Raw genomic sequence first — 50,284 nt, forward strand, 5'->3', positions numbered from 1 at the left:
CTGGACTGAATGCGCTTATCGGTGCGCCAGGCTTCGACCAGCGATTGCCACGTGTATTTCTCGGTCTTCTGCTGCTTTTCGTGTCGGCCAGACTGACAAGCCCAATAGAGCGTATCCAGCTCTTTCGGGTCGCCTTTCCATTTGAGCAAGATTACCCGTTGTTTCGGCTTGCCGTTCTCGGTCCAAGTGATCCGGAAATAGGGTTCCCAAACCTCTTTCGATTTGTTCCATTTCCAGACAAGCCGGGGTTTTACGATCCGAGGTTTAGGCGGGCGGGTCATACTTCGATATCATCCTCTGGGCGCGCAGCATCGCCGTTTGCGATGGCGCATAGATCCTGCACGTTCCAGCGCTCAAGGCCACCGGCCAGCGTCTTAGGTGGCGGCAATGCGCCATTGTCCACCAATCCGCGAAATTCTTTGGCGGTCATGTCCAACAGCTTAGCCGCGGTCTGTTCTTTGGCAAACAATGGCAGGTTCATGGCAGATGCTCCAATGGTCCTGTTAGGATCGCGTGCGTTGTGCGGCCTTCACCGCGTCATTCACCAGTTCTTTGACGGCCAAGTGTTCTCGGAAGAACTCAGGGGTAACAACTTCTCCAGTGCTTTGCGCGTGCCAAGATAGCCGACCGAACTGCCACCGGAACTTGTCCGACAGCATTGTGCCGATTGGGTTATCAAGAAACTGTTTTGTCAGGTTTGGATTGGCCGAAAGAACGGAAATGATGAGGCCAGCGGCCTCCATTCCGCCGGTTCCCGACTGCGCGCCAAAGGCCTCGGCTGCATCTGCGATTTTATCAATCAGTTCCTGCATGATCGGTCCTTAGATGAAGCTGAGGCGCGACATGGCGTCAGCAGCAAGCAATGCCCCAAATACAGGCAGGGGTGCGGTGAACAGCAGCTTGTTTAAGCCGCCTACAGTGCTCTGAAAGGGCGTGATCGCGAGCAGATAAATCCCGGCCGCTAATTCAATGTATCCCATGTCTGAAATCCCTCTTACGCTGCTTTGGGCTTCGGGCCCCGGCGAAGGCCGGGCAGTTTCAAGCCCAATTTGGATGCGTCCTTGTAGACAAGGCTGTCAGAGCATCCGAGGCGCTGGGCGATTTGCGGGGCTGTCAGGTGCATGTTGATCAGTTGCGCCACCTTTTTGCGGCGCAGGTCCGTTTCGTTGCCTGTAGAGACGTCTTCGTCTTCGGGCTCACGCGGCGTGCAGCGTATCAGGTGTTCACCGCGCCAATCGTTTGTTTCTTGAATGTTCATTGACCGCTATCCTGTTTCAACGCCTCGATCTGTTGCGCGATTTCCTCAAGTGAAAGAGAACCCTTGTGGTTGCGCACCATGTCGGCGGCCTTGTCCAATGCTGCGTTATGAACACGGTCAATGTGTTGGCCTAAAGTGCCTGGATCAAACCCGGCGAGTTGGGCGCGTTTATCGCTATCCTTCATGCTGCTTTCTCCTGCAGTTCTTCGACCAGATGGCCGCAGTTGGCTTGAATAAGGGCGCAGGCGGGGAAGGGGCTGACGCTGTTGCCGCAGCAGCTCACTTGGGTGGTTTTGGAAAACGGCTGCCAGATCCAGTCGCCATCGCGTTCTCGCCAGACGCCCTCGATCACGTAGTCAGACGGGAAACCCTGTGCGTTGAACAGTTCGCGCGGGGTCAGCATTCGCATACCGATATCCACCACAACGAACGTTTGGCCATCGATTTCTAGCGTTACGAACTCGCCACCATCCCAAACGCCATGCCGACGCAGGAATTCAGCGACCTTGCGCGCCTTGGCCTCATGCTCGGGTGCAAACTCAGGCGCGGCCAGTTCGGCTTGCATGTGGCCAAAGCGGTCTTTGGTCGTGACCGTGTGCAGGGGCTCATCGTGGCGCGGGTCCTGATCGGTCCCGTAGTATTTTGCCATCCACGCCGCTACGGGCGCTTGTTGCGATCCTGTTGCCGTTAACGTCGAAAATGGGGCCGAGACACCGCGCCCGGGGTTTACGCCCTGTCTCGCCTTGTTGTGCTGCGCAAGGAAGGCGGCCGCCGGGGCGTGTTTGCCACCACCGGCGACGATCGTGCCCAAAGGCGAGAAGGGATCTAGCGCCCGCGGTGCCTGGCCTTTGCGTTCGCCATAGCCTGTTTGAACCAACATCGGCGAAATAATCGCGTTCTGGTCCTTTCGGCTGGCCGTGAGAGTGTGCGCCGGTTCAGACGCGCTGCGGTTGCTGCCGCCGTGCTGCGCGTAGGTCAGGAGGGGCGCTATGACGGCAGAGTGACCACCGCCAGCCAGAACCGTAGGGTGTGGCGCCGAAACCGCGCTGCCACGGCGTGTGCTGCCCTTAAGGCTCATCAGGTTGGGTGTGATCAGTCCGGACTTGCCGCCACCGCCTGCCGTTGTCGTTGGCGTTGGGTGGTCACAACGTTGGCCGATCGACGCGCCGAAATGACGGACGATTGACGGCGCAACCACAGCCTTTTCGCCGCGGTTGGCGCTGGTGATCGTTCTCATTGGCTCACCGGCGTCTTCAAGCCGCGCACCGTGGGTCAGGTTCACGACAAAAGGTTTGGCCGCGTCCAGCACATAGCGTTTCATGCCGCGCGCGATCCGCGCCTCGGTGTTCTCGGCAAGTGGGCGTTGGGCTTTGAGGCCGTGCTTTTCTTTGATTTCCTCTTTCGTGTCGAAAATCGACGGGCAGGGCAGAGACCAATCGATGCACTCAGCGGCCGTGCGCCACGGTTTCAGCTTTCCGGCCTGAACATCCGCGCTGCTCAGGTCGCCGTGCGTTGGCATTGGCCAAGCGATCGGGCGGCCATCGCAGCGGGCAATCAGGAACAAACGTTTGCGGATAGTCGCCGCGCCATAGTCACACGCGCGCAGTTCGCGCCACTCGACTTTGTAACCCAGCTTGCGCAGGCGGCGGACCCAGAGATTGAACGTCTCACCCTTGCGTTCCGGATCAGGGATCATCAGCGGTTGACCGAAAGCGTCAAACTTAAGTTCGCCCTGTGCGTCTCGCATCTGGATCAGCGGCGCCCACGTCTGGAATTCCTCGACGTTCTCAAGGGCGATTACCTCGGGGCGCACGAGCTCGGCCCAGTGCACGACAACCCACGCAAGGTCTCGGATGTTCTTGTTTACCGGCGTACCGCCGCGCGCCTTTGAAAAGTGCTTACAGTCGGGCGAGAACCAAGCCAGGCCGACGCGCTGCCCCTTTTGAACGATATCGCGCGGGTCAACAGCGTAGATCGACGTTTGCAGATGTTCCGTATCCGGATGGTTGGCCGCGTGAAGGGCAAGCGCCGCTTCGCTGTGGTTGATGGCATAGTCAGGACTGACACCAAGGGCCATTTCAATGCCTGTGCTGGCACCACCGCCGCCTGCGAAACTATCGATGATCAGCGGGTGCGTCATACCGTGCCCCCGTCGTGTTCATGGCGATTTTGAACAGACGGGGGCCGGTTGCCGTGTGTGGCATCGGTTGTCGCCCGGTCAGCCTCATAGGCCATCAGGACATTGCGGGCGGCTTTGACCCAGTTTTTAGGCAGATCCTCAACGTCCTCGGCCATCGCATAGACGCCGAACAGTTCCACTGACTTGATAATCGGATCGTAACCGCCCGCCGCGCTGGGCAAGTCCCAGCGGCCGCCGTTGTGCAGGACTAGATAGCGCAGCACTGCCAGCTTGCAGGCTGGCACGGTCTGTTCCAACTGTTGGACCGCGCCAATGATCCGCGTGATATCTCTGCGCTCGCTCATGCCGCAGCCTTTTGGGCACGGGCCGCGTCGATCCAATTGGTGATCACGTCGGCCTCATCGCCGCCGGTGGCGCGAATACCATGCAGGTTGATTTCGCAGAAGAACCGCGCGCCAGGCATAACGGTGCTGGGGATGTAGTAGACACCGGATGTTTCCAGCACCTCGGTTACCACGCGATCACGACGCCCGGCATAGGGCAGCTGGTCCAGATCGTTCAGCAGGCGGGACAGACGGTTGTTGATCAGGTTGTTCATGGCGATGGTCTCTTTGAAGAAAGGGGCCGGGGGTAAAACTGGGAGGAATCCCCCGGCCAGTTGTCCGCGCAGTACGGCGCGCAGGACGAGGTAGGTCAGGCAATAGCGTCTGGGCAGATCAGGGGAGCGGGGCCGCGCTGGGCGGCACAGGCGCGGATCTTGTCACGCACACGTATTTCCTGAACCGCGCGATCGATGGTCGCGCAGTCGATCCGGTCGACCTGCACGCCCAGCCGGTCAAGGTGCTGGTTGCTGACGGGCTGGCCGCGCAGGGCTTTGAGCTTGCACCACGCGGCGACCGCAACAATCGGGTGATAGATCCGGTTGGGGTCAGTGATTGTCTTGGCGAGTGATTGAAACTGGTCGTGCGTTTTCATGGTGTGCCTTCATCAGTTTTGATGACGGCAGATTGTCCGAAAAATTCGGACCAGTCAATTTGAAAGTCCGAAAAAATCAGATTAAGTTGTGATTGGAGATTGCCGAAACGTTAGCCTAAGTAAGAACAAAAGGGGAACACAGTTGATTCGACTTAGGCTGATGCACGCATGGGTGGCGTTGATGGTCCGATTGGGCGCGGATCTAAATTTCGTATTTGATCCGCTTTGGGCTATTCGGCAGACTGTGCGAGCGCGTCGAAAAGTCGTTCTTGAACGTCGAGCGGCAACTGAGCGAAGTCCCCGTGCAGAAGATAATTGAAGTCAATTCTATGCTGTCTGTAGTAATAGCGCATTGCCTTGATGCTTGGCGCGCCACGGGACTCCTGGGAGTGATAAGTGGTTTTGGAAACTCCAAGGGCTTTGGCAATTTCATTTTGCTGTAGGCCGGCGACTTTGCGGGCCGCGATCAGCCGTTCTCTAATGGCCTCCGGACTTATGTCTCCGGTTCTGGCGAGTTGTTCTTTTTGCTCGATATCCATTAGTCCGGTTTAACCTTGGTTCGAAAAAAGCGAACTGTTTTTATTGCGTACCTTGCAAGTCCGAAAAAATCGGACTAATCCTGAGGTATGCAAACAGATGTTCGAACCTTCGTTGATCAACTTGGTGGCTATCGAATGGTAGCCACGCGTCTGAAGAAACGACCGACAACTGTGCACACCCACATGCAGACCGGCGTTCTTCCAGCCGCTTGGTACGATGCCCTTTGCAAGATGGCGCGCGAAAGGAGCGTGAACGAACCGAAAAAAGAGCTTTTCTCGTTTCTCAAGTTGAATGGGCAGGCAGGGTGATGTCACTTTCAACTCTTCCTCGTGTGATTTCGTCTGGGGTCAAGTTTCTCCTGAACGGGCGCGAAAAATCTTTCGTAGTGAACAGGGTCGAAGCAAGAGAGTTGGCGCGCGGTCGGTTTGCCGAAGCGCTGCGTGAAGCCTTTCCCGGCGCCTCGGACAATGAGGTTGCCCGATTGGCCGCGCCGGTCCTTGGCCGTTCTGAGCGGCAAATTCAGAACTGGCTTTCAGGGATCAGCAGTCCGGTAATCGAGGACGTTTACACAGTTTGCGCCATCCTCGGCGTTTGGAAAACAATGGAAATCCTCACGTCAGACCGCACCCGCAATGACATTTTGGGTCAGATCGGGCAGCGATGAGCGTATTAAGCAGAGAATTTGGCGCACTACTGCACAGCGACTTGTCCTGTGCAGGGGCTGAGGCTGTTTCAGGTACCGTGACATGGTGGGCAACGGTAAGTCTTGCCCATTTTGGGATCGGCATCGCCGTCAGTTCGATCGTTCTGTTTCGGGGCTTGTCTCATGCCTGGCTGTGGGTCGGTATCGCCGGAATTCTTTTGAAAGAAGTTGCAGGCGATATTCCCAACAGTGGTTTCCAAGCCATCGTGATCTTGGACAGCCTGTGGGATTTAGCCTGTTACCTGACCGGCTTTTTCGTGCTGTGGGGACTGATGATGTCCGAGAAAGGGCGCGACGAATGAACGACGCGCCCCTGAAATCTTCACTTCCCGGTCAGATCACCAATCTTGGCGTACTCGTGCCCGTCGAAGGACAAGACGTTCTTGAATACGGTGTGCAGCCACGGAAGGCGCAGCCGCTGGTCAGCGTTGTAAAATCCGGTTGCGGCCAGGGCGTCGTTATAAGCCTTGACGTCGACGGCTCGCATAGTCGGCGGTTCGTTGGCCATAGTGGCAGTCAGTTCAGCAGTGGCGTTGTTGATATCGTCGTCTGTGGGGGCGCTGATTGTCTGGAAACGCGCCAAAGCGTCGTAGTAGTCCCGCTGCAAGACCTGATGTGTTCGCGCGCGCCCGCTAAAATCAAAGGTGAGTTGCAGCGCGCCGATCACCGCCGTGGCCGCGCCCAAATGAACGCTGGTGATGCCGTAGCTTGTAAAAAGGTTAGAGACAGTCGCCGTACCAAGTACAACAACCAGAAAGTTCAGCCACCGCGCCCAGGTTTCAAAAGTTCTGCGGCGAGCGGTGTGGTAAAGCGCGTTGCGCAGGGCGTTGAATTCAAAGTTCTGAGCGTCGGTGATCACCGTCAGTCTCCCTCGTCATCTTCTTTCGGTTTCGTCGGTTGGGCAGGACCCCAACCGCGTTTCTCAGTTCCATCCATGGATGCGTGCGTAACCAGTCCGGTCATATCGGCATCGCTCCTTTCTTGTTTGCGAAGGAAGGTGTGTAGCGGGTCGCGCGTGGTAGGCGCGGCCCGCACCAGAAAGTTACATGATTGCCGGGGCTTGTCCACTGTGTTGGGTGGCAGTGTTGGGAGAAAAAAATACCGAGTTTTGCCGGGACGAACTTCCGCTGAATGTCACGGGACAGCGGACCCGAAATGGCCTCAAACAAGATCGCGCTGCGCGTCAGGCCCGGCACCCGGGAACGGGGATTTCATTCCTGACAAGCGCGACCACCGGGGCACGGGCGGGTGCCAGAGGCAGAGCGGGGCAACGACCCGGTATCTGTCACCGTTCACCACTTTCAACAGCAGCAAATCGAGGCAGGGCACATGAGCCACAAGGCTACACATTGGCTGGCTGATCTATCGCCGGATACCATGACTCACGGCGAATTTCGGGTGCTGTTTCATCTGTGTGATTGCCACAACGCGAGCATGGGTTGTTTCCCCAAGCAAACCTATTTGCGCGAGCATACTGGTCTGTCAAACGGCGGGCTGAACAAGGCGCTGGCTTGTCTTGAGGAAAAAGGCCTGATCCAGCGCAAGCAGGAGCGCGACACGCGCACAAATCGCCAGAAACCGACCCACTATACCTTGGGCTTCGAACTCGACGGCAAACAAAAGCCGTCTCCACTCAGTGGAGGCGGAAATTCAGGCAAAGCCGTCTCCACTTTTGACGCGGTTCCGTCTCCACTTTCAGAATGGGTCCGTCTCCACTCTGGTGGAGCCTATATAGATGAACCTGTAAAAGAACCTGTAAAGGAACCTTGTGTGTCGCCAGAGGCACCACACACACAGGATTTGGTTTTTGAAGATTTTGTTCGCCAGTTCGAAGGGATCTATCCCCGGATCGGCGACGGCGTGGCAACCGAGGCCGCGCTAAAAGCTGCCATCGACGAAGGGGCCGACCCTGCCGCCATCCTTGCTGGTGCCCGTGGCTATGCCGTCGAGCAAAAGGGCAACAACAAACAATACATCGCCTATTCGGAAAACTGGGTGAAGGCCAAGCGCTGGACCCAGCACTCGCCGACCACCTCGGCCACCGACAATCGCGAAAAACTGCTGGAAGCGCACGCCAAGACCATCAAGGAAGGCAAGCCCTTCCTCTGTACCGCGATTACCGATCACACGGCTTGGGAATGCGTGCAGGCCGAGCTTGTGACCATTCAGGAATGTCGCGCCGTGGGGAAACTGCTGTGACGTCGCCGCACGCTGATCCAGCCACCCACGGCCACCGCTTTGGGCAGGTCACCGTGACCGTCGACACCGCCGCCGGTGATTGTGTTGTCATCGCGCCAGGCAGAGGCCCGGTTGCTACGGTGCCGCGCAAGATGCGTCTGCACAGCGTCGAAGAAATCACGGGGGTCTATCGGGTCCAGATTGGTTTGGCCGCAGCCGATCCCGTCGCGCGCGATATCGCCGATGCCCTGAAATTCGCTGGCCAACAACTCAAAGCTAAACAGGTGAGTAAGTGACGGAATGCATGACCGCCATGCAGCTGCGCGCGCTGCAGAACACCGACACTTCGAAAGAGGACAAACGCCGGGTACGCAACGCCCAGCGCACGACAATTGACGGGATCACCTTTGACAGCAAAGCCGAGGCTGATCGGTGGTGTGAACTCAGGCTGCTGCAGCGCGCGGGCAAAATCCGGAACCTACGACGCCAGGTGAAAATCGGCCTTGAGGGGCGAGACGGGCCGATCATGACGGACAGCGGACAGCGGCAACGCACTTGGACGGCTGATTTCGTTTATTTTGATTGTACGCTGGGCGTGCAGGTCATCGAAGACCGTAAGGGACATGCAACCGACAAGTTCTATTTGGTGAAGTCGATCCTAGCCGCGCAGGGCGTTGAGGTGTTGGTCACATGAGTGCGTCGACTGGCCTTGCCCCGCCGCTGCCTGAAAGCGTCGCCGAGATTGCTGAGGTTATCGGGCGGGATCAGGCGTTGCATCTGATCGGCTCCCTGCCTCAATCCGGTTCGCGCGCCTGGCGTGTCTGTGTCTATGTGCCTAAAAGCCTGCCGACGGCGGACCACCAGCTTGTTCGAATTCTTGGATGGGAAGATGCAAACAAGCTAGTGAAGGCATTCGCTGGAATGATTTTGCAGCCCTCGAACTGCCGATTCATCGTGCGTGCTGCACGCAATCGCAGAATCCGAGAAATGGCTGCTGAAGGATGTTCTGTTAAAGAAATCTCACATGGCGTTGACCTGTCCGTCGATTGGGTGCGCGAGATTCTGTCAGGGAGTCGCGTTGGATAAAGAAGATTGGGCGGTAAGAACAGTATCATTCGAGTGGATCAATCGACGCTGTCACCGGTCCTCGTTCCACTGGTTCCCAGTCTGGATTGGTTACCCAAGGCGGTGGTTCGTCGAGTGGCCAAGGTGTGCCAGTCTTCTGAGGGATTGTGCCAGGTTGGCAAATGAATCCCGCGCTCAAGTCATCCTCCGAAATGCCGTACTCTCCAAAACTCACGACCAATACCGGCCACGATTTTGGCTCCGTAGCCCAGCAGGATGGAATAAATAGGGGTTGTCCTGTGTCCGGGTTTGGCAGGTCGGGTAGCAGAGTATGCGGGTTTCCAATTAGCGACAAAAGGCGGTCTTGTGTCAAACTGAAGCTTCCTCTGAAGTCGGTATAATGGGCAGGTGCGGTCAATGTCCCAGTCGCCCATTCTACCGACCTCATCTGCGCACGGCGTAGGTCCGCCCCCTCCATCTGCGCCCCGGTTAGGTTCGCCCCCTCCATCTGCGCTCTGGTTAGGTTCGCCCCCTTCATCTGCGCCCCGGTTAGGTCCGCCCCCTTCATCTGCGCCCCGAATAGGTCCGCCCCCTCCATCCGCGCCTTGCGTAGGTTCGCCCCCTCCATCCGCGCATAGCTCAGGTTCGCCCCCTCCATCCGCGCTTGGCGTAAGTCTGCGCCCTGCATCCGCGCCGCGTATAGGTTCGCCCCCTTCATCCATGCCCCGAATAGGTCCGCGCCCTCCATCTTCGCCCCGCTTAGGTCCGCCCCCTCCACCCGTGCCCCGAATAGGTTCGCCCCCTCCATCCGCGCATGGCTCAGCTTCGCCCCCTGCATTCGCGCCTGGCTCAAGTTCGCGCCCTCCATCTGCGCCCCGGCTAGGTTCGCCCCCTCCATCTGCGCCTCGCGTAGGTTCGCCCCCTCTATCCGCGCCAGGGTCAGGTTCGCCCCCTCCATTCGCGCCCCGGTTAGGTTCGCCCCCTCCATCTGCGCCCGGCGTAAGTCCGCCCCTTCCATCCGCGCCTCGCGTAGGTTCGCCCCCTCCATCCGCGCCCCGAATAGGTCCGCCCCTTCCATCTGCGCCCGCCGCAGGTCCGCGCCCGCCATCACGGAATTAGCCATATTGGCATTGCGGAAATTCACATTTCGCGGAGACCAACTTTCCAACGCCCGAAGTTTTGCTTGCCGCTCGGTTTTCCAAACCTGGCTGAAACGCGTTTCTAGACTTGTAAAAAAGTTTGTGCATTTGGGTTTCGGGGCGTAGCCATTTTCGTCGCACCATATTTCGCGTGCGTTTACATTGTGTGTATCGAGAACTGCACCGTTCTTCGATGGACCGCATGTTTTGGGATCAATTCCCTGTCGCGCGCACCAATTGGCACGAAATTGCTGCCGATGGGCATCGTAGACAAGCCAGTCTTTAGGAAAGGACGTGAACTCGACTTCGATCAAATCAGCGGATGCGATCTGCAGGGCGTAAGGACTTGTGTCATCCTTTGGATCATCAGGCTCAGCCAGAACCCCAACCCCGACTAAGAAGCGATAAGTCGCAGAGTAAGCTCTCTCGGTCGCTAGTCGAAATACCCCCAAGCGCTCTGGACCGTCGGTTTTTGCAACGGTTAGTGCCATAGCCGGTATTAAGATTGCCAAGGTCGGTACGATGGCCAAAAGATGCCACCAGCCGCCTCGGTAGGTCCAGCCATATCGTAGCCGCGTAACTGCAGTGAACACGCTCGACAGCATTGTCATTGTCGTCAGAGCGAAAAGAAGCGCGTTGAAGATCGAAAACCCCAGCTCGTGTGCAGGCCAGTATCGCACCCAAAAATAACCAATCACGATTGGGCCGATGGCAAAGACCAGCAAGAACGTCACGAGATGTGACAACCAATCCATAGGTCGACGATGGAAAGCGTTGTCTCGACGCAGAGCGAGGCCAAGATCGTTGATAAGCCAAGGCGTGACCTGCAGCGACAGCGCCTCACCCTTGGGTCTTGGTGGGGCATCTGCGAGCGTTTCCCACAATTTCAACAAATAGAGATGTAGATAGACGTACAGCGCCGTGCCAAGAATTGGCCCAAAAACAAAAAAGTCGCGGGTGGGGATTTCGACGTCAACAAGAGGTAGTTTCGTTCTTCGGCTTTCAATAAAGAAATCGGCGTCTTGAACTCCCAAAAGTGTGACGCCTGCGAAGGACAGATACGCCAGCAGTGCAAACCAATTGGTGCGTGCGATTTTGGATAGTTCATTAATCCGATCAATCGCGGAGAGATCTGGGGATTTAGGGCGGTTTATGAAAACTCGACGACGCATGAAATATCTCTAAATGTAAGTAATTTAGCATAATTTTCTAATTCAGGCAATTTTGACAGTTCCGTCGTGTTTGAAGGTGTTTGCCCAGGCGCCGAAGCTAGGGGAACCGCCAGAGGATTAAGGCAAACCACTCTCATAGCATCCCTCACAAGTTCCAGAGGCTTGAGGGAACAATGAGCAGAAAGAACTACGACGCTTGCCTGACGCATGTGCTGAAATGGGAAGGCGGTTACGTCGACCACCCTAAAGACCCGGGCGGGGCCACCAAGTACGGTATCACCATCGGCACACTGTCAAAGTTTCGCGGTCGGGCCGTCAGTAAGGACGCCGTTCGCGCCCTGTCGCTGGATGAGGCGGGCCGGATCTACCGCCGGGGGTATTGGAACCCGATCAAAGGCGATGAACTGCCGCAGGGGCTCGACGTGGTGGCTTTTGATGGGTCTGTGAACTCTGGCCCGTCGCGCGGTGCCAAATGGATGCAAAAGGGCCTTGGCGTTGCTGCTGACGGCAAGATCGGGCGCGAGACCCTTGGGGCAGCTCTGAACACCGCTGACACCGTGGGTGTGATTCAGAAAGCATGTGCGGCCCGCATGTCGTTTCTGCGCAAGCTGCGCACGTGGTCGACCTTCGGGCGTGGTTGGGCCCGTCGTGTGGCCGATACAGAGGCCGAAGCGGTGGCTATGGCCACGCAATCGCCCGAGCGCGTCAAAGCCGAGGCAGACAAGGCCCAAGGCGCACGCGCTACGCAGGCCAAAGGCGCACGCGCCGCACCTGTGGGCGGTGGCGGCGCGCTGCTGGTCGATCTGCCCGAATGGGCCCTTTGGTCTGTTATCGGCGTTCTGACGGTCTGCACGCTGATCCTTGCCTTGAACGCAGCCCAACACGCCCGCCGTGCCGCTGCCTATCGTGAAAAATTGGAGGAAATGACCAATGGGTAAGGATTGGAAGCTATCAAAGACCATTTGGTTTAATACCCTGATGGCGCTGGTTATGTTCGCACATGAGGCCCTGCCATACGTTGACCAGCTTGTTCACCTCGGCCTGCCGCAGGAACACGCGGGCGTGATACGAACAACCCTGACACTCACTTGGTTGGTTGGTGGCAACATCTTACGGGCTGTTACCAAGAAGCCGCTGACTTTCAAATGAGCGGCGTTCTGGCATTCCTCATGCGTTTGGGCTTTGGCGGCATTGTCGACAAGGCTATTTCGCATTTGGAACGCCGGGCCGAGCTGGAAAACGACAAAGAGCGGCTAAAGACCGAGGCCACGATCGAGATTGCGCGCCAGGCTGTGGCCGAAGTGCAGATCATGGCCGAGTACAACCGTGCAAAGCTGCATTTCCCTTGGTTCTGGGTGTTCGCCGGCATGTTCCTTGTGCCGTTGGCCCTGTGGTGGTCGGCGGTCATCGTCGACAGCATTCCGTACCTGCGTGACGTGTTCGGCAATCAGCAGGTTTCGAACCTGCCAACGCCAGAAATGCAGCAATGGGCGGGCGATATGATCCGATGGCTGTTCTTTGTCGGAACAGGCGTTGGTGCGTGGAAGATAATGAGGCGTTGAAGGGAGTTCTTGGCTATGAGTTTCGCTAGTTTAGCAGTCGCGGTTGCTGTCTGTATGTGCGTTGGGATTGGCGGGTATGGATGGGTCAATGGGCTTTCTGGTTGGGGTTGGTGGCTGGTGGGCGCTGTAGTTTTGATCATCGAATGGTGAATATGGGTCCTTCCGGCGGGGGTAGGGCCTGTGGGTGGGATACAGCGCAAAAAACTATTTGTGCGAGGGCCCGGGAAACGTGGCCTACTACTATTACTTGAGGCAGTGGCGTGAGCAACAAAGTCGGTCGAGGGCGAAATCTGAACAGGGCCGAAATGGCAGATTATGCCGGTATTGCGATGACCACGCTTGACGATTGGGTGCGCCGTGGTTGTCCGTTCGTGCAGCGTGGCGGCCGGGGCAAGAAATGGGTATTCAATTCGGCTGCGGTTCTGGGGTGGCGTGAAGGCGACATAAGATCCGAAGCTGATGGCCTTGAGTTTGCCAGCGAGAAAGAACTGAGACGCCGAAAGCTGCTGGCAGAAACAGAGAGCGCCGAGCTTGATCTGGCCCAAGCTAAGGGATTGGTTGCGCCGATCGAGCAAATGGATCGCGCCATGGCCAAAGCGTTCGGCGAGGTGCGCGCGAATATGCGCAACGTGCTGCCACCGCGGGCGGCCAGTCGTGTTGTCGGGGAAAAATCAGAAACCAAAGTCAAAGCTGTGTTGCTCGAAGAAATCGATTTGGCACTTGAAGCGCTGGCCAATGGTGATCTGATTACTGAATCCGATTTGGATACCGAAGCCGAAGACGGGGAAGACGATTGAATGCCCGCGCTGACTTTTCAAACGCGACCTCGATCGTTAACGCGACACGCAGCGCCCAGCGTTTTCTAAGGCCCCCGCCGAAACTCACGCCATCCGAGTGGGCAGAGAAGAACGTCAAAATCCCGGTTGGCAACGCTATCCCCGGTTTGATCCGGTTCGATAACGCCCCGTATCAGCGCGAACCGCTGGACATGATGGCGAACCCTGAATGCCATCGGGTCACGCTCAAATGGGGTGCACAGGTTGGCAAGACCTTGGTTGCGCTTTGCGCGCAGGGCTATTTCATCGCTCATGATCCATGTTCGCAGATAATGATGCAGCCCAGCCAGGGCGACTTGCAAACCTGGCTTGAGACCAAATTCAACCCAATGGTCGACGCGAACGAAGCATTGCAGGATGCGATTGCGAAGCCGCGCGGCCGGGATGGCGTCAACAACCAGCGCATGAAATCCTATCCCGGCGGGTTCATGATGTTCTCTTGGTCCGGTTCGCCCAAGACAATGCGTGGCCGCTCGGCGCCTAAAATCGTTTGCGATGAGGTCGACGGGTACGATCGAACCAACGAAGGACACCCAGTCGAGCTGCTATCCCAGCGCGCGGCCACCTTTGGCGATCAGCGCCTAGTTACAGAAATCAGCACCCCGACGATAAAAGGGGCTAGCCGGATCGACACGTCTTTCGAGGAAGGCGACAAGCGGCGCTTTCACGTTGCCTGCCCGCACTGCGGGGAACGTCAGCACCTAAAATGGGCAGGGGTGAAATGGGAAAAAGGCGACGATGGGGGACACCTTCCCGAGACCGCCTATTACCAATGCGAGTCCAACGGGTGCGTGATCTCCGACGAAGAACGCAAGGCGGCGATCCGCTCTGCCGAAGAAGACGGGGCAGGGTGGAAGGCTGAAAAGCCGTTTCGCGGGCACGCGTCCTACCACCTGAACGAATTGTATTCGTGCTTTCGAAAGCTGAGGGACATCGTTCAATCGTTCCTCGACAAGAAGGCCGCCAACGATTTGCAGACCTTCACGAACGTTTCGCTTGCTGAGACGTGGGTTGAAGAGGCCGACGAGGTCGAGGCCGACGCGCTGATCGCGCGCGCGATCAAGTACCCGGCACAGGTTCCAGCGGCGGTCGGCGTCCTGACGGCCGGCGTCGACATGCAGACAGACCGGCTTGAGGTAGAAGTTGTCGGCTGGGGGCTGGGCGAGTGCAGTTGGAACATTGACTATCAGGTTTTCTGGGGAGACCCGACGCAATCTGAGGTTTGGGACGAACTGTTCGATTATCTCAATCAAACCTTCACGCACGAAAGCGGGGCCGAGCTGCGCATACGTGCGACTTGCGTTGACACGGGAGGCAACAAAGGCCTGACCCAAAGCGCTTATGAACAATTGGCGGGCAAGCACCGTAGCCGGATCTTTGCGATTAAAGGCAAGGGCGGCTGGGATCGACCGATAGTTTCGCCGCCGAACATGCGGAAATCGCCAAAGAAAGGGCGGCCAGTCAAACTGTTCACGGTGGGTTCGGACGAAGGCAAACTATTAATCCAACGCCGATTCAATCTTGAGACCGGCCCGGGCTCATGTGTGTTTAGCCTCGATCGAGACGTTGAATATTTTGAGCAACTAACGGCCGAGCGCCTGGTCACAAAGTTGATCAGGGGCTTCCCGGTGCGCGATTGGCACAAAACCCGGGAAAGGAATGAGGCGCTAGATTGTCGTGTCTATGCCTATGCCGCTCTGAAAATCGAAAAGCCAAACATCAAACTGTTACTGGCCCGGTTGAATACGGTCGAAACTACCGCAGTGGAAACCCTTGAAACCGACGATGAGGGGGAACCGCCAGAGGAACCCAAGAAGAAACGCCGCAAGACTAGGCGTCGAAGCTCGCGCGCAGCGACAACGCGGCGGCGGGCTCGACGATCATAAGGCTTGCGGGCGGGTTTTTCATTGCTGACACAATTTCCGAGTTGCATTCGGGCGGGCTTGAGCCTTCGGGCAACCATCAATTCTGCTGAATACCCGGCATCAGACTGGTCCGTAACGGCCTATCTGCGCGGTCCTGCGGCCATTGATCTGACGGCGACGGCAGACGGCGACGCGCATTTGTTCGCAGTAGCCGCCGGCGCCACCGCGAATTATGTGCCAGGTCGGTATGTTGTTACGGTTCGCGTCTCGGATGGCGTCGACACGTTCGAAATTGAATCGGGCGAACTTGAGATTGAAGCGGACGTTGCCAGTATCGACGCAGGGCACGACCCACGTAAACACGCCGAAAAGGTTTTGGCAGCGATCGAAGCGGTAATTGAAAACCGGGCGACCAAAGATCAGCAGTCTTACAAAATCAAAGACCGGGAATTGGTTCGCACCTCTATCGCCGATCTGTTGGAACTCCGCAAAACGTACAGGGCCGAGGTGGCCAAGCTGAAAAGCAACGGCCGCAGCCAGCGCATCGTGCGCCGTAAAGTGAGGGTGTCGTTCTGATGGCTTGGCCTTTCTCAAAACGCAGCGCGGAACAACCAGCCAAAGAAGTGGTTGACGTTCAAACCTCTATTCCAAAAGTCAGCCGTCGAACGGTGGCGCGGCCGATCCGGATGGCCAGATCCTATGACGCCGGAGAAACGGATCGTTTGACCGCAAGTTGGACCACAACACCTTTGACCGCTGACCAGGTCATTGACCGTAACCAGCGGATACTTGTTGCGCGGTCTCGCGAACAGGCCGCAAAGAACGACTATCTCAAAAGCTACCTGCGTCTGTGTGACCAGAACATTGTTGGCTATCGCGGAGTTGTCCTGCAGGCGCAAGCCAAAGACGCGAACGGCAATCTTGATCGGGGTGCCAATGAGGCCTTAGAGGCGTGGTGGAAAAAATGGGCTCGCGCGGAAAACTGCGACATCAAAGGGCGCAGCAGTTTCCGTATGCAGTGCAAGAAGGCGGTACGGACTGCGGCCAAAGACGGCGAATTCATGTTCCGCGAAATAGTGGGCAAGGCCGCGCCGATGGGCTACGCGCTGCAGAGCATTGACCCGCAACGCTGCCCGGTTGACTACAACGTCGACCGCCTGCCGGACGGCCGCTTTATTCGGCAGGGTATCGAGTTCTCGCGCGAAGGGCGCGCACTGAACTATTTCTTCATGACTGATGACCCGGGAAACACCGGGTACACCTTCAACGGCCGCAATCTCGAACGCGTACCAGCGGACGAGATCATTCACGGGTATCTCGAAGAGATCGAAGGGCAGCGCCGTGGTTTGCCATGGGCGGCAACATCCCTGTGGCGTCTAAATCAACTCTCAGGATTCGAGAAAGCGGCGCTAGTCAATGCCCGCACCGGCGCCAGCGTCGGCGGCTTTCTGGAGTGGGATGAGGGCGAAGGACCGGAACCCGACGAAGAAGACGAAGACGAAGAAATCGTTATCGAGGCCGAAGGCGGGATCTTTCAAGAACTGCCCGCTGGTTTGCGTCACAAGGCTTTCGACTCGCGCTATCCCAGCGGTGAATTCGGATCATTTCACAAGGCCATGCTGCGCGGCGCGGGGGCCGGTATGGGCGTGGCGTATGTCAGCCTGGCCAATGATCTTGAGGGTGTGAACTTCAGTTCGATCCGTCAAGGTGTGATCGACGAGCGCGAACACTGGATGGACCTGCAAGAGTGGCTGATCGAGTGTTTGATCGACCGCGTATACAACCGAGCACTTGAGCGCGCCTTGCTGTTGGGGCTGGTCACGAATGGGCCCATTCGGCTGCGCCCCGAGCGTATAGCCAAATACCGTGCCGTTTTCTGGCAAGGTCGACGTTGGGCGTGGGTTGACCCGACGAAGGATATCGACGCGGAAGTCACGGCCAAAGACAATCTACTGACTGCCCCGTCAGAGATCATCCGAAAGCAGGGTCGAGACCCTGAAACCGTCTGGCAAACGGTCGCGTCTGACATTGCGTCGATGGAAGCCGCAGGCATCCCGGAAAAATTCATCATGGCCGCGATGGGCCAGGCATTGGGCGCGAAAGCACCCGCAACCAAACAGGAGCCCCAAAATGACGGGACAGAATAAACTTGCTGACCTGATTGGCCAGCCCCTGACGCGTGGCATCACCGCCGAGCAGATCAACAGCAACCGAGGGCAGGGGCCATTGCGTCGTACGGCCGCGGTGCGGTCATTCGAAGAAGAGACGCGCACCGTCGAGGTCGCGTTCAGTTCCGAAACCCCGGTCGCGCGGTGGTTTGGTGACGAAGTTCTCGACCACACCCCGGGCGCGATGCTCAGCGAGCGCTTGGATAACGGGGCGGCGGTCCTCTGGAACCATAACCCAAATGCGCAGATTGGTGTTGTTGAAAGCGCCCGCGTGGACAATGACCGGGTTGGGCGGGCTGTTCTGCGGTTTAGCCGTCGAACCGAAGCCGAAGAAATCTGGAACGACATTGTCGACGGTGTGATCCGGCATATTTCGGTCGGCTATTTCGTGCGTGCGATCACCACCGAGGAACGCGAAGGCGAAACCGACAAGGTCACGATCACCGAATGGGAACCCTACGAAATCTCTATGGTCAGCATTCCCGCCGACGCGAGCGTTGGCGTTGGCCGGTCGGTGGGGGAACCGCCAGAGGAACTCGAAAACGAGCGGGGCAATACTGACACCCAAACTGATGCCAACGAACAAGAAGGATCGGGCAATATGGAACGAGTTCTACGACACAATGGCGCCTTGGTCCGCGCTCGTGTGGACGAAAACGGCAACGTGGTCGAGGTGCTTGAGGTGCTTGAAAGCGCCGCTGATACCCGCGCATTGGTACAGGAAGGCGCACAAGCCGAGCAACAGCGCACCGCCGATCTGCTGGAACTGGGCGAACAGTATTCGGCGCAGCAATTGGCGGCAGAGGCAATCCGCAACAACACCAGCGTGGAAGACTTCACCCGGTCGCTGCTGGATCACGTCAACAACGGCAACGAAAACAACACCCGCAGCAACCGCCCGCTGGATGATGACGGCGGGCAAATCGGCCTGACTGAAGCCGAGGCGGACCGCTTTTCCTTCACTCGCGCCCTTCGCGCTCTGTCCATGCCCAATGATCGGGCCATGCAAGAGGAAGCCGCGTTTGAGTTTGAAGCCAGCCGTGCGGCAGCCCAGGCACTCGGTCGGAATGCGCAAGGCATCATGGTTCCGATGGACGTTCTGCACCGGGCTCTGAATCTGGGGACTGACGGCGCACAACCGGGTGACACCGGCGGTTTGGCCGTAGGTACAACCCTTTTGTCGCAGAGCTTTATCGAAATGCTGCGGAATCGCTCGGTGTTCCTCGCCTTGGCGACACCATTGGGTGGCCTGATGGGCAACTATGACATGATCGGACAAGCGGGCGGCGCGTCTGGTTATTGGCTGGATGATGACGAAGACGCCGGCGAAGGCAGCCAAGACCTGCGTGACATCAACATGTCGCCAAAGACCGTGGGGGCCTTCTCGGAAATTACCCGTTCTGCCTTGCGCCAGACTTCGATCGATACCGAGGCAATGGTTCGCCGAGATTTGGCCTCAGCTCTGGGCCTGACGATCGACCGCGCCGGTTATTACGGAGATGGCGTCAAAAAACCGATGGGTCTGAAAAACCAGACAGGTGTTAATGCTGTGGCTTTTGCAGCCGCCAACCCGACCTATGCGGAACTGGTTCAGATGGAAAGTGAGATTTCCGTCGACAACGCCGATGTTGAAAGCATGGCCTACTGTGCGAATGCGCGGTTCCGCGGCCACTGTAAGACCACCGAAAAATTCGCGGGTTCGAATGGTGCGCCGATCTGGGAATCGGGCAATCAGGTCAACGGCTACCGGGCAGAAATCACCAACCAGGTCGATCAGGGCGACGTGTTCCACGGCAATTTTGCGGACGCCGTTGTCGGTGCCTGGGGTGGTCTTGACCTCACAGTCGACCCGTACACACACAGCCGCAAAGGTCGTCTGCGGATAGTTGCTTTCCAAGACGTCGACATCGTGTTCCGCCGCGTCGAAAGCTTCTGCTACGGCGCCCCCGCGTAACGGCTGAACAGTGGGGCAGCCAATCGGCTGCCTAACCTCTTCAATCAAAACTGGAGACTGACATGTCGACCAAAATAGCCACCATCAAGATCACGTCCGCCGTTGTGATCGAGGGAAAAATTAAGGGCCCGGGCGCAATCGTAACCGTCAACGACGCTGACGCCAAGAACCTGCTGAACCGCAAAAAGGCGGAACTTCACACCGCCGATGGTGACGAAGATAAGCCTTTGGACGAGCACACGGTCGAAGAACTTCGAGAAATCGCCGAAGATTACGCCATCGAGGGCTTCAGGAAGCTGAAAACCAAAGCCGAGCTGATAAAGGCGATCGAGACGGCCGAGGCCGAATAAGGGATGCCACACCCCCCTTGGGAAGAACTCTCCGACTTTTTCGACCCTGACGAGTTCGCCACACAGGCGGTCATTACTCGGAATGGCGAAGCGGTCGGGGAGTTCTTTGGCATTTTCACCGATGCCAGCCAGGTCGCGGTACTGGGGGATTATGAGCACGACCACCAGACGCCAGTTTTCATATGCGCTGAGAGCGCCGCCGCGCCTGTGCAAGCTGACGATGAAGCTGAAATCGAAGGCAAGACATATGACGTTGTACATTCGCCCCAGCTCGACGGCACTGGGCTAGCGATGCTGATCCTTGCCGAGCAGAGCGTTTACTACAATGCTGGCGTTTAACTTTGACGATCATCGTCTGGAAGAGGTGGCGGCAGCGTATGATGCCACCCCTAAGCAGGTCGATTTATCGCGCAAACGGGCCGCGAAGCGCACCGCGGGCACGATCCGCCGGTTGGCATCGAAGGGCCTGCAAAGCGAACTTGGGCTGAGAAACGCCACTGCACTGCGTCGGCGGATCAAAGAATTTAAAGTGGGCAAGGGACGCGACACGCTGAAAATCTGGTTCGGCGCGAACGATCTGCCTTTGTCAGCATTCAAAGGGCGCCCCAAAAAGGTGCCGGGTGGAATTCAGTTTGGCGATACCACCATTCACGGCGCGTTTCTGGCCAACGTGAACGGTCGACGCGGGGTTTATCAACGAACGGGCCCCGGCAAGTTTCCGATTGTCGAGGCTGCGTTGCCGGTCGCTGATCGCATGATGATCTATCTGGAAGACGAAGTGTTCGTCGACGTCGACTCGATATATTTCAAGCACTTTGTGGCCGAGATTAAGGCCCGCACAATTCTGGGGGTTGGCGATGCCAGACGAAATTGATCTGGGGCAGGCCCTTGACGACGTTGTTGCAAATCTAGCCGCCAAGTTCGACGGATTTAAAACCGTTGTGGCTGAGGATGAAAGCCGTACAGACCTACGGGTTCCCGCGATTATTGTTCAAATATCGGAGCTGGAGCCGGATCTTGATCAGGACGCTTTGACCGGACAATTCCCGTGCCTGGTCCGCATTGAGGCGCGTATCGTAATGGGGCAGCGCACCCCAAAAGTTCGACGCGAGTCTGTGAAGGCAGCGGGCGCGGTGGCGGCGCACGTGCACAAAAGCCGCCTCGGGGTGCAATGGGGTGGGGCGTCAATCCTTGCCGTGGAACCTGATGAGTTCGCCCCGCAGTCCCACAAGTTCGACGTTTGGCGCGTCGAGTGGGTTCATGAATGCCACGTAGGGCCCAGCTATTTTGTCGATGAGGGTGTAACGCCAACGGAGGTTCTGACGTCATGGGTGCCTGACACCGGCGCCGGGAACGAAAGCAGCTATAAGAGCGAGGGTGTGTAATGTCGGAATATGCCCTTTCCCAAGCACTGCAGGCGATAGAGCGCATGATCGTCATTGCCACCGTTGTTGAACTCGATCGAGGCAGCGCGCGGGCAAGGGTGGATTGGGGCAACGGTGCGACCAGCAATTGGTTGCCCGTTGCTCAGATGGGCTCGGAAGCGTTGAAGTTCTGGATTCCGCCTGAGGAAGGAACGCAGGTGATTGTTCTTTCACCGGGTGGTGACACGACCAGAGGCGTTATCATCGGCGGCCCGTTTTCGGGGGCACCGCCGGCAGGGAACTTTGACGGCGATATCTCGGGCAAAGGCAATGTCGACGTTCAAAACGGTGACGTTCGCGTTGTTGGCGGCGATGTCGTGGCCGAGGGCATTAGCCTTGTAAATCACGTCCACAAAGACGTTGCGCCAGGTCCGTCAAACACAGGAAAACCGATCTAGGAAAGAGGCCAAGCGCTCATTCTTTCACTTCCTATTTGAAGTCTCGAAACATACGTGTTCCCAATTATGCGTTCCTGAGAAACTACCACTCGATGCTGAGGCTTCGAAAGTACATAACCCGGCGCGTGACTTCCGTTCTGTTGTGGGGGAGTTCTTTTCGCCAGCCCGGTAGGTATGGCCCAAACTTGAACTTTGGAACCCAGTCCGTTGAATCACAGTTGGGACCGTTTTCCGAATACTCTTCTTTTCCATCGAACAACACACGAAGCCGCCCAGTTGAGCCTAAACTCCATATGGCTTCTACATGAACATCAACCCACTTGATGACTTGCCACGGGGTATAGTCAAAAAAGAGGTCTCCTATTTTTCTTTCGTAGATGTGCTCTGCCTTATCTTCTGTGTTGTCATCTAGGTTTCGAGCCAAACGCAATCTAGTGTTGCGCAGGTCAAGCGCAAGACAAGGGCCTCCTTTGTCCCGAGTGCGCGGAAGCCACTGGGCTAGAACAAACGACATCCAGGGGTCTTGTACAAACCTATCATTCATTGCGAAGGAAAACTTGTAGTTAACTGGAGTTTCCAAGGGAATTTTATCGGGATTCCCATTTACCAAAAGATCCGCTCGGTAGGGAACTTTATCGCCTTTATGATCATTTCGATCAATTTCCATCTTAAGGGAATTAACTCCCAATTTCTTTCGTATTTTTACCTTTTTTTCGCTAATGGCCTTGGAACTGACATCCGAGAACCGATCAATTTCACTGGGGCTGTCAAAGTTGCTGCTGAAAGATTGCATGCTGCGCTCCAAATTTTTTTCAAAACACTTGGGTAGTATACCGATCAATTTTTTAAAATTCCAAAAGTGTTTCCTTCAGTATGCGCCTGCGTGATCGTCGCGGTTCCTCTTAGTCGTGTTTCGTAACTGTCAGGTCCAACCCATTCCCATCGTGAATCGGGTCGGAATTGTTGTTACATCGTCCTTGCGAATTGCCTCGGCGATTGCCTCAAGTGCCGCTGCTGCGGCGTAGGGCGTCTTGCGCGGAATCTTGATTTCAACTGAGACCGTTTTCTCTGACCTGCGCCCGCCGTAGGTTTCAAGGCTTAAGTCTACTGCTGAAGTGGGTGCAGTCAGCAGGGCTCCATGCGATCACTGTGAAACACAATGATAAGATTGTTTACCTCAGCAAAGATCCTATTCGGAAGCCGAATATCATTAAGCTCGAAGAAATAGGGCTTTTTGCAGCGCCGCGCAGGTAAGCGGCCATTGAGTATGTCGAGGACCTTCACCATGTCGCGCGCGAGGAAAACGTTAACGCCCGTAGATTTTCCTCGAGAGGCCCAATGGCTGACTACATTTATGCCAAGGGTGTACGTAGTGCTGCGAACAAAGGGATTCTTTTCCGCCTCTTCTTTGGAGACGCTGCAAGTCATCAATAAATCTATGTCGGAATATCTACGTCCGACTTCGGGCGGCTTAGCTTTGAGGTCTGGGTAAACAATATGCTCGAATTCCGAAAGCGATCCTCTCATCTTGTAAAGCGCTCTGTCCGAACGGATCTCAAATTCTTCGATGAGTTGGTCCTCGTCTCCAGCTGGGAGGTATTCAAGAGGAATTACAACCACTTCGTCCTTTAAGCTGCCGTACTTGTTGGGCTCAAAATTCAAATATTCGTCGAACACTTCAGCCATGAAACCCTCCACTGCAAAAATAATCACTTTAATAGGCTTACTTGCACATCGTGCAGCATTTTCATTTTTCGATCAAGGAAGGTTACGGAAGCGACGAAGCACAGTTAGATAGCCTGAAAAAACTCCGCTGGAGCGGGTTTGACCCTGAAGTGTGGCTCAGCACGCAAGTAAAGATGGGGCCGGTATGATTGTCGACGCGCAGATCAAAACTCAAGCGAAGGTCTTTAGCTGTTGCCTTGAGTTTTTTTGTTGTGTCTGGCAACTCTGCTATTTCCGTGGTAAAAATTCTGAGTACCCCGTGTTTTTTCGCAAAATTTGACAGGGGCTTAACGAGATTATTTCAGAATAAAGAAAACAATTTCTGTGATGTATGAACGATCAGCGAGAGCTCTCTTTTCTATCGTAGTAGTTTTGTCGCACGTTGGACTTGTGATATTCTCGGCCTATTACTTGCGTGATAGAATAACAAGTCCGCAAACCTATTTTTCTACTATTGCTATTTTCCTTCCGATCTTCGGCACATATGTAGGAATTGTTGTAAAGACAATTGGGATCACGCCAGGGCCAAGAGGCAAAATGGTCAGCACAGTGTTCCTAAGCTTAATGACTGTTCTTTTCGTGGCATACATTGTGTCAATTGTCTTTATTCTGTTCCTGTATGGCAGCTCTACTATACCAAATGAGAACTCCTTGCCGGGAGCAATTGCGTTGGTGGAAGCCGCCTTCGGCGGATTTTTCACGAGTCTATTCATAGTGTTGTTTAGATTCTCGTCTTCAGAATCCTAACAATTAGTACAACTAAAATAGGTGACTTTAATGCTGGCAGCTTCCAATCAGACCATTGCTGAGGCAAGCATCTAAAGACCTGGAAACAAAACTCATTATTGCATTCCTTATTTGCTCAAACTCCGGATCAAAATCAACCGTAGCGTACCCCTCGATTGGTGGCCTTGAATCCGCCGGCCACCTGCGCAACTGTGTAACCGGCATTTGGAAATCGAGAATGTACCTGTCAACGGAAAACTGATTTGGGACTATTTGCAAAATCAACCGATGCCAGTGCCCAGCTTTTCCAAGTCCGCCAGTGTAAGGAAAGTTTACATCCAAGTCCAACCTGCCATCGCGGGCCACAATCGAGCAAACAGCAACGCCCGGCTTAATACAATCCACCCCCAGAACGTTCTTAACCCCTTGCGCTAGAACCTCGTTGTAAGCCATCATATCGGACTCAATAGCGGTTAGAAAAACAACTCGGGGAACTGACATAGATATTGATCGGCTCCCGGCTCCACCTCCTGTCCTCACAGCCATTCTAATCGTATCGTACTCGCGAAGCTGCAATGCAACACCCGCCTCGTAGCCAGGTTGTACTTCGATGCAAAATTGATCGTAATTGAGGGCACCCGTTAGCCAATCGAAGTTTCTGCCATACTCGGCGTGTCCGGATGCCGCAGCGCTGGCGATCCAAAACCCACATTCGCCGTTGTCCGCTTCAAGTTTTTGTATTTGCTCTTTGGTATATGATCCATCACGAAATGTGTCCAGGTGGTGTATCGCCCGCACTCGGTGCCCCTTCAGGGCGGCTTTCAGGATGGAATTACTCCAATAACCTTTCTTAGCCTCAACTAAAACATCGCCGCTTTCGCATCCTCCATCTCCGCAATAGAACACTTTGTAGCAAGTATCGCGACCAAGGCCGTGATCCGGACTGCTGCATTCTGTCGCCAGTTTCAGAACATCTACAACATTGCTCCAATCCTTTACGACATAAGGCAAATCAAAAAAATCTATTGGGTTTTCTGGCACCTCAATTTGATACCCATCAATGACTCTAATCCAGCAGCTCCGGATTATTTCACCATTACTCGCAACAAGCGCAAGCGAAGTGACGCCTTGGCCTTCTCCTCTTATCTGAATTTCTGGCCGATCATAGTGTTCGGTATCCAGTATACGCCCGTTACCCACTTTAACAAATGAAAGGTCTTCATGGCTGTCAATGAACTCCTCAAACCCTACGCCCATGGTCAGCAGGTTACCTGACTTGAACTGACAACCCTTTTCAGAAGTCTTCTCCAAGATCGTTTCTATTTCTGGGGTGTCTTCGACTTCTAATCTGCATTCGCGAATAATTTGCCCCCCTTCGTCCACAAAGCGAATTGTGGTAGCACCGACATATTCTCCACTTAGCAATACATAGTTCTCCTCAACGAACGGGCTAAGTAAATCCTCGTTGCTAAATCTTATGTCGTAGGTTTGCTCCGGTATTTCCAAAGCGGCAACGGAACCAACAAAAAAGTCCTGATCTTGCCTACCCTTGGAATCACACAAATCTTCGCCAGCCATTGCTGCCGAGTTCATTAAGACGCATGTAAAGAGCAAAATCGACAACAGCTTTCTAATAATCATCCGTTTTTCTCCGGGTGCGTGTGGGGTTGACTTACTAGTCTGATCTAAAATGCAAGTGCTCTCTGGGCTTTGAGTCGTCATAATTGAGTCCAGCGCAGCCGGTCGGTAGCCATCGGCGCTGGCCGGACGTCTCGTAACGGGGGGTCTCCGTTCCTCGAAGATGATCTTTACTTAATCTAGATACAGCCGTTCTCCCACGGACGCCCACCATGAGACAAAGGCGCTCTTTTATTCAATTTCGACAAGGTAAACTGTAAGTCGTCGAAGTGGCTGTCGCAACGTTGCCACGAAAACCCCAGCAATGAGGTAGAGGGAGGAAAGCCGACATTCACCGAAGACGTGGTATTCGGCGCTTTGGGCTCACAGCAGACATTCAAAGATCAACAATAAGGAGGCACGGCGCGCATACTATAAGTGCAAAGCGCGATGGTATTGCCGAGCTTCCAAATGGGAAACAAAAGAATACGCAGATCCTCTGCTTGCTGAGAATGTGGAGGTGAGAGCGATTTCGATGCTTAAGCCCATGTTCAACATCGTTGGGAAGAGGGCCGGATATGAGCTCGATCCATACTTGGATCGGGTGAGTGAGGCTCGAATGGTGATTGAGGATTTACCGTTTGATGACGAAGAAGCGGAATAACAGACGCATGAAATATTTTATCACTGCCGCGCTTCTCACGTTGGTTGCATGTGCCCCAGAAAGCAGCACAAACACCTATGTCCGTGACGCTGATACGATTGTCCTGGACGGAAAGGCTGTGCGCCTGAGCGGTGTCGATGCGCCCGAGTTGAACACCAAGGCCGGGCAGGCGGCAAAGCAATGGATGATCGCCTATCTGAGCGGCAAGACTGTTGAGTGCGATCTGAATGGTGAGCGCACCTATGACCGCTGGGTGGGTGTCTGCAATGCGGATGGTCGCGATCTTGGTGCAGCCGTAATTGCCGCAGGTCATGCCCTTGACTGTGCACGATATTCTGGTGGACGTTACCGGCATTTAGAGACTCAGGCAGCGGGGTCGCGGATCAAACGAGCAGGGTATTGTTAACAGGAGAATTAGAAGTGGCTGATTGCAGGTTCTATGAAGTCTACAGTAAGGATATCCAGCGAAATCCAATGAATGGAATGCGAGGGCGGTATGCGCCAGTTCGAGTTAGGGTGCCGTGGTGCAGTCACGCAAGCTCGCCGGTTGATAGGGATATAGCCATGACAGCAGGTGGGGCTAACCTCCTTAAGTGTGGAGGTGATATTGATAAATGTCCGTTGATTGAGGCTGGTAGTTACTTTGCAGACGGCCAATAGGAGCAGGAGTAATTTCCTTTGTGTTGGTTGTTGCAAGCTTTTTCGTGGGTCAATAACTTAGATGGTTTCATAGCCGACTTGGTTAAATCCCTTCTGTCGGTTTCTTTGGGGGTGTGGCTGACAATCCAATTTGGTCTAAAGCGTTTTATAACGGAGAAATGGTGGGAGAAGCGGGAAAGCGCGTATGACGCTGTTATTTCCGCCGCCTACCATGCATTTCAAAATGTCGACGAAGTTCTCCATGCTGAAGTCGAAGGACATACAATCCCAGAGGACAAGGAACGCGATCTTGAAGAAATGGGCAGGCAGGCCTTCGATAAAATAGCGGAAGCAAAAACGATTGGCTCGCTCAAGCTTTCCAAAGAGTTCTTGGATAGATTGCATATGCTTGACAGAGAGCTTGGGGAGGCGGGGCACATTCCCGGTGAAGGTTCGAATTGGTATACATACCTAGGGGAGTCGCACGACGCTTACAGAAGGTGTCTGGATGACTTGCAGAGTATCGCTAGGAAAGATTTGAAGCTGTAGGAATGCACAAATAGGAGGCGAGGCGATGACTCCTATGGAAACCGCGCCAACGGGTGGCCCGAGCAGGATTCAGTGAGGTACTGAACCTAGTTTGATAGGGGGAACCGCCAGAGGAAACCCCGAGGGTTGTTTTGCATTGTCGCCGTATGTACGGGATCAGCGCAATAACGGCCCGGAAGCTAGGCGGGATCGATCATTTACGCCAGTCAATCCGGGATATTTTGACCACGCCAATTGGGTCGCGTGTAATGCGGCGCGAGTATGGTTCGAGTTTGTTCGACCTGATTGACGCCCCGTTTTCGTCGTCTGCGAAGCTGGAAATCATCGCTGCCACAGCCGAGGCAATCATGACATGGGAGCCCCGAGTTGAGGTCGAACGTATTTCGCTCAGTTCGTTCCAGCCGGGCCGGATCGCGATTGACTTAGAAGGTCAATACCTACCTGACGGTCGCGCGGTGCAGATCGAAGGGATCGTGATCGAATGAGTGCATTCACCGCCATCAATCTGGATAAATTTGCGGCACCGCAAACCATCGACCGCAAGGATTTTGAAACCATCCTGACGGAAATCAAGTCATGGCTGGTTGAGCGCGAACCGGGCCTTGCTTCGGTTTTGGAGCTGGAAAGCGAGCCGATCGTCAAGGTACTTGAAGCTTGGGCCTACCGCGAAACCCTTTTGCGGGTTGAGGTCGACGACGCGGCCCGGGGGAACATGCTGGCCTTTGCCTCTGGCGCGCAGTTGGATCACTTGGGCGCATTCTTTGGCGTCGAGCGCGCCGTTGTGCAGGTGGCCGACCCAAACGCGGTGCCGCCAGTACCAGAGATATTGGAAACGGACACGCGGCTACGCCAGCGCGTGCAGCTTGCGCTAGAAGGATTCACAACCGCCGGGTCACGCGGCGCCTATGTGTTTTGGGGTCTTTCTGCTTCGCCTATGGTCAAAGATATCAGCATCGATTCCCCGATGCCTGGGCGGGTCGACGCAACAGTTCTTTCAACCGTGGGCAACGGCGTCAGTGATGCCGCGCTGTTGGGAGTTGTAGAGGCTCAATTGAATGAAGAGGACGTGCGCCCCCTAACCGATCAGGTTGTTGTTCAATCGGCTGCAATCATTGATTACAGCGTCGACGCCTCTTTGATCATGTACGAAGGGCCCGACGCCGAAGTTGTGCGCCAAGCCGCTGAAACAGCCGTTCAGACCTACGTCAGCGAAAATCACTTGCTGGGTCACGATATAACCATTTCGGGCCTGCACGCCGCGTTACATCAGGCGGGGGTTCAGAATGTTGTGCTGACGAGCCCGGCCGCCGATATCGTGGTTTCGCCGATCGAGGCCGCTTTCTGCAGTTCCGTTACTGTAACGATCGGGGGCACTGATGTCTGATTTGCCCAGTGTGCTGCCGCCGAACGCGCAGTCGGTTGAACTGGATCTAGAACAGCTATCGTCACGGCATGAGTTATTTGCCGAGCCGATCACGCGACTTTGGAATCCTGAAACCTGCCCTGCGCATATCCTACCTTGGCTGGCTTGGGCGTTCTCAGTGGATGATTGGGATTCAAGTTGGTCAGAGGAAGCGAAACGCAACGCGATTGCAGCCTCGATCGAAGTTCACAGGCGGAAAGGCACAGTTGGCGCGGTCAAGCGGGCTTTGGCTGCGGCGGGCTATGGAACCGCGCAAGTCATAGAGCGGCACGGTTGGAAATTCCACAACGGACAGTTTTTTCACGATGGGTCGCAAGATCATACAGAGGCGGATCACTGGGCCGAATATCGGGTTGTTCTCACTCGCCCCATTACTGTCGAGCAAGCCGAACAGGTGCGCAAGATATTGGAGAACATCGCGCCGGCGCGATGCCACTTGAAAGCGCTCGATTTCACCGAAGCCCTGAACACCTACAACGCCCGGATCACATACGACGGCCAGTACACACACGGAGTCGCTTAAATGGCTAATCTGCAAGAAACAGAAGAATATGAAGATGGCATCTATCAGATTGAAACAGGCGACCCCGTTTTAGGTGGCCCGCCGAATTTGGGGTTGGGGCAGGGTATTTCGAATGTTCCTACTCAGCAGTTGGCGAAGCGAACCAAGTGGCTAAAAGCTCGGGTGGACTCGCTGTTGCAATCGGTCGGAACCCTTGTGCCGACAACGCGCCTTATTAACGCCGGAACTGGTTTGACGGGTGGCGGCAGCCTTTCCGCTGATCGTACTATTTCCCTCGATGCCGGGTCGGCGTTGTCTGAAATCGCGGGACAACTGACGACTACCCACGCCAGCGCAGGTGTGCAGGAATTGCCGGGCGGCCTGATCATCCAGTGGGGCAGTTTCGTGTTTGATCAGATCGGCAACAATCTGGAAAAGACAGTTGCGCTACCTATCGCATTTCCCAGCGCCCATTATCAGACGGTCCTTTCGGGCACGGTTGGCCGCATTAACCCCGTTGGCAATCCAACCGAAGGCGCGCGCGTCGAAACCTTGACGCTTGCGAACTTCACAGTCCATTCGGCTTGGACCGACGCGATCGAAATGCCTGCGGCCACGCCATGCCGTTTCTTCTCAATCGGTAAGTAATGAGGCAATCATGATCCGAGCAACGTACAACGAAACTGGCAGCTTTACCGGGTTTTATCGGGAAGAATTGCACAAAGACATTCCCGAACCGAATGTTGAGATTACCGAACAGCAATGGGCAGAACAAATCTCAGGGGAAAAGATTTACCGTTTTATTGACGGCGATGTTGTCGAGCATGTACCCGAGCCCGCGCCGACCTATCCGACACAGGTGGCGGCCGAGGCTGCCATGCTCGCATGGATCAACTCACAGGCCGCTATCTGGAATGCAGGCATCACCGACGTTGAACTATGTGCCCGCCCAAAAAAGGCAGCCGCTGCGCGGGCATTCCTTAACGGGGCGGCCTCAGAGGATCAGATCAAAACCCTTCAAGATGAGGCCAGCGTAACAGGCGAAGAGATTGGCGCGCTAGCAGCTACGATCAATGCCAATGCTGATCGAGACGACGAAGTAGACGCCAAAATTTCCGGGTTGCGGCGAGTGATAAAATCCCGGCTCGAAGTAGCCCAGAGTCCGTTCGAGTTTGAAACTATTCTCGAAGAGGGGAAGGCCCAGGCTTTGGCGATGGCCACAGCCCTTGGGTTGGCTACGCCAGAGGCATAACCAAGGTTCCTTTAGAGGCGCCGAAAAGTGGGGGAACCGCCAGAGGAATGGCGGCCCCTGACATGAAATTCTGACCAAGAGCAAAAGCAACGCCCGAGCATGAGGTCAGCATGTCCACACAATTCCTGCATGGCGTCGAGGTTATCGAAATCGACGCCGGCCCCCGTCCAATTCAGACGGTTCGATCCTCGGTCATCGGTATTGTGGGCACCGCGCCTGACGCCGACGCCGCAAAGTTCCCCCTCAATACCCCAGTCTTGGTGGCAGGTTCGCGCCTTGAAGCTGCCGATCTGGACACCACCAGCGACGGCAAAGGAACACTCCCGGCGGCCATGGATGCGATCTTTGACCAGATCGGCGCGGTTGTCGTGGTTGTGCGCGTGGAAGAGGGCGCAGACGAAACCGCGACAATCGCCAACGTCATCGGTGGTGTAAACGCGGGTGACGGCAACTTTGAGGGCGTTCATGCTCTGGTTGGTGCTGAAAGCGTTGTCGGGTTCTCGCCCCGCATTCTGCTGGCGCCTGGCTTCACTCATCAGCGTCCGAGTGACTTGGCCAACCCGGTCGTTTCAGAGCTTGTGGGCATCGCTGACCGGTTGCGCGCGGTCATCATCGCTGACGGGCCCAACACCACCGACGCAGACGCCTACACATCGGCTGGTGATTTTGGCTCTGATCGCGTGTATCTGGTCGACCCGTGGGTCAAGGTTCAGATCGGCACAAATATCGTTGACCAACCGGCGTCCGCCCGCGTTGCAGGGATTATCGCGCGTGTCGACAACGATACCGGGTTCTGGAAATCGCCGTCGAACGAACTGATGAACGGGATCATCGGTACGTCTCGCCCGGTCGATTTCAAGCTGGGTGATGCTAACGCCCGGGCAAACCTGTTGAACGAAAACAAGGTTGGCACAATCATTCGCCAGAATGGCTATCGCCTTTGGGGCAACCGGTCTCTGACGGCGGATACGAAATGGCATTTCCTGTGCGTCCGTCGCACCGCCGATATCATCAACGATTCACTGTTGCGGGCTCATCTGTGGGCCGTCGACCGCAGTATCACCAAGACTTACATCGAGGACGTGACCGAGGGTGTGAACGAATACCTGCGCAGTCTCGTTGCGCTGGGCGCGATCCTCGGCGGCCGCTGTTGGGCCGATCCGGACCTGAACACGCCGGCGAACATCCAGCTTGGCAAGGTCTACTTCAACTTTGACTTCACCCCCGTCTACCCGGCCGAGCATATCACGTTCCGCTCGCACCTGGTCAATGACTACATCGAAGAGGTATTCAACTGATGGCCGCCGAAGACATCCTCAAATATCTAAACCTGATCGTTGATGGCCGCGGGTATGCGGGCAAGATCGAAGAGTACAGCCCGCCGGATCTGACGATATCGACCGAAGAGTTCCGCGGCGGTGGCATGGACGTGCCTATCGACATCGATATGGGGCTGGAAAAGCTGACCTGTTCGTTTGTCCTGAAATCCTACGACGCCGATGTTCTGGCGCTTTGGGGTGTGAAAGAGGGCGCCCCGGTTCAGCTTACTGCGCGTGGGTCTATCGAAAGCCTGGACGGAACCACGAAGGCCGTCGAACACCACATGCAGGGCAAGCTGACGCAGCTTGGTCGCGGCACGTGGGGCAGCGGTGCGCCCAGCCTGACCATCACGATTTCGCTGCGCTATTACCGCGAAGTTCACAACGGGCGCACGATCAGTGAAATCGACCCGATCAACATGGTTCGGGTAATCAATGGTGTCGATCAACTGGCCCAACATCGCGCCAACATCGGCCTGTAAACGAGGGAACTATGTCAAAAAAGCACCATGAAGAACAAAAAGACGGCTCGATGCTGATCGACTTCTCGGATCGCCCGCTCAAGATCGACGGCACCGAGGTCAAAAAACTGGCGATGCGCGAGCCGAGCGTTCAGGATCAGTCACTTGCTCAAAACAGCACGAAAAGCCGCGTAGATGCCGAAATCGCTCTGTTTGCAAACCTGACCGAACAGTCGCCCGAGGCAATCAATTCACTCAAACTGCGCCAATACGCTCGGTTGCAAGCGGCGTATGAGGATTTTTTATCCTAACGCCTGAAGAGGTCAGGCGTGGGGCGTTACTACTGGCCAGCCATACGGGTTGGAGCAAGGCGGAAATTTTGGCGTTGCCAGCGAGCCGCCTTGTTTGGTGGATTGAAGGGCTACCGAAGACATGAGCAAGAACCAACGCTTCAACGCCTCGATCACAATCGGCTTGGCCCTAGAACAGTCGGTCAAAAAGAACATCGGATTCCTGAAATCTGGGCTTAACCAGGTCGGGGATTCGATCAAAGGCGTCGAGCGGCGCCAAAAAGAGCTTTCCAAACAACGCAAGGTTTTAGAGCGCGAAGGTAAATCCGTCGCCGCGCTCGATCGCGAGTATGAACAACTTGAGCGCCAACTAAAGGATCTGCGCCGGGCGCAAGAGCGATGGAACGACGCGGCTAGGGCTTCGCGCCGGGTAGGGTCCACCTTCAGGGACATGCGCACCGAAATTGGCCGCACGGTGCGAACGGTAACCGTCGGTGCCACGCTGGCCGGCGGCGCAATCTTTGGCGTGTCAGCATCCACCGCCCAGCTTGGCGACGAGGTGGCAAAGACCGCCGACAAGCTGGGTATCGGGATCACCGAATTGCAAGAGCTGCGCTATGCAGCCGAGCGTTCGGGTGTTGCGACGTCGCAGTTCGATACCGCGCTCGAAAAGATGCAGAAAAACCTTGGTGAAGCTGCCACCGGAACCGGTACGGCCAAGGACGCCTTAGAACAACTCGGGCTTTCCGCAAAAGACCTTATCAAACTGTCACCAGATGAAGCCCTAGGCCTCATCGCGGATCGTATGGGCAATGTGGGGACCGCGGCGGAACGGGCTGCAATCGCCAACGACATTTTCGGGCGTTCGGGCGTGGGCATGATCAACATGTTGCGCGGTGGGTCCAAGGGGCTGCAACAGCTTCAAGATGATGCGCGGCGAACTGGCTACGTTCTATCCGAGCAGGCGGCACGGGATGCCGAAGTCTTTCAAGATACTTTGCTCGACACGCAACTGGTCATGAAGGGCCTGAAGAACACAGTTGGCGCCGAGCTTATGTCGGTGGTCACTCAGGCCATGCGCCGGGTTGGTGACGCTCTGGTCGAAAACCGCGAAGACGTGAAGCGCTGGGCGGAAAACTTCGCCGATGGCGTTGAGCGCGCTTTGCCTATCATTGGCGAAGTGTTCAAGGGCATGGGTCAGGTCAGCGCCGTGGTCGGCGAAGTGATCGGCAAAACCGCCGAAATGGTCGGTGGCTGGGAAAACTTCGGAATCATTATCGGTACGGCACTTGCGGGCAAGACCATTGCAACAGTGGTGAAGTTCGGGGGCGCGGTGTTCAGTCTCGGCAAGTCGATGTGGATGCTCGCCGGTGCGGGGCCGTTGGTTGCCGGTGCAATTCGGGCCATTGGTGCGGCTATGATAGCCAATCCGATTGGGGCGGCGGTTACAGCAATCGCAGGCGGTGCGATCCTGATCTATCAGAACTGGGAAAAGATAGAGCCATACGTCAAACCCGTTATTGAGTGGATGGGCGAAAAGGTAGTCTGGCTATGGGACAACGCCGTTAAACCATTTTTGCAGGGCACAGCGCGCGGCGTGGTCGCCATGGTCGATGCCTGGCAGGGGGTTCAATCGTCTCTTGGCGCGGTTCTCGACTGGATGGGGCAAAAATTCGAATGGGTGATGGAAAAGATCCGCCCGGTTCTGGATGGCCTGAAATGGGTTCAGGGCGCCGGTTCGTCGGTTGTTGACAAGGTTGGCGGCTGGTTTGGTGGGGACGAAACTTCGGGCTCTGCAGCCAACGTCAACCAAGCGCCTGCGGGTGTCGGCCCAAATCGGCGGTTTGCCTTGGGTGGCGCCTTCACCAAGGGCCCGATCATGGTTGGGGAAAAAGGCGTCGAAACACGATTTGAGAACCGGGCCGGATACATAGCCAATCATCGCCAGACGCGCGAATTGGCGGATCGAGCGGCCCGGATTAACCAGCTATTTGCGAATTCGAGCAGTGGCGGCAGCCGGGCGCCCAGCGGTGGTGTTGTGCAGCATATCACAAACCACATCGACGCCCGGGGGATGTCCGCCGAAGAACTGTTTCGCGTGATGGAGCGAAAGGCACGACAATCGGCCGGGAACGGGCTTTTCGACGGCGTGCGCCACACAGGCACGGTCGGGGGGTAAAGTATGGCTGAGGTAATGATGCAGCTCGGTCGGTTCCAATTCGAAATCGACACCGCGACCTATCAGCGCTTGACCCGCTCGACGGATTACAATTGGGCGCGGCAACCCCGAATAAGCAACCACGATGCCTTGCAGTTCACAGGATTCGGGGCAGATACGATCGAGGTCGAGGGCGTGATTTACCCGCATTTTCGCGGTGGCATAGGCCAGATCGACGATATGCGAACACAAGGCAGCATTGGGGTGCCATTACCGTTGGTGTCAGGCATTGGCCGTGTCTTGGGACTTTGGGCCGTTCTGTCGATTTCAGAGGGGCAGGAGGTATTCGCCGCGCAGGGCATCCCGCAACGGCAAGAATTCAGCATGAGGATTACGCGCTATGACGGCGGTCTCAGATCAATCCTACCTTTCTAAAGACGGCGACATTCTCGACGAAATCGTTCTGGCCCACTATGGCGACACTGTCGGCGGAAAGGTTGAGGCGGTTTTGGCTGTTAATCCCGGCCTTGCCGCGCTGGGCGCTGTTTTGACGGCCGGCGAGTCGATCACGTTGCCGGATCTTTCCACCGAAACTCCCACCGAGACGGATCAGCTATGGGGGTGATCGACTTCAAGCCGCTGGTTCGCGTTGTTATCGACGGCCAGCCAATCACGGGGCTTGTTTTCAGTAGCCTATCCTCGGTGCGCGTTACAGACGTGGCAGGGTTTGTGTCGGACGTGGCCGAAGTGGAATTCACCAACGTTTCGCCGCTGTCCCGGTTCGTGATGCCCGAGCCAGGCGCAGAGATCGAAATAGCGTTGGGCTATCTCGGGTCGTTCAAGTCCATGGGCCTGTACATCGCTGATGAAGTCGAAGAGGCAAGCCCACCGCGCCGGATCATCGTCACAGCCCGCGCAAAGGCGCAGGGCGAGACCAAGAGTGGGCTTGCCCCCATCCAGCAGCAGAAAAGCCGGTCGTGGCCGTCAGGGATGACGTTGAAAGCAATTGCCGAGACCATCGCCAGTGAGAACAACCTGAAAGTCGGCGTGACGGAGGCAGCGGCCGCTATCATCCCGGGACATATCGATCAGATCGACGAAAGCGATTTGTCACTACTGACCCGAACGGCGCTGAAATACGACTTGGTTGCGAAACCCGCCGGCGGCGTTCTGTTCGTAGGGCGCCGCGGGGAAGGCCGAAAGGTGTCCGGGGGCACCACCCCGACTGTTACTTTAACCGAAAAGCAGGTGTCATCTTGGGCGATGCGGCGGGGGCTGGGCGAAGTGGCGGGCACGGTTATTGCTACCTATCGTGATCTGGACGCCAAACAGGACATTGAGGTCAGGATCGGAGACAAAAAGCCAGAGCGTCGGCTACGCCATCGGTTTGCTTCAGAGGCCGAAGCCCGCGCAGTCGCGGAATCCGAAGCACGCCGCGCTAGCAGGGCCAAAGAGACCATGGATTTCGAAATGCCTGGCAATCCCTCGATCGTTGCTGAGGGGCGCATAAACCCCCTTGGTTTCAGTTCTGCGGCCGCCGGTGAGTGGCTTGTCGGATCGGTGACGCATTCGGTTTCATCTGAGGGCTATGTAACGTCAGTTCGCGCCGAGCGGCCGGAGTAGGGAACCGCCAGAGGGAACGGCGCGGGACTTGGGGCAGATTGGCGAAAAGGCCATTAGGAAAGTGCAGGCATGTCGATAGTCGAGTGGGTCAAATTGCTTTGGCCGATGGCGGTCTTACTGCTGGGTTTCGTTATTCGGGTGGAAGTAGGTCAGACCCTGACAAGGTGGCGAAACCGGCAATTTGAGCAGAACTTTAAAGACATCAAAGCTGACACAGCGAAAGACATCGACGCGGTACACGCCCGCATGTCTCGACACGATAATCAGACCAACAGCTATTTGGCCGAAATTCGGAACGACATTAAGACGTTACTTGCGCGCGAAAAATGAACAGGCAGGGGATAGCTCAGAGACTCTTCGACTTCCAATCTTTGCCGGTTTCGTCGGTCACAAAAGCTCTTTTTATCTTTAGGAAACCATTTGAAGGGCTGGAAAACACGGAAAAGGTCGCAGAAGAACGGGCGGGTATCTCGAAATTGCCCTGATCGGAAACTTTGTAGTAAACTAATGAGTTGGGATCAGCGCCTTTCGTCGAAGCTTCGACACGCCCAGTTTCAGTCACTACCCAAGCATCTTGAATATGCGCATCAACGCTACCGACATTCCGAACTTTGATTTCATGCGTGATTTGGGATCTTGCGTGTCTACCTACGTTGCTACTTTTTTCGCGCTCTATCATCGCACTAAAGTGAGGTTCAGTTAAAACTTGTTTCACCTCAATTTTCAGTCGGATTTTGCTAGATGAAACAGAGTGCGAATACCGCATGAAGTTTAGCCCAAGTGCTATCGTGCCCACGACTGCACCGTATGCAGCAAGTACGTTGTTGCTGATGAATTCCAGAAGCCCGTCAATCATTTGTTTTCTACACTATCACGTGGAATGGCTGATCACGGCCATCATTATCTTGCTACTCACACTTTCACCATACGTTCTTGATATGTTTGTGTGAGTGAAAAACGCTAAGTCTCTGAAACCAAACAGAGTCGATAGAATTCAAAACACTATTCCTCTTTCGGCGGCATGCGAGACGGCAATAAGTATAGATACTCAGTTAGCGCATTGGCAAAATCGAACGCTCGCTTTGCATCTTCAATTGACATATGAGGCGTATCCTCGTCGGCATGCCGAGGATTATTTGCGTCAAGACGCACTCGGTGTGCCCATTCGGCCATGTTTTGAGTTAGGATGCCATTGGCAACAGCTTGCTCAATTCGCGCATACAGTGGACCATCAGTTAGGCCATTGTCTTTTAGCATTGCGTCAATACTGGACGCGGCCATAACGACCGACGCGTCCGGTGATGCCAGGGTTTGGTGTGCTTGTTGCAGGTAGTTCCGCACTCGTTCCGGAACAATATCCTCAACTTGCCAAATGTCAGGAAATATCTCGTCAACATACGGGTTGGCAACGCCGTCATTGGCACGACCCTTCGCGGACACAATATGGCCGCAAGAGTGGCACCTATATACTGCCCAACGCGAAGGTGTGCCGCCGTCGTTTCTCGCGACAGGGTTTTCAGAAGACCAGGAGCGCGTCAATAGAGGCGCAGATACACCACAGTGCGGGCAGTTCGAGATACCCAGAAGATGGTTCCCCATCCGATGGTTTCGATATGACACTAATCTCTCCAAAAGAATTGAACAAACATCACAAGTTGACGACCCCTGTGAGTGAACTCAATAGCAAAGTCAATCACTCACACTTTCACCATATGTTCTTGATATGTTTGTGTGAGTAAAAAACGCTAACTAGCTGAAGTCAAAAAGAGTCGATTTAACTTAAAATCCCTCGTCCTAGGACTTGCGGGTTCGATCCCCGCCATCCGCACCAATCACTTTTTTAAACCGGAAAACCAAGCTGATTGATCAGGCGCCAGATGTCGCGGTTCGCGGCTGAAAGCTGCGCGACAACATCCTCGATTTTCTGAATGGCTTTTTCATCGACAGTATCTGCACGCCCCAGTTTTATGTCGGTCTTTCGGTCCGCGATGCGCATCAGGATGGTCTTTGGGTTCCCGCTTTCAGCATCAAACGAGTAGATGCAGTGATTGTACCTGTTGCGAATTGAGGACAGTTTGCTCAGTCGCTGGGTGTGCTCCAGGATCGGATCGCGTATCTCTGATGGGCGTCCTTCCATCTTGGCGAGCCGCTCTACCAGATCAATCCGGGCACGTGTGGTGTTGAGAGTCAGGAACACAATGACAGCGACATCCTTGTTGGTGCCACTCAGGCCAGCAATCAAGTGGATCAACAGGCTTTCGGTGTTGGTCCACATATAGTTCAACTTGCCGACCAGCAGGATCAGGCGGTCAAAACGGGTTTCGAGCGTTTCAGTCAACGATCTGACCGTGCGTTTCGTGTGCTGTCACCTCGAAATAGAATTGCGCGGCTGCCGTTCTGTTGCTGACCCCTATCTTGCCCGCGACATTGTGCATGTGCAGTTTCACCGTGTGCTCAGTGATGCCGAGGTTTGCGGCAATGATCTTGTTGCTCTGACCTTTAGAGACCAGCTGTAGAACCTGTTTTTCCCGCCGCGTCAGGCGAGAGTAAACCGGATGCGGTTCTTTCGGTGCCAGTTTCGGTTCGACACTGCTTTCTTTTAACAGGCATGGCTTGTTCTGAGTCGAAGGAGCAGATACGCAATCGGCAAGGAAGCTGGGCAGATAAAGTTCTTCATGCATCAGCAAGCGCAGAATGGAACGCCACACATCCGGTGCGACGTTCATTGGCAGATATCCAATATCGCCGTATTGCGCTCGGTCCCACGCTTCAAACAAAGAACGCGCGGCGTCCTCTTTACGGTATGCGAAGGCAAGGCAGCCAGTCCCGGCAGCTGCGGTATAGACGTGCGGTCGAGCAAGCAAATCGTCCAGCATGATCTGGTCAATGACCACCACCTTGCCAGCCACCGAACCTGCATATCCGACAGATTTCAATTCTGCGATATCGTCATACCGATGTGCGAACACACCGAATTCCGAGTGAACGTTTCGGAGAGTTTGATTTGAAAAGAAGAGTTCTTTGCCGATGAAATTGATCGAGAAGTCTTCGGAACAAACATTTATTTGGGTAACACTATCCTGCAACGGATTGCTCATTATTTCCCCCTATAAACCCACGCCACACAATCTGCGGCGAAATCGTAAACAAAACGCGGAGCGTAATTATCAGTAAATTAACGGTTGTTACGTTGCCACTATACCTGAAAGTCTATTTTTCATCAACATTCCGTGTCGAATAGCCGATTGGAGCTAGAACTTTCGGGTAGGTTTCCTGAATACATGTTCGTAAAAGTAGAGCAAAATTAATATTTTAACTGATCAGTCGAACTTCGGCCACATTTTCGTGTCTTCACCAACCACCTCTAGTTAAGAACCATAGTTTTGCGTTTAATAACAGATATATAAACCCGTCTAATGCTTTAGGGCAGCTATTCAGGGCGCCTTCCTGCTGCAACGATGATCCTGCTTCAATTTGGGAAGCATTATTCCTGACGTGTCCGCGAATCGTGAATTTACGCGAATCTTTCAAACTGCGGACAGCACATCGGCTTAGCCGGGAAAGGAAGGTGAGAAACGAATTCACTGAACGAAACCGCTTCAAGCGCGTTTTGCGCCTGAATGTTTCAATTTTGTTTCAACCGCGCCAATAGCCGTTTTGTAGATGAATGACGGTTGAGCGCTTAAAAAGTGGAATTTCAAAATGAGTAAACGCAACCATCATCAACCAGCTAATGATATTACGGCAATCGGCGAAGTGAACGTCGAAAATGCTGACGTTGACGTCGATGCAGATATCAACGTTAAAGAAGCCGAAGTCGACGCAAATCTGAATGAGCAAGAACAGACGAACGACAACAGCGTCGATAACGATCAGCAACAGCAACAGAAACAAGATCAAGACACGAACGTTGACAACGAAAATGATCAAAAACAGAAGCAAGATCAGGATCAGGATCAACATCAGAAGCAGCAGCAGCAAAACACTAACGGCGGCGATGACAGCAACGACAACTCGAACTCTGTCAACATTGATTTTGGCGAAGGCGAGTGGATTCCCCGCGACGACGATCACGTAGACATCGACGTTTATGACGGCGGCTCGGTAGATGACGTCATCACCGTTGGTGGCGACTTCGACTATGATCCGGGCGATGACATTAACATTGATGTCTCGTTGGATGGTGCCGGCAACGATATGGCATCCTTCAATAGCCAGATGGCGCATCTTCAAGACAACGATGAGCTGGGCAGCGCTGTTGTCAAAAACGACGGCTCGTTTGAGCAAAACGGTGATGCGTCCGGCGGACATGCCGAAGCCAGCGAAGGCATCTCAACCAGCTCAGTTGGTGGCGATTCCGGCGATGGCGGCTCGACAGAAGCCGGTGACGCGGGTGCTTATGTTCACGGTGCCACAGCAGTTGCTGGCGGCGGTTACACGGGTGATGCAAGTGCCGACGCAACAGCCGGCGACGGCGGTGACTCGGGTGATGCAAAAACGGCGAGCCTGGGCGTTGGCAAGTCCGAAGCTTCAGCAGATGGCGATAGCGACGGTGGAGATACCGGTGACGCAGACAGCTATTCTGAGGCTAACCAAGCCAGTGACTCTAACGTAGATGCCGATGGTACCGGTGGTGATGGTGGACACGCAGGTTCGCTTGGCCTTGGTTTGGGTCTTGGACTGTCGGGTGCCGGCAATGCTGCTGATTCCTCCGGCGGAGACAATGACTCCGACGCAGACGCCGACCAAGACAGCGACGCAGACAATGACACGTCGACTGGCGACGCAGATGGCGGCGACAGCGGTGCGGGTAACATCGGACTGGGTCTTGCTGGTGGTCTGGCTGCCAATCATACAGACGGAACTGGCGGTGACGGTGCTGGCGGCGACGGTGACGGCGGCGACGGTGCCGGCGGTGACGGCGGTGACGGCGGTGACGGTGACGGCGCACGCGGTGAAGGCGGCGACGGTGACGGCGGTGACGGCGGCGACGGCGGTGACGGTGACGGCGCACGCGGTGAAGGCGGCGACGGTGACGGCGGTGACGGCGGTGACGGCGGTGACGGCGGTGACGGCGGCGACGGCGGCGACGGCGGCAACAGAGGCCGTGACGACAGCAGCAATGGCGGTGACGGCGGCGACGGCGACAACGGTGGCGACGGCGCACGCGGCGCTGACGGCGACGGTGGTCGTGGCGTCGGTGGTGACGGTGACGGCGGCGATGGCGCACGCGGTGACGGCGGTGACGGCGCACGCGGTGAAGGCGGCGACGGTGACGGCGGTGACGGCGCACGCGGCGCTGGTGGCGACGGTGACGGCGGCGACGGCGGCGACAGCGACGGCGGCAACGGTAACGGTGGTCCTGCGGACGCAAATGTCGATGCAAGTGGCGTTGGCGATCAGGACGCAGATTCCGATGCCGGAGACGGCGGCTTCAACGATGCCGATGGCTCTGCAGATGCTGACGGATCCGCTGATGCGATGGCAGACGGTGTTGGCGGCGGCGGTGGCGCGGTCGATCAGGATGCAACATCGGACGGTACTGGTACCGGATCTGTTGATGCAACCAACACTGCCGGTGACGGCGGCCTGGCCGAAGTCTTCGCAACTGCCGAAGTTGACGGCAGTGCTGACAGCCTTTCCGAAGCGATTTCGGGTTACGGCGGTGCAGCAGACTCCGACAACGACGCAACCTCGACCGGAACCGGTGAAGCCACAGGTATGTCGGAATCCGGCATCGGTGGCGGCGGCGGTGCTGCACAAGCTTACGGTGGAACCAGCGGTAACGCGCATGGATTTGCTGAAGCTGGCGATGCCAAAGGCGGCATGAACACCGGCGGCAACGCATCGGGTGCAAACTCGGGTGATGGCGGCGCCGGCGGAAACGCAGGAACGTGGGGTTCAAACAATGGCGGCGACGGCATTGTGAACGGCGAATCCTATGCGTCTGCTGCAGCAGTGGTCGATACATCGGCCTTCAACCAGTCCATCGTCATGGGCGCCAACGTTCTTGGCAACGATGTCGATACAACGATGGTTGGTGGTAACATGTCGTCGAGCTACTCCAGCGACGATACCGACGTGTAACTGAGACCAGAGCCCGCCCAGTGCGGGCTCTGATTTCGTTCAAGAAAACGCCGAGGCCGTATCGGGCGGCCTCGGCCCAACTTCACCTCAACCGGAAATTTCAGGCCGGGGCGGGGAAAGGACACTGAAATGTCGCTTGACAGTATTACGGAACAAATTGCCCATTTCATCGGAACTTTTGAAATAACGATCGAACAGGCCCGGTTGCGGGATCAGTACGAAGAATTTGTCGCACTCAAACGAAAAGCAGAATTGGAAGAACTGGAAGACCCCACTCGCGTTGAGATCAAGGCAAACCTGAAGATGGACCCGGGTGAATATGACCCGTTGCCTTACAAGTTTTTTACTCCTCAGGAACAACTCGCTTCGGCCCCGGCAGGCCCTGGGCCATTGAACGACTCCGAAGTCAATCTGGGTTCCGCCCCGGGCAATGATTTCTCGCTGCCCGAGGCACCTGGAGTCGGTGGCGCGAGCATTCAACTGAACATTATTCAGCTGATGCCTGAGATGGTGAACGACCTAATCGGTTCGGCAGTTACCTATACGTTCCAGACGATCAAACTGAACGACAACGATGTCATCGGAGAAGGTGATTTTCGCGATGTCGAAATCCTGATGGCGAAGGGCGAGGCGATACTTGACCTGGCCCTGTCCCTGCATGCGATTTCCCCACCGTCCATTCACATCGATGACTACTTGTCTGGAGAAGCGGTTGAGCAGTTGATCGATCAGATTCAGGCTTCAATCCATATCGATATCGACGGCGCTACGGTCGTTCAGTTCCATGGCGAGGACGCCATCGGCGTGATTGTAAACGGCGAATATGTTGATGAGGCACCGGACTTTAAGGATTTACTGCCTGAAAACCTTAAGACCGAGGAAGAAGACACAGAAGAGGACTCTTGGGATCCACTGCCAGCTGAGTGGGACAAGCCCGAAAGTAGTGAGTTTGAGGGCGGCCATTCGGTGGTTGCAGGTGGCAATCTGGCGGTTAACGAAGTTGCCATCAATGTCGGCTGGGTGGACGCGCCCAATATTCTGGTTGGTGGGCAATCCGTTAATCTGGGCGTTGTCAGTCAGGTCGCTGTCGTTTCCGACTTCGATCAGGGTGCGCCGGGCGTACAAAGCAAAACGCATGTGGTCCAGTCTTCAGAAATTCTGGTCGAAGGCAGCGAGGCAACATGGTTGGCGGACAATGTCGGCGAACCTGGGGAAGACCCGATTGTGTTGATCGACTGGATTGATGGCGATCTGTTGGTGACAAATTTCATCAAACAGATCATCGACGCCACGGATATCGACCACATTCACACTGAGGTCACAGCCACGTCCACTGCATACACGCTGGGTGAGAATATCATGACCAATGTCACTGATATTCTGCAACTGGGCAGTTTCTACGACGTGATCATAATTGGCGGGGACATGCTCTCGATCGATGTTGTGACCCAGACAATCGCTCTGATGGACAGTGATGTGGTTTACGGTGCCCATCCGACAGACGCGGAAGAGAACCTTGTGATGAATGAGGTTTCTCTGAAGACAACCGGTGAAGACACACATGAAGAACTGAGCGACTCTCTTGCAGAAGCCATACCATTGCAGGAAGTCGACACAGACGCATTGGAAGATGCTCTGCTAAATGACCCGATGTTCGCAGGTGCAGAGTTGGTGCGTGTCCTCAAGGTCGATGGCGATCTGTTGCAGGTCAATGCCATCGAACAAGTGACAAAACTACAGGACGAGGACGACATCTATATCGATCCAAATGGTCAGGAGGTTTCCGCTGTGGCGGCGGGAAACGCCATTCTGAACAAAGCCAGTATCAATAAGATGGGTGTCGATTCAGTCATTATGGCGAAGGAAGAAGCATACTCGGAACTCATGCTTCATCAGGCGAGCCTGATCGATAGCGTGGAAGAGGAAAAGGCCGAGATCGTCAGCGAAGCCGTCGCGCTTATGATGGAAGAAATGGATGCCGCGGCCGATGCTAAGAACTGCCCGGACCACAACAAGTTGACCCCTTCGGAACAGGCAACCGTCGACGACGGACTGCAAACTATGCTAGCGTAGTAAACCTGTTTGTTACGAGTGACCTGAAAGTTTTGACATGTCGATTGTTTTTCCGTCGCGCCCGAGACGATACACCAGTCCGTTGGATCGTAACGGCGGCGCCGTTTCGAAACCGCCAAGCGCGGGCCAGTCTGAAAAGAAGCTAAAGAAAACTCCGGGATTACGCCTAAGCGAAGATTTCCGGATTAGTGATCCACAAGACGGCAATCGGGAGGCAGTCGCCCAAAGCGATGCGAGCGCCGAAAAAACCGTGAAAGCGAAACCTGCTCATCAAGAAGTGAAAGAGGAACCGCAACTGCGCGCCGGACCTCCCCCCCGGCGCGAGGAGCCGCAGCCTGCCGAAGATAGTGACCAACAGGGCAGCGGTGCTGGGGTGGCCGATGTCGAGAGCCCCGATCCCGAACCCGTCAATAAAACGAGCGACCGTATACCCCCGGCGTCGCGCTCGAATGGCGGTGATCGCATGGGCACCACTATCGAGGCCAAGGCAAATGAGCCATTGCTGCGCAGCAATTCTGGCGGCGGCGATGGGAAAGGGCCACCCCAGACTTTTCACAAACGTACTCCGCCAGAAGATTTTAAGAAAACGTTACGCACTTCGCTGCGGGCGATCTATAAAAACCTGGCCTTTGTGCTGGTTCTAACCTGTGCGACGAATTGTTTGATCCTTGCGATCCCGATTTATCTTTTCCAGATCAGTGACCGTGTTCTAACCAGCCGATCGCTGGACACACTTGTCATGCTGACGGCGATTGTCGCGGGGGCAGTGGTTTTCCAATCGGCCTTTGATGCAGTGCGTCGTTTCATGCTGATGCGGACAGCGGTCGAAGTTGCCGCCCGTCTTGGTGCCCCGGTGCTGAGCGCGGCGGCGCATGCCTCGCTGCACGGGAACGGACGTGAATACCAGACCTTGGGTGACCTGCAGCAAGTTCGGGGATTTCTGGTTTCGGGTACGTTAATATCCTTCCTGGATGTACCCTTTGCGCCATTGTTTATCCTGATGATCTTTTTGGTGCATCCACAACTAGGGTCGATCGTGATCGTGACAGCCTTGCTGCTGATGGTGATTGCATTCATCAACCAGCGTATGACGGCCAAACCCTTTGCCGAGGCTAACAAGGCGCAGTCCATGGCAAACCTGCATCTGGACTCGATGTCGCGGAACAGCCAGATCATCAACGCGCTGGCCATGATCCCAGAGGCCGTTCGTATATGGGGTCGTGATACTGCCCAATCCCTGACATGGCAGGTTCGCGCTCAGGACCGGAATGTGATTTTTGCCGCTATTTCCCGAGCAGTTCGGCTGCTGACACAGATCGCCATTCTGGGTTGGGGTGCGTATTTGGCGTTGCAGGGTGAGATTACGGGCGGCATGGTTATTGCAGCATCAATCATAGCGGGTCGTGCCTTTGCGCCGATCGAAGGATCGATTGAAGGATGGAACAGCTTCCTGCTGACGCGTGGGGCCTTTGGCCGTATCAATCAACTGCTGTCCAACTCAGCCCTGCAATTCGAAAAACTGCGCCTGCCGCGCCCCGAAGGTCGACTGGACGTAGAGCGCCTGCTCTATGTGCCTGGTGGCACAAAGCGCGTTGTTCTGAACGGAATCAGCTTCTCGCTGAATCCGGGCGAGACGCTGGCGATTATTGGCAACTCTGGCGCAGGGAAAACAACGCTGGGTAAAACGCTGGTCGGGTCGATCCTGCCGACTTCGGGCAGTGTCCGGCTTGACCTGATGGATATCCGCAACTGGGACCCGCGTCAGTTTGGTGAGAACATCGGCTATGTACCGCAGGACGTTCAACTATTCCCCGGGACTATCAAGGACAATATTGGTCGGATGCGAGATGATGCGACCGATGAGCAGATCCACGATGCTGCCGTTCTGGCCGATGTCCACAACATGATTGCGACGCTGCCACAGGGTTATGAAACCGTGGTGGCCGCGGATGGCTCGCCGCTGTCTGGCGGGCAGAAACAGCGCATCGCACTGGCGCGGGCGTTCTTTGGCAATCCGCGTATGGTGGTTCTGGACGAGCCGAACTCGAACCTGGACGTTGCTGGTGACAAGGCGTTGGCGCGGGCCATTGAACAGGCCAGGGAAAGTAAGATTACCGTTGTGGTGATTACGCAAAAGCCGACACTACTGAACGTTGTCGATAAGATCATGTTGCTGACGGATGGTCGCGTGGCACTGTTTGGTCACCGCGAACAGGTTCTGCAACAACTTAACGGGCCGCGTAACAACCAGCCCGGCATTCAAAAGCAGTAAAGGGGAATACGACATGAATGAACTGGTCCCCGTGAACAATGATCCCAAGGATCCAGACGTCTGGTATGCCGAGGTTCCGCGCTCGATCAATCGCCTGGTTGTTATCGGGCTTATCATGTTGGTAGCCTGCTTTGGTGGCTTTGGTGTCTGGTCTTTCAGCGCGCCTCTGGCCGCTGCGGTTATCGCGCAGGGCAGCTTTGTCGCCACTGGCCGCAACAAGATTGTGCAGCACCTGGAAGGTGGCATCATTCAGGATATCAAGGTTGTCGAAGGCCAAGCCGTCAAAGCGGGTCAAGTGATGATGACGCTGGACCAAACCTCAGCCGAAGCCAATGAGCGTGAGTTGTTTATCCGTAAAATCCGCCTGCAGGCCATGTCGGAACGCCTGAATGCGGAATACGGCGAAGAGCAACGGCTGGAGTTTTCCCAGAACCTGATCACCGCTTCGGATGATGTCGAGGTGTTGAGCATTCTTGATGGGCAAAAGATTACCTTTGATTTGTCCCGAAAAACCTTGCTAAACGACATCGCTTTGTTGGAACGCAACATGGAGGCGCTCAGAATTCGCTCCAGCGGGTTTGAGGCCCAATTGGATAGTATGGTGCGACGGTCCGAAATCCTTCAGGAAGAGCTTGAAACCAAGCAGGCGCTTTTTGAAAAAGGGCTGGTGCGCAAGGGTGAGCTGAACACAATTCGCCGGGTTCAGGCCGAAGCCGAAGGTCAGCAGGCGCGGTTGCAGGCCGAGGCGGCTGAGATCAGCCAGATGCTGTTGAAATACGAAGAACAGATATCCCGCACGCGGGCAGCCTACCGCGAGGCTGCGTTGGATGAACTGGGCGTGATCGAAGCCGATCTGGAAAGTGTCCGCGAAAAAGCTCGTCAGGCCCGCAGCGTTCTGGACCGTGCGGTTGTGCGGGCCCCGGTTACCGGCACCGTTGTGCGGTTGCACTATCACACGCCGGGCGGCGTGATCGAAACCGGTGAACCCATCGCCGAGATTCTACCCGCCGACGCCCCCTTGATCATCGAAGCGCAAATCCCGCGCACCGAAATCGACAGTGTTGTGACCGGGCAAGATGCAACCGTGCGCCTGGTTGGACTGAACCAGCGGACGACGCCGGTGTTGAACGGGCAGGTGTTCTATTTGTCAGCTGACTCGCTGATTGAAGAAACCAACGGTGCGCAGCAAGAGGTCTATCTGGCCCGCATCTCGCTGGAACCGGAAGAGATGGAGCGCGTGCGGGGCTTTATCCCGACCCCGGGTATGCCCGCCGAGATCATGATCCAGACCGAAGAGCGCACATTCGCGGCTTATATCGCGAAACCAGTAACAGACAGCATGTCGCGCGCCTTCCGCGAACAGTAAACAGGCTGACCACAGGACCGGTCCGCCCCTTCCACGAATTGCATGTTGCCCTCCGGCGAAAACCACCGGAGGGTTAAGTATGCCTCTGACAGTTCAAGACTGGTAAAGGCCACCAACGCTGTGGTTGGGGGAGTTGACACCGAAACAACGAGCGAGTTGCTGAGGCATGGCGGTTTGCTACTGGACTTACGCGATGCCGCCGAGTTGCAGCATGCAGGGCGGGCCAGCGGCGCTCATCACATCCCGCGCGGCATGTTGGAGTTACGCGCCGATGAGACCTTGCCACCCCATCACTTCGACTTTGGGAAGGACTGCTGATTATCCTCTATTGTGCGGCTGACGCTTGCGCCGCGTTGGTGGGAAAGCTCCTGATGGACATGGGGTATGCGCGGGTCTACATCCTCGGAAGATTGCCCGACTAGGCCCAGTATGAGGATGAGATTTCGGCGTAAGGTATCAGGCGTTCAGGAACGCCCGGACGGCGGCTTCGAATTCGCGGGGCTTTTCGGCGTGCAGCCAATGACCTGCGCCGGGAATCTTGGCAAACTTGGCGGCCGGAAACAGCGCCCGGATCAGATCGCGATGCTCTGGCAGGACATACTCCGACTCCCCGCCCGACAAGAACAGTGCCGGGCCGTTCCACGACCCGTCCAACTTTGGAAACCCCATGATTTTGGGCATCTCAGCCGCAAGAACATCCAGGTTCAGCAGCCAGCGTTTCCCCTTGATATCAAGCGATTGAGTGAAAAAGCTCTGCAAAGACGGTTCAACTCCCTGGTCGGCCAACTGCTGCGCCGCGTCCGAGCGCCGCTCGATCGCCGAGAAATCAACGGCACGCATGGCTTCGATGAATTGGATCTGGCTGTGGGTGTAAGTCACCGGCGCAATGTCGGCGACCACCAGCCTGCGCACCAGATGCTCGTGCTGCAGGGCCAGCGTCATTGCTGCCTTGCCGCCCATTGAATGGCCCACAACGTCGGCCTTGCCGCCGAAATGCTCGATCACCTCGGCCAGATCATTGGCCAATTCGAGATAGCTGTGCTGATCGGTCCACATGCTGTATGCATGGTTGCGCATATCGACGGCCACTACCTGCCGCTCATCCGCCAGACGCCGGGCAATCACCCCCCAGTTCCGGGCCGAACCATAAAGTCCGTGGGCAATAAGCAGAGGAAGCTTCTCGGTCGGTCCGCCATGTATGATCGTGTTCAGCATGAGGCTGTGATACCCGCCGAGATCAGAAACAACCAGCCCCATTGTCGGCTTCGCCGATGGGTAGTAAGTTGGCAGCTTCGGAGGCCCGTCATGTCGGAAAACACAGATATCCAGAGCCAGATTGCGCAAACGGTTCAACTGCTGCGCAAGAAACTGGGTGTAAAGGACAAGACGCTGGCCGAGTCGATCCGAAAAGCCAAACGGCTTCTGCCCCGCCGCATTTACAAGCAGGCGTTGATGCTGGCGCATGCCGAGCCGATGGCAGCTCATCCTAAGCTGCGGCTGGTGCTGGATACTCCAAAACTTGCGCGCGCGTCAGAAGAGGTTCAGGCCCATCTGAGCGGGATCAACCGTGCCGACCGGCGGCTGGGTTGGTTTCTGGGGATGCTGGGCGGGCTGGCGTTCAACCTGTTGGCCCTGTTCGCGCTGCTGATCATTTTCCTACGGTGGCAGGGTTTTATCTGATCCGCCAAAAAAAACGGCGCCCATAAGGCGCCGCTCAGGTCTTTAGTTTTTAACCAACTTACAGGTTAGGGTAGATCGGGAATTTGGCGCAGAGATCTGCGACTTCGGCTTTGACCTTGGCTTCGACGGCA

At 55.7% G+C, this 50,284-nt stretch carries 65 protein-coding genes (1 of these 65 running past the window's edge); 42 read left to right on the forward strand and 23 right to left on the reverse strand.

Annotation, left to right across the window (positions count from 1 at the left end; genetic code table 11):
* The 11 genes from AC2FEE_RS11755 to AC2FEE_RS11805 all read right to left on the reverse strand — a co-directional run.
* On the reverse strand, positions 1–281 hold the 5' end (the start) of the coding sequence (locus tag AC2FEE_RS11755; protein WP_496865387.1) for a tyrosine-type recombinase/integrase. The gene continues 766 nt to the left of window position 1, outside the view; the window shows 281 of its 1,047 coding nt (coding positions 1–281); it begins with the start codon at positions 279–281; its stop codon lies beyond the left edge, outside the window.
* A complete protein-coding gene (locus AC2FEE_RS11760; RefSeq protein ID WP_496865389.1) occupies positions 278–481 on the reverse strand; it encodes a hypothetical protein in 204 nt (67 codons plus the stop codon). The genes AC2FEE_RS11755 and AC2FEE_RS11760 overlap by 4 nt, the downstream gene beginning before the upstream one ends.
* A gap of 22 nt (positions 482–503) precedes the next feature.
* Positions 504–812, reverse strand: coding sequence for a hypothetical protein (locus AC2FEE_RS11765; RefSeq protein WP_496865391.1), 309 nt, complete (start codon positions 810–812; stop codon positions 504–506).
* A 9-nt stretch (positions 813–821) separates the two neighbouring features.
* Positions 822–980 (reverse strand): hypothetical protein, encoded by a 159-nt coding sequence (locus tag AC2FEE_RS11770; protein WP_496865393.1) that lies wholly within the window; start codon positions 978–980, stop codon positions 822–824.
* Between the two features lie 14 nt (positions 981–994).
* On the reverse strand, positions 995–1,258 hold the full coding sequence (locus AC2FEE_RS11775; RefSeq protein WP_496865395.1) for a hypothetical protein: 264 nt from the start codon (positions 1,256–1,258) through the stop codon (positions 995–997).
* A complete protein-coding gene (locus AC2FEE_RS11780) occupies positions 1,255–1,443 on the reverse strand; it encodes a hypothetical protein (RefSeq protein ID WP_496865397.1) in 189 nt (62 codons plus the stop codon). Before AC2FEE_RS11780 ends, AC2FEE_RS11775 begins: the two co-directional genes overlap by 4 nt.
* Positions 1,440–3,398 (reverse strand): DNA cytosine methyltransferase, encoded by a 1,959-nt coding sequence (locus tag AC2FEE_RS11785; protein ID WP_496865399.1) that lies wholly within the window; start codon positions 3,396–3,398, stop codon positions 1,440–1,442. The genes AC2FEE_RS11780 and AC2FEE_RS11785 overlap by 4 nt, the downstream gene beginning before the upstream one ends.
* Complete coding sequence (locus AC2FEE_RS11790; RefSeq protein WP_496865401.1) at positions 3,395–3,742, reverse strand: hypothetical protein; 348 nt, start codon at positions 3,740–3,742, stop codon at positions 3,395–3,397. Before AC2FEE_RS11790 ends, AC2FEE_RS11785 begins: the two co-directional genes overlap by 4 nt.
* Positions 3,739–3,996 (reverse strand): hypothetical protein, encoded by a 258-nt coding sequence (locus tag AC2FEE_RS11795; RefSeq protein WP_496865403.1) that lies wholly within the window; start codon positions 3,994–3,996, stop codon positions 3,739–3,741. Before AC2FEE_RS11795 ends, AC2FEE_RS11790 begins: the two co-directional genes overlap by 4 nt.
* Positions 3,997–4,091: 95 nt before the next feature.
* A complete protein-coding gene (locus AC2FEE_RS11800) occupies positions 4,092–4,373 on the reverse strand; it encodes a hypothetical protein (protein ID WP_496865405.1) in 282 nt (93 codons plus the stop codon).
* Between the two features lie 230 nt (positions 4,374–4,603).
* Positions 4,604–4,912, reverse strand: a complete 309-nt coding sequence (locus AC2FEE_RS11805; protein ID WP_496865407.1) for a helix-turn-helix transcriptional regulator — start codon at positions 4,910–4,912, stop codon at positions 4,604–4,606.
* An 87-nt stretch (positions 4,913–4,999) separates the two neighbouring features.
* Between AC2FEE_RS11805 and AC2FEE_RS11810 the strand changes: the two genes are divergently transcribed.
* Genes AC2FEE_RS11810 through AC2FEE_RS11820 form a run of 3 tightly spaced genes read left to right on the forward strand, consistent with a single transcriptional unit; the run spans position 5,000 to position 5,918 of the window.
* Positions 5,000–5,221 (forward strand): hypothetical protein, encoded by a 222-nt coding sequence (locus tag AC2FEE_RS11810; protein ID WP_496865409.1) that lies wholly within the window; start codon positions 5,000–5,002, stop codon positions 5,219–5,221.
* Positions 5,221–5,577: a hypothetical protein gene (locus AC2FEE_RS11815; protein WP_496865411.1), complete on the forward strand. Its 357-nt coding sequence runs from the start codon at positions 5,221–5,223 to the stop codon at positions 5,575–5,577. The genes AC2FEE_RS11810 and AC2FEE_RS11815 overlap by 1 nt, the downstream gene beginning before the upstream one ends.
* Positions 5,574–5,918 carry a hypothetical protein gene (locus AC2FEE_RS11820; protein WP_496865413.1) on the forward strand — a complete coding sequence of 115 codons (345 nt, stop codon included), beginning with the start codon at positions 5,574–5,576 and terminating at the stop codon, positions 5,916–5,918. The genes AC2FEE_RS11815 and AC2FEE_RS11820 overlap by 4 nt, the downstream gene beginning before the upstream one ends.
* Before the next feature lie 20 nt (positions 5,919–5,938).
* On the opposite strand, the gene AC2FEE_RS11825 is transcribed toward AC2FEE_RS11820, so the two are convergent.
* The gene (locus tag AC2FEE_RS11825) at positions 5,939–6,475 is read right to left on the reverse strand and encodes a hypothetical protein (RefSeq protein ID WP_496865414.1); all 537 of its coding nucleotides are present in this window, start codon (positions 6,473–6,475) and stop codon (positions 5,939–5,941) included.
* 470 nt (positions 6,476–6,945) lie between these two features.
* Between AC2FEE_RS11825 and AC2FEE_RS11830 the strand changes: the two genes are divergently transcribed.
* From AC2FEE_RS11830 to AC2FEE_RS11845, 4 genes are read left to right on the forward strand one after another with little or no spacing between them, the layout of a single operon-like run.
* Positions 6,946–7,815: a helix-turn-helix domain-containing protein gene (locus AC2FEE_RS11830; RefSeq protein ID WP_496865416.1), complete on the forward strand. Its 870-nt coding sequence runs from the start codon at positions 6,946–6,948 to the stop codon at positions 7,813–7,815.
* Between the two features lie 53 nt (positions 7,816–7,868).
* Complete coding sequence (locus AC2FEE_RS11835; protein WP_496865417.1) at positions 7,869–8,090, forward strand: hypothetical protein; 222 nt, start codon at positions 7,869–7,871, stop codon at positions 8,088–8,090.
* An 8-nt stretch (positions 8,091–8,098) separates the two neighbouring features.
* The gene (locus AC2FEE_RS11840) at positions 8,099–8,488 is read left to right on the forward strand and encodes a DUF1064 domain-containing protein (RefSeq protein WP_496865419.1); all 390 of its coding nucleotides are present in this window, start codon (positions 8,099–8,101) and stop codon (positions 8,486–8,488) included.
* Positions 8,485–8,880, forward strand: a complete 396-nt coding sequence (locus tag AC2FEE_RS11845; RefSeq protein ID WP_496865421.1) for a hypothetical protein — start codon at positions 8,485–8,487, stop codon at positions 8,878–8,880. The genes AC2FEE_RS11840 and AC2FEE_RS11845 overlap by 4 nt, the downstream gene beginning before the upstream one ends.
* Before the next feature lie 25 nt (positions 8,881–8,905).
* Here AC2FEE_RS11845 and AC2FEE_RS11850 read toward each other — a convergent pair whose 3' ends face one another.
* Positions 8,906–11,170 carry a pentapeptide repeat-containing protein gene (locus AC2FEE_RS11850; protein WP_496865423.1) on the reverse strand — a complete coding sequence of 755 codons (2,265 nt, stop codon included), beginning with the start codon at positions 11,168–11,170 and terminating at the stop codon, positions 8,906–8,908.
* Positions 11,171–11,343: 173 nt separating this feature from the next.
* Between AC2FEE_RS11850 and AC2FEE_RS11855 the strand changes: the two genes are divergently transcribed.
* From AC2FEE_RS11855 to AC2FEE_RS11915, 13 genes are all read left to right on the forward strand, one after another.
* The gene (locus AC2FEE_RS11855) at positions 11,344–12,108 is read left to right on the forward strand and encodes a glycoside hydrolase family 108 protein (RefSeq protein WP_496865425.1); all 765 of its coding nucleotides are present in this window, start codon (positions 11,344–11,346) and stop codon (positions 12,106–12,108) included.
* Positions 12,101–12,319 carry a hypothetical protein gene (locus AC2FEE_RS11860; protein ID WP_496865426.1) on the forward strand — a complete coding sequence of 73 codons (219 nt, stop codon included), beginning with the start codon at positions 12,101–12,103 and terminating at the stop codon, positions 12,317–12,319. Before AC2FEE_RS11855 ends, AC2FEE_RS11860 begins: the two co-directional genes overlap by 8 nt.
* A complete protein-coding gene (locus AC2FEE_RS11865) occupies positions 12,316–12,732 on the forward strand; it encodes a hypothetical protein (RefSeq protein ID WP_496865427.1) in 417 nt (138 codons plus the stop codon). The genes AC2FEE_RS11860 and AC2FEE_RS11865 overlap by 4 nt, the downstream gene beginning before the upstream one ends.
* Before the next feature lie 260 nt (positions 12,733–12,992).
* Positions 12,993–13,529, forward strand: coding sequence for a terminase small subunit (locus AC2FEE_RS11870; RefSeq protein WP_496865428.1), 537 nt, complete (start codon positions 12,993–12,995; stop codon positions 13,527–13,529).
* Complete coding sequence (locus AC2FEE_RS11875) at positions 13,526–15,454, forward strand: phage terminase large subunit family protein (RefSeq protein WP_496865429.1); 1,929 nt, start codon at positions 13,526–13,528, stop codon at positions 15,452–15,454. Before AC2FEE_RS11870 ends, AC2FEE_RS11875 begins: the two co-directional genes overlap by 4 nt.
* A 3-nt stretch (positions 15,455–15,457) precedes the next feature.
* Positions 15,458–16,009 (forward strand): hypothetical protein, encoded by a 552-nt coding sequence (locus tag AC2FEE_RS11880; protein WP_496865430.1) that lies wholly within the window; start codon positions 15,458–15,460, stop codon positions 16,007–16,009.
* On the forward strand, positions 16,009–17,580 hold the full coding sequence (locus AC2FEE_RS11885) for a phage portal protein (RefSeq protein WP_496865432.1): 1,572 nt from the start codon (positions 16,009–16,011) through the stop codon (positions 17,578–17,580). The genes AC2FEE_RS11880 and AC2FEE_RS11885 overlap by 1 nt, the downstream gene beginning before the upstream one ends.
* Positions 17,564–19,555 carry a phage major capsid protein gene (locus AC2FEE_RS11890; RefSeq protein WP_496865433.1) on the forward strand — a complete coding sequence of 664 codons (1,992 nt, stop codon included), beginning with the start codon at positions 17,564–17,566 and terminating at the stop codon, positions 19,553–19,555. The genes AC2FEE_RS11885 and AC2FEE_RS11890 overlap by 17 nt, the downstream gene beginning before the upstream one ends.
* A gap of 62 nt (positions 19,556–19,617) precedes the next feature.
* Positions 19,618–19,905, forward strand: a complete 288-nt coding sequence (locus AC2FEE_RS11895; protein WP_496865434.1) for a Rho termination factor N-terminal domain-containing protein — start codon at positions 19,618–19,620, stop codon at positions 19,903–19,905.
* 3 nt (positions 19,906–19,908) lie between these two features.
* Positions 19,909–20,244 carry a head-tail joining protein gene (locus tag AC2FEE_RS11900; protein ID WP_496865436.1) on the forward strand — a complete coding sequence of 112 codons (336 nt, stop codon included), beginning with the start codon at positions 19,909–19,911 and terminating at the stop codon, positions 20,242–20,244.
* Positions 20,231–20,779, forward strand: a complete 549-nt coding sequence (locus AC2FEE_RS11905; protein ID WP_496865437.1) for a hypothetical protein — start codon at positions 20,231–20,233, stop codon at positions 20,777–20,779. The genes AC2FEE_RS11900 and AC2FEE_RS11905 overlap by 14 nt, the downstream gene beginning before the upstream one ends.
* Positions 20,763–21,290, forward strand: coding sequence for a hypothetical protein (locus AC2FEE_RS11910; protein WP_496865439.1), 528 nt, complete (start codon positions 20,763–20,765; stop codon positions 21,288–21,290). Before AC2FEE_RS11905 ends, AC2FEE_RS11910 begins: the two co-directional genes overlap by 17 nt.
* The gene (locus tag AC2FEE_RS11915) at positions 21,290–21,727 is read left to right on the forward strand and encodes a phage baseplate assembly protein V (RefSeq protein ID WP_496865440.1); all 438 of its coding nucleotides are present in this window, start codon (positions 21,290–21,292) and stop codon (positions 21,725–21,727) included. Before AC2FEE_RS11910 ends, AC2FEE_RS11915 begins: the two co-directional genes overlap by 1 nt.
* Before the next feature lie 82 nt (positions 21,728–21,809).
* On the opposite strand, the gene AC2FEE_RS11920 is transcribed toward AC2FEE_RS11915, so the two are convergent.
* Both AC2FEE_RS11920 and AC2FEE_RS11925 read right to left on the reverse strand, forming a co-directional pair.
* A complete protein-coding gene (locus AC2FEE_RS11920; RefSeq protein WP_496865442.1) occupies positions 21,810–22,520 on the reverse strand; it encodes a heparin lyase I family protein in 711 nt (236 codons plus the stop codon).
* Positions 22,521–22,852: 332 nt separating this feature from the next.
* A complete protein-coding gene (locus AC2FEE_RS11925) occupies positions 22,853–23,413 on the reverse strand; it encodes a hypothetical protein (RefSeq protein ID WP_496865444.1) in 561 nt (186 codons plus the stop codon).
* Between the two features lie 41 nt (positions 23,414–23,454).
* Here AC2FEE_RS11925 and AC2FEE_RS11930 point away from each other — a divergent pair, with 41 nt between their 5' ends.
* Positions 23,455–23,601 (forward strand): hypothetical protein, encoded by a 147-nt coding sequence (locus AC2FEE_RS11930; protein WP_496865446.1) that lies wholly within the window; start codon positions 23,455–23,457, stop codon positions 23,599–23,601.
* A gap of 291 nt (positions 23,602–23,892) precedes the next feature.
* On the opposite strand, the gene AC2FEE_RS11935 is transcribed toward AC2FEE_RS11930, so the two are convergent.
* Both AC2FEE_RS11935 and AC2FEE_RS11940 read right to left on the reverse strand, forming a co-directional pair.
* On the reverse strand, positions 23,893–24,165 hold the full coding sequence (locus AC2FEE_RS11935) for a hypothetical protein (RefSeq protein ID WP_496865448.1): 273 nt from the start codon (positions 24,163–24,165) through the stop codon (positions 23,893–23,895).
* A 61-nt stretch (positions 24,166–24,226) separates the two neighbouring features.
* The gene (locus AC2FEE_RS11940; RefSeq protein WP_496865450.1) at positions 24,227–25,819 is read right to left on the reverse strand and encodes a pilus assembly protein N-terminal domain-containing protein; all 1,593 of its coding nucleotides are present in this window, start codon (positions 25,817–25,819) and stop codon (positions 24,227–24,229) included.
* A 647-nt stretch (positions 25,820–26,466) separates the two neighbouring features.
* Here AC2FEE_RS11940 and AC2FEE_RS11945 point away from each other — a divergent pair.
* From AC2FEE_RS11945 to AC2FEE_RS12015, 15 genes are all read left to right on the forward strand, one after another.
* Complete coding sequence (locus AC2FEE_RS11945; RefSeq protein WP_496865452.1) at positions 26,467–26,865, forward strand: thermonuclease family protein; 399 nt, start codon at positions 26,467–26,469, stop codon at positions 26,863–26,865.
* 272 nt (positions 26,866–27,137) lie between these two features.
* Positions 27,138–27,647, forward strand: a complete 510-nt coding sequence (locus AC2FEE_RS11950) for a hypothetical protein (protein WP_496865454.1) — start codon at positions 27,138–27,140, stop codon at positions 27,645–27,647.
* Between the two features lie 146 nt (positions 27,648–27,793).
* Positions 27,794–28,132, forward strand: coding sequence for a GPW/gp25 family protein (locus AC2FEE_RS11955; protein WP_496865455.1), 339 nt, complete (start codon positions 27,794–27,796; stop codon positions 28,130–28,132).
* Positions 28,129–29,031 carry a baseplate assembly protein gene (locus AC2FEE_RS11960; RefSeq protein ID WP_496865457.1) on the forward strand — a complete coding sequence of 301 codons (903 nt, stop codon included), beginning with the start codon at positions 28,129–28,131 and terminating at the stop codon, positions 29,029–29,031. Before AC2FEE_RS11955 ends, AC2FEE_RS11960 begins: the two co-directional genes overlap by 4 nt.
* On the forward strand, positions 29,024–29,593 hold the full coding sequence (locus AC2FEE_RS11965) for a phage tail protein I (protein WP_496865459.1): 570 nt from the start codon (positions 29,024–29,026) through the stop codon (positions 29,591–29,593). The genes AC2FEE_RS11960 and AC2FEE_RS11965 overlap by 8 nt, the downstream gene beginning before the upstream one ends.
* Complete coding sequence (locus AC2FEE_RS11970; protein WP_496865460.1) at positions 29,594–30,220, forward strand: gp53-like domain-containing protein; 627 nt, start codon at positions 29,594–29,596, stop codon at positions 30,218–30,220.
* A 10-nt stretch (positions 30,221–30,230) separates the two neighbouring features.
* Positions 30,231–30,824 carry a hypothetical protein gene (locus AC2FEE_RS11975; RefSeq protein WP_496865461.1) on the forward strand — a complete coding sequence of 198 codons (594 nt, stop codon included), beginning with the start codon at positions 30,231–30,233 and terminating at the stop codon, positions 30,822–30,824.
* 110 nt (positions 30,825–30,934) lie between these two features.
* The gene (locus AC2FEE_RS11980; protein WP_496865463.1) at positions 30,935–32,122 is read left to right on the forward strand and encodes a phage tail sheath C-terminal domain-containing protein; all 1,188 of its coding nucleotides are present in this window, start codon (positions 30,935–30,937) and stop codon (positions 32,120–32,122) included.
* Positions 32,122–32,625, forward strand: a complete 504-nt coding sequence (locus AC2FEE_RS11985; protein WP_496865465.1) for a phage major tail tube protein — start codon at positions 32,122–32,124, stop codon at positions 32,623–32,625. Before AC2FEE_RS11980 ends, AC2FEE_RS11985 begins: the two co-directional genes overlap by 1 nt.
* Positions 32,626–32,636: 11 nt before the next feature.
* Positions 32,637–32,915 (forward strand): phage tail assembly protein, encoded by a 279-nt coding sequence (locus AC2FEE_RS11990; protein WP_496865466.1) that lies wholly within the window; start codon positions 32,637–32,639, stop codon positions 32,913–32,915.
* A 121-nt stretch (positions 32,916–33,036) separates the two neighbouring features.
* A complete protein-coding gene (locus AC2FEE_RS11995) occupies positions 33,037–35,073 on the forward strand; it encodes a phage tail tape measure protein (RefSeq protein ID WP_496865467.1) in 2,037 nt (678 codons plus the stop codon).
* 3 nt (positions 35,074–35,076) lie between these two features.
* On the forward strand, positions 35,077–35,487 hold the full coding sequence (locus AC2FEE_RS12000; protein ID WP_496865468.1) for a phage tail protein: 411 nt from the start codon (positions 35,077–35,079) through the stop codon (positions 35,485–35,487).
* Positions 35,453–35,677, forward strand: a complete 225-nt coding sequence (locus AC2FEE_RS12005; protein WP_496865470.1) for a tail protein X — start codon at positions 35,453–35,455, stop codon at positions 35,675–35,677. Before AC2FEE_RS12000 ends, AC2FEE_RS12005 begins: the two co-directional genes overlap by 35 nt.
* A complete protein-coding gene (locus AC2FEE_RS12010) occupies positions 35,668–36,675 on the forward strand; it encodes a phage late control D family protein (RefSeq protein ID WP_496865472.1) in 1,008 nt (335 codons plus the stop codon). Before AC2FEE_RS12005 ends, AC2FEE_RS12010 begins: the two co-directional genes overlap by 10 nt.
* Positions 36,676–36,744: 69 nt before the next feature.
* On the forward strand, positions 36,745–37,005 hold the full coding sequence (locus AC2FEE_RS12015; RefSeq protein WP_496865473.1) for a hypothetical protein: 261 nt from the start codon (positions 36,745–36,747) through the stop codon (positions 37,003–37,005).
* A 16-nt stretch (positions 37,006–37,021) separates the two neighbouring features.
* Here AC2FEE_RS12015 and AC2FEE_RS12020 read toward each other — a convergent pair whose 3' ends face one another.
* The 5 genes from AC2FEE_RS12020 to AC2FEE_RS12040 all read right to left on the reverse strand — a co-directional run bounded on the left by AC2FEE_RS12020 (position 37,022) and on the right by AC2FEE_RS12040 (position 40,902).
* Positions 37,022–37,531 carry a hypothetical protein gene (locus AC2FEE_RS12020; RefSeq protein ID WP_496865474.1) on the reverse strand — a complete coding sequence of 170 codons (510 nt, stop codon included), beginning with the start codon at positions 37,529–37,531 and terminating at the stop codon, positions 37,022–37,024.
* Between the two features lie 146 nt (positions 37,532–37,677).
* Positions 37,678–38,115, reverse strand: coding sequence for a DUF4145 domain-containing protein (locus tag AC2FEE_RS12025; RefSeq protein ID WP_496865475.1), 438 nt, complete (start codon positions 38,113–38,115; stop codon positions 37,678–37,680).
* 400 nt (positions 38,116–38,515) lie between these two features.
* Positions 38,516–39,013, reverse strand: coding sequence for a hypothetical protein (locus AC2FEE_RS12030; protein ID WP_496865477.1), 498 nt, complete (start codon positions 39,011–39,013; stop codon positions 38,516–38,518).
* The gene (locus AC2FEE_RS12035; protein ID WP_496865479.1) at positions 39,006–39,773 is read right to left on the reverse strand and encodes a helix-turn-helix transcriptional regulator; all 768 of its coding nucleotides are present in this window, start codon (positions 39,771–39,773) and stop codon (positions 39,006–39,008) included. Before AC2FEE_RS12035 ends, AC2FEE_RS12030 begins: the two co-directional genes overlap by 8 nt.
* A gap of 538 nt (positions 39,774–40,311) precedes the next feature.
* Positions 40,312–40,902, reverse strand: a complete 591-nt coding sequence (locus tag AC2FEE_RS12040) for a hypothetical protein (RefSeq protein WP_496865481.1) — start codon at positions 40,900–40,902, stop codon at positions 40,312–40,314.
* On the opposite strand from AC2FEE_RS12040, the gene AC2FEE_RS12045 reads away from it, so the two are divergent.
* From AC2FEE_RS12045 to AC2FEE_RS12065, 5 genes are all read left to right on the forward strand, one after another.
* Positions 40,894–42,762 carry a hypothetical protein gene (locus tag AC2FEE_RS12045; protein ID WP_496865483.1) on the forward strand — a complete coding sequence of 623 codons (1,869 nt, stop codon included), beginning with the start codon at positions 40,894–40,896 and terminating at the stop codon, positions 42,760–42,762. The two genes, AC2FEE_RS12040 and AC2FEE_RS12045, sit on opposite strands and share 9 nt — an antisense overlap.
* A 129-nt stretch (positions 42,763–42,891) precedes the next feature.
* Positions 42,892–44,835 carry a type I secretion protein gene (locus tag AC2FEE_RS12050; RefSeq protein ID WP_496865485.1) on the forward strand — a complete coding sequence of 648 codons (1,944 nt, stop codon included), beginning with the start codon at positions 42,892–42,894 and terminating at the stop codon, positions 44,833–44,835.
* 250 nt (positions 44,836–45,085) lie between these two features.
* Positions 45,086–47,107: a type I secretion system permease/ATPase gene (locus tag AC2FEE_RS12055; RefSeq protein WP_496865487.1), complete on the forward strand. Its 2,022-nt coding sequence runs from the start codon at positions 45,086–45,088 to the stop codon at positions 47,105–47,107.
* A gap of 13 nt (positions 47,108–47,120) precedes the next feature.
* Positions 47,121–48,473, forward strand: coding sequence for an HlyD family type I secretion periplasmic adaptor subunit (locus tag AC2FEE_RS12060; RefSeq protein WP_496865489.1), 1,353 nt, complete (start codon positions 47,121–47,123; stop codon positions 48,471–48,473).
* A gap of 120 nt (positions 48,474–48,593) precedes the next feature.
* A complete protein-coding gene (locus tag AC2FEE_RS12065) occupies positions 48,594–48,791 on the forward strand; it encodes a rhodanese-like domain-containing protein (RefSeq protein ID WP_496865491.1) in 198 nt (65 codons plus the stop codon).
* A 138-nt stretch (positions 48,792–48,929) separates the two neighbouring features.
* Here the strand turns inward: AC2FEE_RS12065 and AC2FEE_RS12070 are convergent, their stop codons facing one another.
* On the reverse strand, positions 48,930–49,730 hold the full coding sequence (locus AC2FEE_RS12070; protein WP_496865493.1) for an alpha/beta fold hydrolase: 801 nt from the start codon (positions 49,728–49,730) through the stop codon (positions 48,930–48,932).
* A 48-nt stretch (positions 49,731–49,778) separates the two neighbouring features.
* Between AC2FEE_RS12070 and AC2FEE_RS12075 the strand changes: the two genes are divergently transcribed.
* The gene (locus tag AC2FEE_RS12075; RefSeq protein WP_496865495.1) at positions 49,779–50,153 is read left to right on the forward strand and encodes a hypothetical protein; all 375 of its coding nucleotides are present in this window, start codon (positions 49,779–49,781) and stop codon (positions 50,151–50,153) included.
* Positions 50,154–50,284: the final 131 nt, after the last annotated feature.

The organism is Ruegeria sp. YTSC199, from assembly GCF_059609725.1.

Excerpts from the sequence above, each read along its gene's own strand:
- AC2FEE_RS11760 (WP_496865389.1), bottom strand. The coding sequence starts at position 481 with ATGAACCTGCCATTGTTTGCCAAAGAACAGACCGCGGCTAAGCTGTTG.
- AC2FEE_RS11765 (WP_496865391.1), bottom strand. The coding sequence starts at position 812 with ATGCAGGAACTGATTGATAAAATCGCAGATGCAGCCGAGGCCTTTGGC.
- AC2FEE_RS11770 (WP_496865393.1), bottom strand. The coding sequence starts at position 980 with ATGGGATACATTGAATTAGCGGCCGGGATTTATCTGCTCGCGATCACG.
- AC2FEE_RS11775 (WP_496865395.1), bottom strand. The coding sequence starts at position 1,258 with ATGAACATTCAAGAAACAAACGATTGGCGCGGTGAACACCTGATACGC.
- AC2FEE_RS11780 (WP_496865397.1), bottom strand. The coding sequence starts at position 1,443 with ATGAAGGATAGCGATAAACGCGCCCAACTCGCCGGGTTTGATCCAGGC.
- AC2FEE_RS11785 (WP_496865399.1), bottom strand. The coding sequence starts at position 3,398 with ATGACGCACCCGCTGATCATCGATAGTTTCGCAGGCGGCGGTGGTGCC.
- AC2FEE_RS11790 (WP_496865401.1), bottom strand. The coding sequence starts at position 3,742 with ATGAGCGAGCGCAGAGATATCACGCGGATCATTGGCGCGGTCCAACAG.
- AC2FEE_RS11795 (WP_496865403.1), bottom strand. The coding sequence starts at position 3,996 with ATGAACAACCTGATCAACAACCGTCTGTCCCGCCTGCTGAACGATCTG.
- AC2FEE_RS11800 (WP_496865405.1), bottom strand. The coding sequence starts at position 4,373 with ATGAAAACGCACGACCAGTTTCAATCACTCGCCAAGACAATCACTGAC.
- AC2FEE_RS11805 (WP_496865407.1), bottom strand. The coding sequence starts at position 4,912 with ATGGATATCGAGCAAAAAGAACAACTCGCCAGAACCGGAGACATAAGT.
- AC2FEE_RS11810 (WP_496865409.1), top strand. The coding sequence starts at position 5,000 with ATGCAAACAGATGTTCGAACCTTCGTTGATCAACTTGGTGGCTATCGA.
- AC2FEE_RS11815 (WP_496865411.1), top strand. The coding sequence starts at position 5,221 with ATGTCACTTTCAACTCTTCCTCGTGTGATTTCGTCTGGGGTCAAGTTT.
- AC2FEE_RS11820 (WP_496865413.1), top strand. The coding sequence starts at position 5,574 with ATGAGCGTATTAAGCAGAGAATTTGGCGCACTACTGCACAGCGACTTG.
- AC2FEE_RS11830 (WP_496865416.1), top strand. The coding sequence starts at position 6,946 with ATGAGCCACAAGGCTACACATTGGCTGGCTGATCTATCGCCGGATACC.
- AC2FEE_RS11840 (WP_496865419.1), top strand. The coding sequence starts at position 8,099 with ATGACCGCCATGCAGCTGCGCGCGCTGCAGAACACCGACACTTCGAAA.
- AC2FEE_RS11845 (WP_496865421.1), top strand. The coding sequence starts at position 8,485 with ATGAGTGCGTCGACTGGCCTTGCCCCGCCGCTGCCTGAAAGCGTCGCC.
- AC2FEE_RS11850 (WP_496865423.1), bottom strand. The coding sequence starts at position 11,170 with ATGCGTCGTCGAGTTTTCATAAACCGCCCTAAATCCCCAGATCTCTCC.
- AC2FEE_RS11855 (WP_496865425.1), top strand. The coding sequence starts at position 11,344 with ATGAGCAGAAAGAACTACGACGCTTGCCTGACGCATGTGCTGAAATGG.
- AC2FEE_RS11860 (WP_496865426.1), top strand. The coding sequence starts at position 12,101 with ATGGGTAAGGATTGGAAGCTATCAAAGACCATTTGGTTTAATACCCTG.
- AC2FEE_RS11865 (WP_496865427.1), top strand. The coding sequence starts at position 12,316 with ATGAGCGGCGTTCTGGCATTCCTCATGCGTTTGGGCTTTGGCGGCATT.
- AC2FEE_RS11885 (WP_496865432.1), top strand. The coding sequence starts at position 16,009 with ATGGCTTGGCCTTTCTCAAAACGCAGCGCGGAACAACCAGCCAAAGAA.
- AC2FEE_RS11890 (WP_496865433.1), top strand. The coding sequence starts at position 17,564 with ATGACGGGACAGAATAAACTTGCTGACCTGATTGGCCAGCCCCTGACG.
- AC2FEE_RS11895 (WP_496865434.1), top strand. The coding sequence starts at position 19,618 with ATGTCGACCAAAATAGCCACCATCAAGATCACGTCCGCCGTTGTGATC.
- AC2FEE_RS11900 (WP_496865436.1), top strand. The coding sequence starts at position 19,909 with ATGCCACACCCCCCTTGGGAAGAACTCTCCGACTTTTTCGACCCTGAC.
- AC2FEE_RS11905 (WP_496865437.1), top strand. The coding sequence starts at position 20,231 with ATGCTGGCGTTTAACTTTGACGATCATCGTCTGGAAGAGGTGGCGGCA.
- AC2FEE_RS11910 (WP_496865439.1), top strand. The coding sequence starts at position 20,763 with ATGCCAGACGAAATTGATCTGGGGCAGGCCCTTGACGACGTTGTTGCA.
- AC2FEE_RS11915 (WP_496865440.1), top strand. The coding sequence starts at position 21,290 with ATGTCGGAATATGCCCTTTCCCAAGCACTGCAGGCGATAGAGCGCATG.
- AC2FEE_RS11920 (WP_496865442.1), bottom strand. The coding sequence starts at position 22,520 with ATGCAATCTTTCAGCAGCAACTTTGACAGCCCCAGTGAAATTGATCGG.
- AC2FEE_RS11925 (WP_496865444.1), bottom strand. The coding sequence starts at position 23,413 with ATGGCTGAAGTGTTCGACGAATATTTGAATTTTGAGCCCAACAAGTAC.
- AC2FEE_RS11935 (WP_496865448.1), bottom strand. The coding sequence starts at position 24,165 with ATGAATAGACTCGTGAAAAATCCGCCGAAGGCGGCTTCCACCAACGCA.
- AC2FEE_RS11940 (WP_496865450.1), bottom strand. The coding sequence starts at position 25,819 with ATGATTATTAGAAAGCTGTTGTCGATTTTGCTCTTTACATGCGTCTTA.
- AC2FEE_RS11945 (WP_496865452.1), top strand. The coding sequence starts at position 26,467 with ATGAAATATTTTATCACTGCCGCGCTTCTCACGTTGGTTGCATGTGCC.
- AC2FEE_RS11955 (WP_496865455.1), top strand. The coding sequence starts at position 27,794 with ATGTACGGGATCAGCGCAATAACGGCCCGGAAGCTAGGCGGGATCGAT.
- AC2FEE_RS11960 (WP_496865457.1), top strand. The coding sequence starts at position 28,129 with ATGAGTGCATTCACCGCCATCAATCTGGATAAATTTGCGGCACCGCAA.
- AC2FEE_RS11965 (WP_496865459.1), top strand. The coding sequence starts at position 29,024 with ATGTCTGATTTGCCCAGTGTGCTGCCGCCGAACGCGCAGTCGGTTGAA.
- AC2FEE_RS11970 (WP_496865460.1), top strand. The coding sequence starts at position 29,594 with ATGGCTAATCTGCAAGAAACAGAAGAATATGAAGATGGCATCTATCAG.
- AC2FEE_RS11975 (WP_496865461.1), top strand. The coding sequence starts at position 30,231 with ATGATCCGAGCAACGTACAACGAAACTGGCAGCTTTACCGGGTTTTAT.
- AC2FEE_RS11980 (WP_496865463.1), top strand. The coding sequence starts at position 30,935 with ATGTCCACACAATTCCTGCATGGCGTCGAGGTTATCGAAATCGACGCC.
- AC2FEE_RS11985 (WP_496865465.1), top strand. The coding sequence starts at position 32,122 with ATGGCCGCCGAAGACATCCTCAAATATCTAAACCTGATCGTTGATGGC.
- AC2FEE_RS11990 (WP_496865466.1), top strand. The coding sequence starts at position 32,637 with ATGTCAAAAAAGCACCATGAAGAACAAAAAGACGGCTCGATGCTGATC.
- AC2FEE_RS11995 (WP_496865467.1), top strand. The coding sequence starts at position 33,037 with ATGAGCAAGAACCAACGCTTCAACGCCTCGATCACAATCGGCTTGGCC.
- AC2FEE_RS12000 (WP_496865468.1), top strand. The coding sequence starts at position 35,077 with ATGGCTGAGGTAATGATGCAGCTCGGTCGGTTCCAATTCGAAATCGAC.
- AC2FEE_RS12005 (WP_496865470.1), top strand. The coding sequence starts at position 35,453 with ATGACGGCGGTCTCAGATCAATCCTACCTTTCTAAAGACGGCGACATT.
- AC2FEE_RS12010 (WP_496865472.1), top strand. The coding sequence starts at position 35,668 with ATGGGGGTGATCGACTTCAAGCCGCTGGTTCGCGTTGTTATCGACGGC.
- AC2FEE_RS12015 (WP_496865473.1), top strand. The coding sequence starts at position 36,745 with ATGTCGATAGTCGAGTGGGTCAAATTGCTTTGGCCGATGGCGGTCTTA.
- AC2FEE_RS12020 (WP_496865474.1), bottom strand. The coding sequence starts at position 37,531 with ATGATTGACGGGCTTCTGGAATTCATCAGCAACAACGTACTTGCTGCA.
- AC2FEE_RS12035 (WP_496865479.1), bottom strand. The coding sequence starts at position 39,773 with ATGAGCAATCCGTTGCAGGATAGTGTTACCCAAATAAATGTTTGTTCC.
- AC2FEE_RS12045 (WP_496865483.1), top strand. The coding sequence starts at position 40,894 with ATGGCGCATCTTCAAGACAACGATGAGCTGGGCAGCGCTGTTGTCAAA.
- AC2FEE_RS12040 (WP_496865481.1), bottom strand. The coding sequence starts at position 40,902 with ATGCGCCATCTGGCTATTGAAGGATGCCATATCGTTGCCGGCACCATC.
- AC2FEE_RS12050 (WP_496865485.1), top strand. The coding sequence starts at position 42,892 with ATGTCGCTTGACAGTATTACGGAACAAATTGCCCATTTCATCGGAACT.
- AC2FEE_RS12060 (WP_496865489.1), top strand. The coding sequence starts at position 47,121 with ATGAATGAACTGGTCCCCGTGAACAATGATCCCAAGGATCCAGACGTC.
- AC2FEE_RS12070 (WP_496865493.1), bottom strand. The coding sequence starts at position 49,730 with ATGGGGCTGGTTGTTTCTGATCTCGGCGGGTATCACAGCCTCATGCTG.
- AC2FEE_RS12075 (WP_496865495.1), top strand. The coding sequence starts at position 49,779 with ATGTCGGAAAACACAGATATCCAGAGCCAGATTGCGCAAACGGTTCAA.